Genomic DNA, 57,671 nt, shown 5'->3' with positions numbered 1-57,671 from the left:
GGATCATTGGGATCCATAGCCTCTTTGTTAGCTGATTTATTGGCAGAATCATAGAGAAGACTCATTGCAAAACATCCAACACCCGCTCCTATGATGCTAAGAAGTACTATACCCATAATGAGTACACCAACTGGATTGAAACCCGCAGCTACCGCGAGCGCAATCAATGGTAAAGCGCCAAAATTAAGGGTTAATAACGCTGAACCGGCACCAAAGCCTATAGAAGTAGCGAACATTAATGCGCCCTTCAGCCACCCTTCACCATACCAAAAGCGATCGATGCTGTCTGCAAATTCATAAAACATATAAGTCAAAGCAATAAAAGCTAAAACAGCAGCAATTGCGGCTAAAGCGATTACAAGCAAAGCGAAGATCAATTTAGCGAAATCATCATTTGATTTTGAATCATGGCCATGATGATTTGAAGAGCCAAAACAAGAACTCCCTCCATGATGATGATGAGAATCATGTATTAGGGATCTAATAAGTAAATAATTTAAAAGCGCAGAGTCGTTAGAATTGTAATTGTTATAGGTGGTAATTTTATATTCAATCTTCGGATTATACGGAGGCATTGGAGGATTAAAAAAACGTTGTTCGTGAGGAGAAATTCCTAAAGGCAGGGCACGAAAGATTGTATTAAATGCATGGTATGCTTTAGCTTTTTCAGAATACTCTAGAAGATGTAACGGGCTTGTACTTAGGTCTGATTCAATAGCAAATTGTACCGCATAATACATTTCGGCGAACATTGTATTGATATCTAAGCCTCGCTCCTTACAACTCTGATAATGATTTAGTAAATGACCATATAATATCTTTAATTTTTGGTCAGTAAACTTCGTACTTAAATCAGGCATAGCATTCACTCCTATTAATTGGGTTTATAGGCAAACGCTCTATCCTGATCCTAAGACATTAATTTTAAAATAAAAAATCAAATAACCATGAAGCTCAAGCTAACACGTTTGTCTATAAACCTAGTGCCTTACAATTTGTGCTCGATTAATTAAACTTTTTACATACAAGTCATAATCCATCATGCCGTAGCTTGCTTCAATTTGTTGAACTAGGCTATCTTGTTGCTCCCTGTCTAACGTACTTAATTTGCCATCATGAATCTGTTTCAATCGTACTACGACATAATCACCATTTGGCATAACAAGACCATTACGGCTTTCTGGTCGTAATAAATTAAATGCCATATCATTTATATCTGTATCAACCTTATCATTATCACGAGTAGACTTAACTACCGACTTCCATGATAGCTTGTTGCTACGAATCAGTTCTTGTTGTTTCTTATCCTCGACTGGGTTTAATAAACTCACCCCCATTTCCTTTGCCTTTGATTCAGCAATTTTTTTAGTTAAAATTTTGCTGATTTGATCCTGAACCGCTTCTAAAGGTTGTTCCTTTTCAGCCCAATGCTGGTCAACCCTTATTACTACGACAGAATCATTATCAATTTGTATTGGCTCACTGTTGTTTCCTAAATCAAGCACATCATGACTAAATGCGGTGTTAATTACTTGTTTGTTTTTGGCAATAGTATCTACACCACCAGATCTTGAGAAAGGTTGTGTTTTTTCAATTTTCAGATTCAATGCTTCAGCTACCGGCTGGAGTGAATCGGGGGACTGGTAACTTAAATCCGATAATTGCTCCAAAGCCTGGGTATATTTAGTTTGAGCAGCTTCAGCAATGAGCTGCTCTTTAATAGATGACTCTACTTCAGAAAAAGATTTTGTTGAAACCGGTTTATAAGCAATGAGTTTAAAAATTTCATACCCATGTTTTGTTTTTTCTGGAGGGGAAATCTGTCCTGGCTTAGTTAAATTAGATAAAATTTGATTGTAATTATTTTGTCCACTCGCTGTAATCCATGGAAGAATGCCTTTGTCGGCTATGGAAAGTTTATCATCTGACATGGTTGCTACGAGATGCTCAAATTGTTCTGGATTTTTTTGTAACAACTGATAAGCATCATTTGCTCTTTTCTGAATTTTTTCAGAATCAGATTGACTCGCATCCTCTGGAACAGCAAATAAAATATGAGCTACTTGCCAACTTGCTGGGATCAAATAACTGCTTTGATTATCTTCATAATAACGTTTTGCATCGTCATCAGACAGTTTAATTTTATCCCTAATATCATGCATGGATAGAGTAACATAATCCAAACTCACTTTTTCTGGAGTCATGAATTCTTTTTTATGTTTATTATAATAATTCGCAACCTCTTCTGAAGAAACGTGAGCATCCTTTTCATAACTAGAAGCCGGAATTGTTAAATAGTCATAGTCTCTACTTTGCATATACAAGCTCACAAAGCGATCAATTTCATCAGGTAACGCAAAAGAGCTTCCCATAAAAGCAAAGCGTTGCTGATTTAATAACATGCCTTGTTTTACTTCATTTTGAAAACTTGATTGTGTGAATAAAGCAGCGTTTAGTGCTTGTTGATATTTTTGAGCTGAAAAATGGCCGTCTTCTTGGAATTGAGGAATACTCAAAATTGCTGCATTGGCTTGATTTAAGCTAACATCGAAGCCATTTTTACGCGCTGCTTGCACCAACACTTCATTAGTAATCATTTGATCGAGTACTTGGTTTTGCAGTTTTTTCTCATCAGCAGCAGTCATTTGCTCGACATCCTGCATGGAACGGGCGCGTCTATAATTATTTTCAAATGATTGTAGTGTTAAAGGCTGGCCATTGACGGTTACCTTAGAATTGGTCGTTTGACGTGATTGCAGATAATAATCCACACCAAAAAGTGTAAACGTAATACCGATTAAGATAACTACTAGCCAAGCTACAACACCCTGTATACGTTCATTTAACTTTTGTAACATGTCCCGAGATCCATAATTATTTAATTAAAGCTTTATTCAATTTAGCGAGAACCGATTATAGCCCAGGCTGAAAAAAATCAAGATAAAAACAAAAAACTCACCTATTCAACAAAAATTTCTTTTCTGGAATTACTAGAAAACTAATTGCATTGAATACATTACTTTATATCTTCACCTGCCTTTCTAAAATAAAAAGCAGATATTAGGAAAAAATAAGAGTTCTAAAGCAAATATTTCTTTCCAGATAAAAAAAACGCGCCTTTCGGCGCGTTAATCTGGCGGAGTGGACGGGGCTCGAACCCGCGACCCCCGGCGTGACAGGCCGGTATTCTGACCAACTGAACTACCACTCCATTTCTTGGTGGGTGCTGTAGGGATCGAACCTACGACCCTCGCCTTGTAAGGGCGATGCTCTCCCAGCTGAGCTAAGCACCCTGAAAACTTATGCTTCTTGCACCGCTTCTTTCAGGTTTTTACCCGCTTTAAACTTGGCTACTCGTGACGCTTTAATCTGAATAACTTTTCCAGTTTGTGGGTTTCTACCTGTACGTGCTGAACGATTGCCTGTTGAAAAAGATCCGAAACCAGGTATTACCACTTGATCGCCGCTTCTCAAAGCATCAGTAATAGTACTAGTAAAAGTCTCGAGAACTCTGCTGGCGTCAGCTTTTGTTAAACCCGAACCACTTGCTATAGCATCAACTAATTCGCTCTTATTCATTGCTTCCCCTATACAGTTAATCTTCCATACTTCAAGCTAATTTAATTAAACTCATCAAATTAACCGGTCAAGTAGTTACTTCCTTGCAGTGCCCGCTAGTGGCGGGCTACGAAACGAAATATACCTCTAATTAATGGGTATGTAAATCATTATTTTTAATTTTTTTTGATCTTTTACCCACTAAAGCCTCAGATTGTACATTTGTTGGCTGATTTATCCATGGACTGCGTTGTAAAGCCAGTTCTAGAACCTGTTCTATGGTCTTAACTGGATGTATTGTGAGCTTACGCAAAACATTATCTGGTATCTCTTCCAGGTCTTTTACATTTTCCTCGGGAATAATGACATGCTTAATTCCGCCTCGATGAGCTGCCAATAATTTCTCTTTAAGACCACCAATTGGCAATACCTGCCCTCGCAACGTTATTTCCCCTGTCATTGCTACATCTGCTTTAACAGGAATATGAGTCACTACAGAAACCAAAACAGTACACATCCCAATACCGGCACTTGGACCGTCCTTGGGAGTAGCTCCTTCAGGAACGTGGACATGGAAGTCATTCTTATCATAAAAATCATCGGGCAAGCCAAAATTTTTAGCTCGACTTCGTACAACAGTCATCGCAGCATGGATAGACTCCTGCATGACCTCCCCCAATTGACCTGTATGCGTGACCTTACCTTTACCCGGCATCATCGATGCTTCTATTGTTAGCAGCTCTCCGCCCACACTTGTCCAAGCTAAGCCTGTAACCTGCCCCACTTGATCAAACTCTTCTGCTAAGCCATATCGATACTTTTTCACACCCAAATATTTTTCGATATTACTTGTAGTAACAGTCATTTTTTTAACTTTTTTATTCGAGAGGATTTCTTTTACGACTTTCCTACAAATACTCGCAATATCTCGTTCTAAATTACGCACGCCTGCCTCACGAGTATAGTGGCGGATAACTTCTCGAATTGCCCCTTCACTAATATGAATTTCTTGATTACTTAAACCATTCAGGACGACTTGTTTTGGAACCAGATATTTATCAGCAATGCTGACTTTCTCATCCTCTGTATAACCCGCAAGTCGAATCACTTCCATTCTATCTAATAACGGAGCAGGAATTTCCAAAGAATTTGCTGTCGCAATGAACATAACATCACTCAAATCATAATCTACTTCAAGATAATGATCGTTGAACGTATGGTTTTGCTCTGGATCAAGTACTTCAAGCAATGCTGCAGCAGGATCTCCACGGAAATCCATAGCCATTTTATCGACTTCATCCAGCATAATGAGAGGATTTTTTACTCCAACCTTACATAATTTCTGAATAATTTTTCCTGGCATGGATCCAATATAGGTTCTTCTGTGACCGCGAATTTCAGCTTCATCCCTGACGCCACCCAAAGCAATACGAATAAATGTACGACCTGTAGCATTTGCAATGGATTGTCCTAATGAGGTTTTACCCACTCCTGGAGGTCCAACTAGGCAAAGTATTGGGCCTTTTAAGCGTTTAACTCTTTGTTGAACAGCCAGATATTCAATGATGCGCTCTTTAACCCGCTCTAGGCCATAATGTTCTTTATCTAATAATTTCTCTGCTTTGAGTAAATCAAATTGAATTTTAGTTCTCTTCTTCCACGGCACTGCCAGCATCCAATCAAGATAGTTGCGTATAACAGTAGCCTCAGCAGACATAGGCGACATCATTTTCAATTTATGAAGTTCAGCGAGTGATTTTTCTTTTGCTTCTTTAGGCATTCCGGCTTTATTAATTGAATTTTCCAATTGTTCAATTTCATTACCTTCTTCGCCTAACTCACCCAGCTCTTTTTGGATCGCTTTCATTTGTTCGTTGAGATAATACTCGCGCTGGCTTTTCTCCATTTGTCGCTTAACTCGCCCTCTTACACGCTTTTCAACATGTAACAAGTCAATTTCGTTTTCTATCGCAGACATTAAACGCTCAAGACGAGTACCTACATCTAAAGTTTCCAGTAATTCCTGTTTATCATCTACCTTCAGTGTTAAGTGAGCAGCTATCGTATCAGCTAATCGTCCTGGTTCTTCTATTCCCGCGAGCGGAGATAAAACCTCTGGTGGAATTTTTTTATTGAGTTTAATGTATTGCTCAAACTGCGACATTAAAGAGCGCATTAAAATACTGACATCTGGTTCTTGAACAGCTGCATTGGCATCTTCCAATAACTCCAGATCAGCCTCTAGATAGCCTTTAGCCTGATTGTATTCTTTTGCTTTGGCACGTTTTTCCCCTTCGACTAAAACTTTTACGGTGCCATCTGGTAATTTTAATAACTGCAAAACACTGGATAACGTACCAACTTGGAAAATATCTTCTTCAGTCGGATCGTCATTCGACGATTTTTTCTGTGCTACTAAAAAGATTTGTTTACTATCAACCATAGCCGCTTCCAGGGCTTTAATTGATTTTCCTCTTCCAACAAACAGAGGAATAACCATATGAGGGTAGACCACTACGTCTCTTAATGGTAATACAGGTATATTTGACAGTTTTTCTGCCTCATTCGAAGTCTCTATAATTTCAGTGGACATAATGAACCCTTATTCAAACGAAAAACTTTATTTAAAATTTACGCGACTACTAATTATAATTTAAAAGGAAGGGAGAGTTATTGCAAGAAAACAAAGCGTTATAATTAAGAAAGTTGTCTAAAGTTATCTAAAGAACATCTCTCCCACACTAGGTGCAGGAGAGGAGTAGAAAAACTACTCTTGACCACCTGCTGCACTCTTCATCCCTTCTTGCTCATAAATAAGAATTGGTTTTGATGAGCTATTTACAGCACTCTCATCAACTACAACCTTAATTACTCCTTCAAGAGAAGGTAATTCATACATGGTGTCTAATAGAATATTTTCAAGTATAGCACGTAAACCTCGTGCACCCATTTTGCGTTCCAGAGCTTTTTTGGAAATAGCAATCAGTGCTTCTTCTCTAAATTCAAGATCTACTCCTTCCATTTTAAATAGAGACTGAAATTGTTTCGTCAAAGCGTTTTTAGGATTAGTTAAAATATCAATAAGAGCTGATTCATCCAGTTCTTGCAAGGTAGCAACGACAGGCAATCGACCAACAAACTCAGGTATTAAGCCATATTTAATCAAATCATCTGACTCTAACTGGTTCAATACTTTAGATATTTCATCACTGTTTTCTTTTTTATTTTTTAATTGAGCAGAAAATCCAATACCTGACTTATCACTTCGCTCTCTGATTACCTTTTCCAATCCAGCAAAAGCACCACCACAAATAAATAAAATATTTGAAGTATCAACTTGTAAAAATTCTTGTTGTGGATGTTTACGTCCGCCTTGGGGGGGAACAGAAGCAATGGTCCCTTCAATGAGTTTTAAAAGTGCCTGTTGCACTCCCTCACCAGAAACATCGCGTGTAATCGAAGGATTATCAGACTTACGTGATATCTTATCAATTTCATCGATATACACGATACCATGCTGTGCTTTATCCACGTCATAATCACATTTTTGTAAAAGCTTCTGGATAATATTTTCAACGTCTTCACCGACATAACCCGCTTCAGTCAATGTAGTTGCATCTGCCATAGCAAATGGAACATTGAGGATTCGAGCTAATGTTTGGGCTAAAAGTGTTTTTCCGCTTCCAGTTGGACCTATAAGTAAGATATTACTTTTACCAAGTTCCACTCCGTCTTCACTTTTATGTTGTAATCGCTTGTAGTGATTGTAAACAGCTACGGACAAGACTTTTTTTGCATGCGATTGTCCTATGACATACTCATCCAAAAAGTTTGAAATTTCTTTGGGTGATGGTAAACGTACTTCAGCTTCTTCATGAGCTTCGTGTGTTTCTTCACGAATAATATCATTACAGAGCTCTACACATTCATCACAGACAAATACAGAAGGGCCAGCAATCAATTTTTTTACTTCATGTTGGCTCTTTCCACAAAAAGAACAATACAAAACTTTATCGCCACTTCCGTTACCGGATTTACTCATAACCAAACCCCTTCTTACAACGATTATCGGAAAAAAAGATAATATATGTAAAATATTAGTCAATCAGAAAAAGATATGCCACTGTTTTTCATGTAACTACTTTTTTAAAAACAAAAAGAAATACGAAAGAAAGTAATAATGAATCAATATAAAAGAACCCTAATCGCATTCCTAGCCTGGGTGCAGCGAAGCGGAACCCGGTAAATCTGAACCTAAAACCCAGGTTCCGCTTCACTGCACCCGGGTTATGATACATTATAGTTCAGTTCTTTGAATTTAAAGTTATAGTTACTCTGTTTTATTCACTGACTCTCGATCATAAAGCACTCTATCAACTAAGCCGTACTCAACAGCTTGTGTGGCACTCATAAAATTATCACGTTCGGTATCACGCATAATCTGATCGGGTGTCTTTTTAGTATGATTTGCCATAATAGTATTTAAACGTTCTCTTACGGCTAAGGTCTCGCGAGCATGAATTTCAATATCAGTAGCTTGGCCTCGATAACCACCTAAGGGTTGATGAATCATCACTCGTGAGTTTGGCAAACAGAATCTCTTACCTTCAGCTCCTGCACAAAGTAACAAGGCAGCAGCACTTGCTGCTTGCCCTATACACAAAGTACTTACATCAGGTTTAATAAACTGGATGGTATCGTAAATTGCTAAGCCAGCGGTTACTACACCTCCAGGAGAATTAATATAGAGAGAAATATCTTTTTCAGGGTTCTCAGACTCAAGAAACAACAATTGAGCAACTACCAAATTAGCCATATGGTCTTCAACTTCACCTAAAAGAAAGATAATACGTTCTTTTAATAATCTTGAATAAATATCATACGAACGCTCACCACGTGAGGTTTGTTCAATAACCATTGGGACTAATCCACTGGCATTGCGAATTATGTTATCTGAATATCCCGTCATACAATTACTCTCCTTTTTTCTCAGTTGCTTCAGTTGCAGGCTTAGGATTCATAATTGAATCATAATCTTTGTTCTTATATTTAATTTTTGCATCTTCAGCAATTTTATCTGCAACCATCTCTTCCATAACAATCGCTTCAATTTCAGCCATATGCTCTTTGCTGCTTTGATACCAAGAACGCAACTCATCAGGATTCTCATAAGCACTGGCGAATCGTTCAATTACCGCATTCACTTTATCTTTATCTGCAACAATTTGGTGTTTTTTAACATATTCAGAAAAGAGCAAACCAAGATGAACACGACGTTTTGCTTGTTCTTCAAACAGCTCACGAGGAAAATCAGGTATCTTTTCATTCTCATGGTGTTCGTGTCCAAATAGACGATGATACATATCATGTTTCAAATGTTCGATTTCTTTGTCAATTAAAGCTAATGGCAATTCAATAACATTAACTTCCATTAATTTATCAAACAGCTTTTCTCTGTTCATCATGCTGACGCGACGCTCTAACTCTCGAGCCATATTCTCTTTAATGTCTTTTTTCAATGCGTCAATGCCGCCTTCCTTGATGTTAAATTTTTCAGCAAAGGCTTCGTTGAGTTCAGGTAGTTTTCCTTCCATCACATTCTGAAGTGTAATTTTGAAAACAGCTTCTTTTCCTGCTAATTCTTTATGTCCATAATCTTCAGGGAAAGTTACTTTAATATCAAAAGATTTATCCTTCTTATTACCAATAATTCCTTCTTCAAAGCCAGGGATCATTGATCCTGAACCTATTACTAACTCATGTCCTTTAGCGCTACCGCCTTCAAACAGTTTATCATCAAGATATCCTTCAAAATCGATAACGACTTTGTCGCCTTTTTTGACAGCGCGGGATACGTCATGCCATTCTTTATTTTGCTCACGAAGTTTATCCAGCATGTCTTCTACGTCTTTATCTGTAACTTCTGAACGAGCCAGCTCAACTGCCGCTTGATTTAATTCTATAATTTCAAATACAGGCATTACTTCAAATATTGCAGAATATTTAAAGTCTTTTCCTTTCTCTAGTTGCTCAGGTTCAACAGAGGGATAGCCCGCAGGAACTAATTCATTTTTTTGTAATGCTTCAAACAAAGTAGATTGCACCATATCTCGAGCTACTTCTTCACGAACACTTTGTGAATAGCGACTGACAACAACTTGGAAGGGTACTTTACCAGGACGAAAACCATCAATCTTAACTTTGCGAGCAAGATTCTTGAGACGTAAGCTCACTTCTTCCTCAACTTTCTCTGAAGGTACAGAAACTGTTACCTTACGTTCCAAACCTTTTAGGGTCTCAACAGAAACTTGCATTAATATCACCTCTTGGAATTTATAATGATAAATGGTGCGAAAGGAGAGACTCGAACTCTCACGGGTCGCCCCGCTGGAACCTAAATCCAGTGCGTCTACCAATTCCGCCACTTTCGCAAATCAGGTTGGATTATCAATCAGTAATTCGGTCTTGTAAAGACTCAGATAAAATCTTTAGCGATAAACCTTTTGTTTCTCTCAAATGGGGTGAACGATGGGACTCGAACCCACGACAACCGGGATCACAACCCGGGGCTCTACCAACTGAGCTACGCTCACCATAAATTTTATACCAGAAATTCTTATGAACAAGATCTGGGCTGGCACGCCCGGCAGGATTCGAACCTGCTACCCTCGGCTTAGAAGGCCGATGCTCTATCCAGATGAGCTACGGGCGCATCTTGGTCGGGGTAGAGGGATTCGAACCCCCGACATCCTGCTCCCAAAGCAGGCGCGCTACCAGACTGCGCTATACCCCGTAAAACCCGTCCCAAGGACAGAGCGCAGATAATACTAGGTGCTTTCATCAAGGTCAATATCTTAAATCATTTAATTTTAATTAATTTTAATTTATTGCTGCAGATATTTATTTACCTTGAACAAATCGTTGTTTTTTCAATCATCTAGCCGATTAACCATCCAAATCACTAAACTCAACTACTCGAATCTTCATTACTTTTCAGCTAGCATTGGAGATACTTATTATTTCACTTTGATTCTATGAAATTTAAACTACTTCCTATCTTTGACAACATGAATTACCTGCATAAAAATCATGAGCATGTTGTGCTGCCTGATATTCGATTTCAAAATGATTTTAATTACGCTTTAAACTTTTTGAAAAGCTATACGGGCAGTCAAGGTACATTCAATAGTTACCGCAGGGAAACTGAACGATTATTGCAATGGTCCTGGTTAATTAAAAACAAAACCATCAATGAATTAAAACGTGATGATATAGAAGACTACATTCATTTTTGCCAGAATCCACCTAAATCATGGATTAGTTTAAAGAAAGTACCGCGATTTATTGAAAAAGACGGAACACGTATCCCCAATGAAGAATGGAGACCTTTTGTAGTTACCTTAAGTAAGTCAGCAATAAAAAATGGACATAAACCCCAAATTGATCAATTCAATTTGTCTCAAGGAGCCATCCAAGAAATATTTGCCATTTTAAGTACATTATTTAATTTCTTAATTGCTGAAGAATATCTGGTTTCTAATCCAGTCGCCCTGATTCGCCAAAAAAGTAAGTTTATTCGTAAACGTCAACATAATGCCCCTATCCGCAGATTGAGTTTAGTACAATGGAGTGCCGTGTTAGACGCTGCCGAATCTCTCGCGGAAGAATCTCCCCTGAAACATGAACGCACTCGTTTTATGTTGAGCTTATTATTTGGTATGTATCTACGTATCTCCGAATTGGCTGCAAGTGACCGTTGGATCCCCAGTATGAATGACTTTGCCAAGGACAGTAACGGTCATTGGTGGTTCACAACGGTTGGTAAAGGAAATAAAGAGCGGCAAATCGCAGTCAGCGAAGCGATGCTCGAAAGTTTGATGCGATGGCGATGCTTCTTAGGATTATCTCCCCTCCCTTCCCCTGCTGATAATAGCCCTCTCATACCCAAAATTCGTGGAAATGGCCCTATGAGTGATACGGCGCCAATACGAAGAATTATTCAACGTTGTTTTGACTTAGCCGGAGAACAACTTCGGGTGAAGGGATACAGAGAAGAGGCAGATAATTTGGCTGCAGCAACAGTTCACTGGCTAAGGCATACTGGTATTTCCGAAGATGTAAAAATTCGTCCTCGTGAGCATGTACGGGATGATGCTGGCCACAGTTCTAGTGCAACCACAGATCGTTATATTGATATTGAAAAACAAGCTCGCTATCAATCTGCGAGGAAAAAAACTATTGAACCAGAACCCAGTTAAGCGGATTTATGTTAGAATTGAGGTAAATTCGTAGCTTTGTAGCCCGGATTATCGCAGTGTAATCCGCATACTTTGCCGTCATCCCGAGCATAGCGAAGGATCTGCGGGTTGTAGCGCAGGCTTATGATAGGAGCTCTCTCGCTCTAATCGCGATGATGAGAACTCATAATTTTTGTATAACCCACTCTATTTATGGCTAAAGATTTATCATGCTTACTCTTCGTCAAATTACTCTAAGTCGTGGCAATAAAGTTTTATTAGATAAAGTCAATGTCACTTTATATGAAAAGCAAAAAATTGGTCTTATTGGCCATAATGGCTGTGGCAAATCAACATTATTTGATTTTTTATTAAGGAAATTGCAACCTGATACCGGCGATTTTTTAATTAATCCTCAACTCAACATCAGCCATTTATCACAACAATTACCCGATAGTGATGAAAAAGCACTTGATTTTGTACTGGGTGGTGACGCGCATTATATGAAGCTGCTCCAACGTTTAAGCGATGCAGAAACGACAGGCAATGATGCCGAAGTGTTAGCATGCCATGAGGAATTAAGTCATAGCGAAGGCTACAGTAAACCGGCTCAAGCCGCAACGATTATGTCTGGCCTAGGTTTTAGAGGGGAGCAACAACAGGCTTCAGTAAATAGTTTTTCCGGGGGTTGGCGCATGCGTTTAAGCCTCGCACGCTGCTTAATGAACCCGGCTGATTTACTTTTACTGGATGAACCGACTAACCATTTAGACATGGAAGCAATTTTTTGGCTGGAGCGCTTTTTAAAACAAAGCCCGAGCACCATCATCCTTATTTCCCATGATCGTGAATTTCTTGATGCCTTTGTTACTCATATTCTGCATATCGAGAAACAAAATCTAACTCTATATAGTGGTGATTACAGTTGTTTTGAAAAAACACATGCACAACAATTGGCATTACAACAAGCCATGTATGAAAAACAACAAACCAAAATTAATCATATGATGTCATTTGTCAATCGATTTAGAGCGAAAGCGACTAAAGCAAAACAAGCACAAGGACGTCTCAAAGCCATAGAAAGAATGGAAATTATTGCTGCAGCACAGGCTGACTCCCCCTTTTCTTTTGATTTTTTTCCATGTCCGCGAGCAGGAAATCCATTACTTCAATGCAATATGGTTGATGCCGGATATCAATCTGAAAAACCGATATTAAAACGAATCAATTTCTCACTCAATCCAGGTGACAGAATAGCTCTGTTAGGGCCCAATGGTGAGGGAAAATCGACGCTAATCAAGACATTAACGGGGTCTTTAACACCTTTGAATGGTACAATCCACCGCTCTGCCCATTTAAAGATTGGTTATTACGCACAACACCAATTAGAACAGCTGGATTTTAATTTAAGTCCTGTGGAAACGATTCAAGTTCTATCACCAGAAGCACGTGAACAAACCATTCGCGATTTTTTAGGTGGATTTAACTTTACTGGTGATATGGCAGTTCAACCTATAAATCATTTTTCCGGTGGCGAAAAAGCACGTTTAGCTTTAGCAAAACTTGTTTGGCTTAAGCCCAATCTGCTGTTGCTTGATGAGCCTACAAACCATTTGGATCTAGGAATGCGCTCAGCCATTGAGCTGGCGTTGCAAAGCTATGAAGGTGCATTAATTCTTATTTCCCATGATCGTCATATGCTCAAAACCAGCGTCGACAATTTCTATCTGGTTTACCAACAAAAAGTTCAAGCTTTTGATGGAGACTTAGATGATTATTATTCCTGGTTACAAACTAAAGATTCAGTTAAAGTAAATAGCGTTACTTCAACTGCAATTGATTATAAAGAAAAGAAAACGTTACAAAACCGTCTAAAAAAACTGGAACAATTGATTGAGCAATATCAAAGTGAAATTACCAAGTTGGATACTCAACTTGGTGATGCCAGTCTTTATGAGGACAGTACACAACAAGATAAACTAAATCAATTGCTACAAAAACGTGCCAGTTCACACTTTTCTTTAAATCAAGCTGAAGAAGAGTGGCTAGAAATTAGTACCAGCCTAGAAGATATAGTTTAAACTAACGCACAGAAACCTGGATGCAAGATACTGTCTCTTGAGCTGATCTCTGCCGAACTTTTGGTCAACAGATCACCTTCCAGGCATCGCTCTCCACCTTGAAAATAACTTCATCGGCGATGGCTTCCACCTCCTATACATATTTCTCCAGGTACTCTTCATCTTTAGGTAATATTTTTATATTTGTGCCACAAATAAACTAAAAATTGACTTTTGTATAATTTGGAAAATTCTTACAAACAGTGCAGCTTCATTCTGTTCCAAGTTTTCAATTATCTTAGGTTAGATACAATTTATTTTCTAGCTATTTACCCGAGCGCAACAACTCTAACATCGACTTCGCAGCGACCTGTTCTGCCTTTCGTCGATTAGAACCTTGGCCAAAAGTTTTTTGTTTTGCACCATTAACCGTACAAGTGATATAGAATATTTGATTGTGCTCATCACCTTCTACCTTAGTTAAGGTATATTCTGGAAGAGCAATTTTTTCAGCTTGTAGATATTCCTGCAATTGCGTTTTTGCGTCTTTTAAACAATCGTTTAAATTAGGATCTTCGAGTCGAGAATGATATAACCTTAAAATGACCTCTTTTGCAAACTCAATGCCGCCATCAAGAAAAATTGCTGCGAAAACGGCTTCCATAGCATCGGATAGAATTGAGGCTCGGCGAAAACCGCCGCTTTTAAGTTCGCCTTGACCTAAAAAAAGAAATTCGCCAAGATCAATTTCTTTAGCCAGTTCGACCAACATTTCGCCTCGAACTAAAAATGAACGTAAACGACTTAATTGTCCTTCACTCTGCATAGGAAATCGATGGAATAGTTCATTAGCAATTACAAAACTTAAAATTGAATCGCCTAGAAATTCAAAACGCTCATAGTTTTCACTACCAACACTACAGTGCGTCAAAGCTTGCTTAAGATAAGCAACTTTTTTAAATTGATAATTTAATCGTCGGCATAGCCTTTCTAAATCAACTTTCACTGCCTGTTACAACCTCTTCTGTGTGATCAAAATCAAATAATAAGCTCATATTGTATACTAAAGGCTTAATCACCTGATATTTTAATTTCACTCTGAATTTATTAGCCCCCAAGGGTTCAATAGATAATTGATTTTCCTTTAGACTTTCTACCCCATTAATATCCAGGCGTTTATCCAAAGTACTTTTCAGAACATTGACATCCGCAACAGGATCTCCTGTTAGTGTAGATGGAGGTATCGTATTTAATCCTTTGACCGATTTGAGAACAGAGTAATACTGCAAGTAAACTGGAATAATACGCATTATTACCACAGCAGCCATAACAAGCACAACCACAGTTAACAACGTCCCTATAAAAGTCATTCCATGTTGTTTTCGCATTTGTTATTCCTTTTCTCTGCTCTAATTAAAAACAATATCTCGATCTAAGAACCATACAAACTATTACTTAGGGTATCAATTTTCCTATTTTAGACCAACGAACATTATCCGTCTTGCTATTCCAACTCATCCAAACTAAAAATGCTTTGCCTCGCAAATAGGATTCGGGTACAAATCCCCAGAATCGGCTATCTGCACTGTCATCACGATTATCGCCCATCATGAAATAACTTCCCTCGGGCACTACAATATCAAAATCTACAGCAGGAACATCAGCTCTAATGAAAATATCATGTATGGTTCCGTTCAAATCTTCCTTATATTTAGCTACCGCTTTCCCAGAACTCTCATCAATGGTGTACTCGACAAAAGTTTGTTTTGCTTCCTTTCCGTTAATGGTTAATACCTTATTATGGTAACTCACTTTATCTCCGGGAACTCCTATTACCCTTTTAATATAATCATAAGAAGGGTCTGGTGGCCAACGAAATACAGCAACCTGCCCTGTTTTAGGATCAGAAATTGGAATAATTTTCTTTTCCCAAACTGGAAGCCTTAATCCATAAATAAACTTATTGACGGCTACAAAATCACCAACAAGCAATGTCGGTTCTAATGAACCTGAAGGAATACGAAAGGGTTCGATGATGAATGAACGTAAAATTAAGACGATGAAAAAAACAGGAAAAAAAGATCGCGAATATTCAATGATACGATTGGGCTTCTGATCCTGAGTACGCTTTTTTGCCCAAAAAAGTACATCCAATAGGTAAATCAACCCACTGATAAAAGATAGGACAACGAGTATTAAAGCAAAATTCATAAATTTATATCCTAATCAAACTTAATTTATATATTCCAATAACCATACACTAATTTTAAATCTTGGTGAAAAGTCAAATTCACCAAATGTGGCTTTTCAGTGGCCCTTGGTAAATAGTTACTATTTCTTTTTATCTGTTTGAAACACAGCCATAAACGCCTCTTGCGGTATTTCAACATGCCCCACTTGCTTCATACGTTTTTTACCGGCTTTTTGTTTTTCCAATAATTTTCGTTTTCGTGTCACATCACCACCATAACATTTTGCAGTAACGTTCTTCCGTAACGCTTTTACCGTTTGCCTGGCAATAATATGGCTGCCTAATGCCGCTTGTATCGCCACATCAAACATTTGTCTTGGAATTAAATCACGCATTTTTTCAGCAATTAATTTTCCACGACTATGTGATGAGGAACGATGGACAATCACTGAAAGTGCATCCACGCGCTCACTATTAATCAAAATATCCATTTTAACTAAATCAGCTTCCTGAAAACGCAAGAAATTATAATCCAATGAAGCATACCCGCGGCTCACTGATTTTAATCTATCGAAAAAGTCAGAAACTACTTCACTCATAGGAATATCATAAGTTACAGAAACTTGGCGGCCACTGTAGGTCATATTGACCTGAACACCACGTCGCTCAATACACAAATTAATAATGGAACCGAGATAGTCTTGAGGAACAAGTATATTGGCTCTCACAATGGGCTCATACATTTCTTTAATTTGAGGAAGCGGTGGAAGATGAGATGGATTATCAATAAGCATCGTCTCACCCTTTTGTGTCACAATTTGATAAACGACTGTGGGTGCGGTAGAGATAAGATCAAGATTATATTCTCGTTCCAGACGCTCCTGTACAATTTCCATATGCAGCATGCCTAAGAAGCCACATCGGAACCCAAAACCTAATGCTTCAGAAGATTCAGGTTCATAAAATAGAGACGCATCATTAAGACTTAATTTAGCCAAAGCTTCCCGGAATGCCTCAAAATCATCAGCGCTGATAGGAAACAGCCCCGCATAAACCTGTGGTTTCACGCGTTGAAAACCAGGAAGTGGTTTGTCCGCAGAATTTTTTTCCAGAGTGAGTGTATCGCCTACTGGAGCACCTTGAATTTCTTTGATTCCGGCAACGACATAACCTACTTCACCGGCATTCAGCATGTCCAGTTTAGTCCGTTTAGGAGTAAAGATACCTACTTGATCAACCTCGTAAGATCGACCTGTAGACATAACCCTCATCTTGTCTCCCTTACGTATTGATCCATTGACAATACGCACTAAAGAAACAACTCCGAGATAGCTATCAAACCATGAATCGATAATTAAAGCTTGTAAAGGCGCGTCGATATCGCCTACTGGTGGTGGAATACGAGTGACTAATGCTTCCAGCACATCTTCCACACCAAGGCCGCTTTTTGCACTAGCTCTTATCGCATCGTGTGCATCCACACCAATGATATCTTCAATTTCCGAGATAACACGCTCTGGTTCTGCCTGGGGTAAATCAATTTTATTCAGTACCGGCAAAACCGATAATGATTGATCAATGGCAGTATAACAAACAGCAACAGTTTGAGCTTCCACACCCTGGGCGGCATCTACAACAAGAATTGCCCCTTCACAAGCGGCCAAAGAACGAGATACTTCATAGCTGAAGTCCACATGTCCTGGCGTATCAATGAAGTTCAACAGATAACTATTGCCATCTTTCGCAGTGTAATTCAAAGATACACATTGAGCTTTAATCGTAATCCCCCTTTCTCGCTCTATATCCATCGAGTCAAGAACTTGAGCACTCATTTCACGCTCTGTTAAACCACCACAAATTTGGATAAACCGATCCGCCAAGGTTGATTTACCATGATCAATATGGGCAATAATCGAAAAATTACGAATTCGCTTTAAATCACTCAACTGAAATACCCTTTTTTGCAAATAGCGCATTCTAGCTTAAATAAGCGCAGCCTTAAAGTATTTGCTAATGCACTGCATTTTTAATAAGATTTATCATTTCGTTTTTCTATTATCAGGGTGCGCTATGCGACGAGTATCAAGTTTGGGGTTTATAGCAATAATATTGCTACTTTTTTCGTTCTCAACTTATTCAGATACCGCATTTACACAAAGAAAAGATGTGCAACTCTTTATCAAAAGTATGGTTAAGGAATATCACTTTAATGCTAAAGAGCTTACAGCAACTATGAATCAGGTAGTAATCCGGCCCGATATCATTGAATCAATGGAAAAACCCTATGAAAAGAAGAATTGGGACGTGTATAGAGATTTGTTTCTCACCCCTGCGCGTCTAAAAGGCGGATTAGACTATTGGGGGGCGAATAAACAGGCATTAGACAAAGCCCAGAAAAAATACGGCGTTCCTCCAGAAATTATTATTGCAATTTTGGGAGTGGAAACCTTATATGGAGAGAAACAAGGAGAACATCGAGTTCTCGATGCCTTAGCCACACTGGCTTTTAATTATCCAAAACGCGCGCCTTATTTCACTAAAGAATTAAAAGAATACTTGCTTCTTTGTCGCGAACATGGAGTTCCTGCAACCCAATTCAAAGGCTCCTATGCTGGTGCTATTGGCCAACCGCAATTCATGCCCAGTAGTTATCGTAACTTTGCTGTTGATTTTAATAATACGGGAAAACGAGATATTGTAACGAATAACGCCGATTCGATTGGGAGTATTGCGAATTATTTCTACCATCATGGTTGGCGGCCCAATGATGGGGTTGCCCAACATGCCACAGTGGTAGGTACTCGTTATAAACGAATTCAAGTAAATCCTAAAAAAGCCAACTATTACTATTCACAATTGATTGCAAATGGGGTTAGACCGGTCACTGCAGCACATAATCATCCTTCCCGTGCCGCCTTGATTGAGTTGGTAACTGCTCAAGGCAATGAATATTGGATCGCTTATCCCAATTTCTTTGTGATAACCCGATACAACTCAAGTCCCCAGTATGCACTTGTCGTTTATCTACTGTCACAACAATTAAAACAACAATGGACGGCCATGAATATAAAAAAACATAGAGCTTATGCTTAGGAATGGATACACTTTTCCTCTTTGCAAAACATCTTGATGAAGCAGGTTGTTTATGCCTCAAAATAAATGCAGATGGAGCATTAATTGCTCCCCCTGCTCAACGTAGCTTTGCCGAAATTAAGCCACTACAAACAGAATGTAACACTATAGTTATTGAAACATGTGAGCAGGTCAGTCTCCTTAACCTTGAGTTTTCATGGCTTCCAGATAGAAAGGCAAGAACAGCAATCCCTTATGCTTTAGAAGAAAAACTAGCACAACCTGTAGATGAGCTTCATTTTGCCTTTGATAAAGCACGATATCAAAATAATCAGTACTTGATTACTGTGATCAGTAAACAACGAATTCGATATCTGATGCAATTCCTCAATGAACAAGGAATAGGATTTTCAGGGATCACTGTAGATTGGTTTGCCCTGGAACCACATGAATTATGCGTTTGTGAAACCACATTATTGATTAATACCGATGATTTTAAAGGGGCTCTTTCTGGAGAGCTAGCTCATATCTATCTAAAAAAGCATCCGCAACATCAACCCTTACTTTTTACAGACAGCGCAATTCAAAGTGATTCATCAGTACCTAAAAAGCAGGAAACATCCTATACCTGGATTGCACAAAGAATACTCAGATCAAAATTAATGAACCTCTGCCAAGGGGAAATGCAGCACGGAAATAAAGCAGATCTACTAAAAAAGGGATATCTGGTCGCCGGCGCTCTTTTTTGTGTTTGGCTAATCTCCCTACTTGTAACGAATGGGATCAAATTGCATTTACTCAATAAAGAAACCCAAAAAATTGATACACAAATTGCAGTGATTTATCATGAATTTTTTCCTGATGCAAAACAAGTTATTAGTCCTAAATTTCGCATCACACAGCTATTAAAAAGCAATAATACCGAAGAACAAAATCGCTTTTGGTTCTTACTCAATCAATTTTCGAAAGTCATGAAAAATGATCACAATACCCTGGAACAATTACGATATCAAAATAAGACTTTATCAGTCACCTTGGTCAGCACGGACTTCGCCAGTTTAGAAGAATTGGAAAATGAATTAAAAAAACTGCAACTTAAAGTGAAACAAACCCAAGCATCAACTCGTGAACAACAAGTTGTCGCGACTTTGGAGTTAATGTGAAAGCCTATTTAAGTACACTTAATGAACGAGAAAAATGGATGTTAATTGGAACAGCAGTGTGCCTTATTCTTTATGTGTATTATTTGTTTTTATACAGCCCATTGAGCCAACGAGTAGACCAAAAATCAAAACAACTCATTGAAAAATCAACTACCCTCGAGTGGATGAGAAAAATAAAACAGCAAAGTCATACAAAACAAACGAAAAAGCAAATAGTCGATAACAGCCAATTATTGACCATATTGGCCACGCAACTAAAAAATGATTCCACCTTAAAGTTTCCTTATCAATTACAACAAACTGGCTCAGGAGATATCCAAATTACTTTTGACTCAGTTGCTTTTAATTTATTTATTACCTGGTTGGAAAAAATAAATCAACGCTACGCTATTACAGTAAAACAGTTTGAAGCAGACCGCTCGAAAACGCCAGGCGTCACTCGTTTAATGATCTTGCTTAGTTCAGCTTCAAAAACTTAACCTACTTTAGTCGGGATGAAACGCTGAGGAAGCTTCGTTAGCCCTAGTGCAACGAGAAATGAGGAAAAAGGTTTCCAGGTTAAGAGTTATTCAAGTATCTCATAAAAATAAGGATATTCCATGTCAAATTCATCAGCTAAAATTGTTCGTTTTCACGAAACTGGAGGGCCCGAGGTATTGAGGCTTGAAGAGGTATCATTGCCAGAACCTGGGAAAGGTGAAGTTCGCTTGCGTGTTCATGCAATTGGTTTAAATCGAGCTGAAATTATGTTTCGTACGGGGCGTTATTTAGTACAACCCCATTTCCCATCAAAAATTGGCTATGAAGCCTCGGGTGTGGTTGAAGCCGTTGGGCCGGATGTAGATAAAAAAATAATTGGCAAGACATACAGTACTGTTCCTTGTTTTGATCTAGGCAAGTATGGGGTATATGGCGAAGTGGCAATAGTCCCTGCTTATGCGCTTGCAGCTTATCCTGAGAAACTTTCCTATGCGGAAGGAACTTCCATTTGGATGCAATACATGACGGCTTATGGAGCTCTGGTCCATTATGGAACGCTCGCTAAAAATGATTTTGTTTTAATTACTGCAGCAAGCAGTAGTGTAGGAATAGCTGCCATCCAAATTGCACGAGCTCAGGGAGCCATTAGTATCGTTACCACACGAACCTCTAAGAAAAAAGCTGAATTGCTCTCTTTAGGTGCAGATCATGTCATTGTAACTAATGAAGAAAATCTTCCTGCCCGTGTAGATGAAATCACCAAAGGTAGAGGAGTAAAAATTGTTTTTGATCCAATCGCAGGAAAGGGCATTGAAGTTTTAGCAGAAGCACTCTCCCCAGGCGGAATCCTTTTTGTGTATGGTAACTTGTCTCTAGAGCAGATTACTCCCTTCCCTCTTTTCACCGCCTTAAATAAGGGAATTTCCGTGCGGGGTTATACACTTTTTGAAATTAGTACCCAATCCGAAGCGCGCCAAAAAGCTGAAAAATATATTTTTGATCATATTCAAGATGGATCATTTCAGCCCCAAATTGCTCAGACTTTTTCTTTGGAGCATATAGTCGACGCACATAGATACATGGAGTCCAATGAACAAATAGGTAAAATTATTGTAACTGCTTAATCGCAGTAATCGATCTGAGTATCATTGAATGTTTACTCTAGAAGATTTAGGTTTGAGCGCAAGAGTTGCTCAAACCAACCATCCCCTGTTAGCGATTGAGTACTTACCTTCATTGTTGTTGCACACTGCCCCAATTTATCACTGAAGCACTACTTTTCAGTTCTTGGGGTAAAGAATTTAAGGCTTTTTGTGCTTCTTCAGGAGTACTGAAAGTTCCATATACTCCTCTATATCGCGTTTTACCATCTCGCTCATATTTTACTTGAGCCATCCGATCTTTTTTAGGTGCTTTATACAAGACTTGTGCCACTTGAGATGCCTTGTCCCCTTCAGTCAATTCGATTGTATAACCTTTAGGATTTTGACTATTAACCCAAGTCTCGTCTCTGTCTTTAAAAGAAACTGGAGAATGTAACTCTCCCACATGATATGAGTTAGGAACATTTACTTCCTGCTTTTGTTGATATCCATAATCATAATTCGTCATATTGTAACTATTTATATTATAAGGCCGTTGAGTGATATCTACATATGAATATGCTGGATATGAGATGTATTCATCTTTAGTACAGGAAGACATAGCAAAAGCACAAATTACTATGAGCGCTAAGTTTATTTTCTTATCCATAGTCATTCCCCTAATTTTTAGTTCTTATTATTTACTTCCTGACTACTATATCTACATAATTAGAAAAAACTTTAGAAATTTGTGTTGTTAAAGAACAAATTATGTCTTACAGTAATTATTTTTTTATTTAGACGGCAAAAACTTATGTGGACACATCGACGTTCTGGACAAACAAATCAACGCGGAAATCTGGATCATCGAGATCCTTATGAACGAGACCGTACACGTGTAATTCACTGCCCTGCCTTCAGACGATTGCAAAGAAAAACACAAATTTTAGGAACTGATGAAGGTGATTTCCACCGTACTCGCCTAACCCACTCTCTTGAAGTCGATTCAATTGGACGCAGTATTGTACACAATCTTTTAATGAACCAAGAGAAACATGTAGTTTTAGCTGGCCTATTACCTAATGACGATCTGATCTCAGTTATTTGTTTACTTCATGATATTGGACATCCACCATTTGGACACGGTGGTGAAGTGGCCCTAAATTATATGATGCGCAATTATGGAGGGTTTGAAGCAAATGGACAAACGCTGCGACTGCTCACTAAGGTTGAAAGCAGTTATGGAACTTATGGTCTTGATTTGACCCGTCGTGCATTGCTGGGTATTTTAAAATACCCAGTGAGACGTTCTAATGTTGTTGCCCCAAAACAAGCCCCTGTTCATGAATCCATTCATAAAACCATCAAAATTAATGACTGGTTACCACCTAAAGCATATTTTGATTGTGAACAGCCTGAGATTGATTGGCTATTGTCCCCCTTTTCTGATAAAGACAAAGAGTTATTTCAATCGTTGTCGCAAACACCGCATGGTACTAAAGCAGGAAAATCCGCCTACCATAGTTTTGATTGTTCCATTATGGATATCGCAGATGATATTGCTTATGGAGTGCATGATCTTGAAGATGCAATCCATTTGCGCCTTATTAATCCCTCTCATTTGGATACTCCTGAATTTAGACGGTTATTAAGCAACACCCTATTAAGCAATCGGCAAGATCAGATAATTGATTCGTTATTTTCTCCAGAACTTTATTCAAGAAAACAAACGATAGGAGAAATGGTCAATTATTTTATTACTTCAGCTCAAATCATAACGACCAATGAAAATTTCGAGAATAATTTGTTGAAATACAATTTGGCACTCGCTCCTGAAGCAAATGCACTGCTGAATTATTTAAAACAATGCATTTATAATAATGTCATTGACTCCCAAGAAGCCCGTACTTTTGAGTATGGCGGGCAAACCGTTGTACTGCGACTGTTCGATGCCATCAGCTCCAACCCTGCCAGTTTATTAGATAACAAAAATAGAGTTTTGTTTAAACAAGCCACAGATGAAACAACTGCTTATCGAATTGTATGCGATTATCTGGCGAATATGACCGATGAGTATGCCTATAGAATGCATGAGCGATTGTTTGGGTTTAATACGAGAACCATTTTCGAAAGACTTTGAGAACTCATGATCAAGTTATTAATATCTTTCAACTTTAACGATAACTTCCACCAATGTTTATGCGGTTTCTGGTAGCAAATAACTGTTGCGTATTTCCATTAACGCGTGTTGACTATTCATCCCCACCGCCTACGTGCCGCGACTTGTTCGCGGCATCCAAGTGATCTTAATCATATCCAGGTAACTTACACAGTAAGCTACCTGTTTTTTTATATACAAAGAAAAATTGTTTACTCTAGATATCCCAGAAATACAGTACAACATTTAGCTCCAACATTTGATCCATTTTAAAATGAATCTGATTCTAAAGGAGCTTATAGAGTTCATCACTTTGAAATTGGAAAAATCCAATAAATCGGATAAATGATGCTATCTACCCATGTATTGGTAAAATTATTTTCTTATTTTTGATTAAATATTAGAATAGAGAACATTTGATATAATGTTATGGCGTCCCCAAGGGGGTTCGAACCCCTGTTACCGCCGTGAAAGGGCAGTGTCCTAGGCCGCTAGACGATGGGGACCTGGATCTTTTTACAATTTAAAAACTTCAAACACCAATAATGGCGTCCCCAAGGGGGTTCGAACCCCTGTTACCGCCGTGAAAGGGCAGTGTCCTAGGCCGCTAGACGATGGGGACCTTGAACGTTTTTTCCATCAACATCAAAGATGTTGATGGTGGAGCTAGGCGGGATCGAACCGCCGACCTCTTGCATGCCATGCAAGCGCTCTCCCAGCTGAGCTATAACCCCTAAAATTAGGTTCGCAGTTTAATGAGCTCCCCATGATCTGTCAAGTATATTTTACATTTTTCATGAAGAAGTTTCTTTTTCAATCGATAAAAAGATGAAATAACGATTTAACAGACCAAGCACAAGAAAATGATACGGTGCAGTAGTCCGTCTTATCAAAGGAATAAATAGTGAATCATTTTCTAGATAAATCACTCTTTTTCATAAACTTTTTTGTTTTATCTGCTCCTCAGTTGGGAGTTTAATTCCCTTGATTAATCCAATTAGGGATAGAAAGTAGATAACAGAATATGAAATATCAAGTTGCCATTTTTTTAATCCATGTTTTGCTGAGCTTGGAAAGGCATGATGTCCATTATGCCAGCCCTCACCATATGCAAGGAGAGCAAAAAGCCAGTTATTTTTACTGTTATCATGTGTATCAAAGTCCTTTTTACCCCAAAGGTGACAAATTGAATTGATGGACCATGTGACATGTTGTTGGAAGAAAACTCTGAAAAACCCACAAACAACTATTCCTTCAAAGAAAGAGTACCAATCCATATACATCAGCCCATTAATAACTCCTGGAATGATCAATCCTGAGAGAGCAATTATGGTATAGTGTTTGTTGATGAATCGTAAATCTCGGTCTACTAATAAATCACCAATGTAGTATCTCCAGTTTTCTAAAGTATGGTGAGGCATCCATCCCATGTGGGCATAATAGAAGCCATATAATGACTTTTTATTTTCTGGAATAGGTGAATGAGGATCAAATTCAGTCTCCGTGTATTTGTGATGTCTTCGATGAGCTGCTATCCAGAAGAACGGAGTTCCTTCGTAAGCCATACATCCAAAGCATGTCAATACAATTTTTAACCATCGGTTCGCTTTAAATGAATGATGAGTTAATAATCGATGAAAACCAACCGTAACTCCTAGCACAGTACAGCTGTAGCAAATCAAAAGCAGTACTAAAGTACCTAAATGTATGTGAAATAATATTCCCGAAGCAATGCTATAGATTGTCACAAGTACTGGAATCCAGACTATGGCTAAACTGTACCATTTTTCGGAACTCGTTAAAGGACGGTACAAATGTAATTCTTTCATTTCTATCTCACTATTGTAAAACTCCAATTTATGCATCATTTTTTTCACGATTAAATTGAGTCAGCTTCGCCCTAACTGCCCTTTAGAAAAAGACTCAAATCGTCCAGACTCTATAGCGGACATCATCCTCTTTACCCGTAATGACGCAAAATAAAAATTGGCTTTAGGGTAAATCTCAAGACCAAAGAGTGTCAGGGGGAAATTAAAGCTTCGAGGTGAATGAGACCATTGACTGCTAGAGAAACACCGCAGGAGGTAAAAAAAATGCTCCAAAGTAAGACGAAGATACTCTACAACAATTGAGTCGAGTGCATGGCGTATTTCATTAATAAAACGCTCAATCAATGAGGGATTTTCTTTGGGTTTTAAATGGATTTCCATTCCATTACAATGAATATATTTCCTAACGAACACACCAGGAAAGAACATTTACACACCAGAAAGCACAAATTTTAACCGAATCAAGCTTAAGTATAGCATGTGTTTGTAAATAATATAGTTGAACTGCATTCGGCTGTTGTTTCGATAAATTATTTGGGAGGATACTTCTTTTCAATGTTGCTACTTTTTAACAGGAATCGCCCAGCCACTGAAATATTTATTTGCATATCGAGCTAAATTTATTCTTTATTTCTCATTGTAATACAATTTGTTATGAGCGAGTTAAAAATACATTCATTTCATTTTGACACTTAATCTCCTGTTAAGAATAACGATGTATTATCTATTTTTTTGATTCTAGAAGGAGCTATTTTGTGCGTCAATATTCAGAAAATAAAAACCTGCAATCTTTACTAGAAAATTTAATTACTTCATATGAAACAGAAGTTAATTATAATCCCTTAGAAATTGAGCTTGAAGCACAACAACTCTCTGTAAAGGACGTCGATGCTTTAAAAACATTTGTTAGCGATGATCGCAAGCGTCTCTTTATTTTTAAAATTAAAGAAAATGAACCCATATCAAAACAACTCGCCCTTCATGCACGTCGCGCAGTATTAAATAAAACAGCAGAAACAATTCTTAAAAATACATCCAACGTTCCAAAGATCAACCCTTTAAAATATGCATTGAATTCTAAGTCGCCTGCGGTTCGGCCACGCATCCAAATTCAAAAAAGCATTTTTTTACCTAAACCTCCTAGTTCACAAAAAGATGTTCACTTAGAACAGAGCGAACATGTGGTAAGCCCCGATTTGCAGCTAGTATCAATTGATCTCCTCGAGCTTCCCGAGTTGGTCAAACAACTTAGAGCCTTAGGCATCGAGAATCTACAAGAATCAGCTATTCCTATAATAAAAGAACATCACTATGCTTTTAGGGATGGTATTATCCCAAACAATCCTCCCAGGGGGTTTTATATAGACAAAAGCAAAAAAGCATTTTGTTATACTGATACCCCAAGAAAACTTCCTTCTCCTTTAGCACCGGTACTTAAAAAACAAGACTCTTTAGTTTTGCCTTCACTTGAAGAAGCCACGGTGCTTTTACCTCAGCTTTCTCAACAAATAATTTCAGTTCTTTTAGACACCCCATACTCACCTAATCAAAAGAATACCTTTTTAACATTGCTTCCTGCATATGAAAATGAAATCAAAGCATTACTTCAATTGCGACAGCATGATCAGTTCATCATTCCGTTGCTTTGCAAACAATATGTACTGGGAGGAGAAGCACATTCCATTGTTCTAGTAAGACTAATCACTGCCTGTTTGAATAAAAAAATCAATCTTGAATTTCTCGAAACTCCTGAGGTGCAAAATGCTCTTTTGAGCGCTCGAGGAATTAAAAATCTTCAAAAATTAGCTCAACTTCCTGCAGAACAAAAAGAATGGTGGAATACCCTGGTTGCTGCACATTTAAACTATGATAAAAATAGTTTTGATTTTAATGTCTTTTTTGAGGCCTATACACAAATATTCCTTCCTCGGATTGCAGAAAAAAATTTAACACTACCTAACCCCTGTCCCATCAAACATGACGGCCATATGCTCGTTACCTTAAATAGAGTGTTGGATGTTATAGAGCTCGCTAAAAATTCACAGGAACAATGCCTTTCTTTGTCGAATCTCAATTGGAGCTCAACAGGCGTACATCATGCCATGCTGCAAAAAACAGATTCAGAGCAATTGAAACAAGTTGCTGCGTGTATGCAAATTGAGAATCCTGAGGATTGTGTTACAGATCCGGAACCTATTTATTTACAACTCAATAATGAACACCTCGAACTTAAGCCCTGGCTATTTCGATATATGGGACAGCATTGGAAAACAGAAATTAGATTATCTGATATCCAGGCCCAACTTTTAGAAATTGAAAAACTCACCTCTTGGACCTCCGCTCAAAAAAATCAATTAACTTTTATTTTAACTTGTGCTTTTTCAAATAAAGACCCCCTAAATGTTGCACAATGGAGAGACACTTTAAGTCTTTCTATTCATGCATTACAAACATTGGAACAAAATGATCGTGATGATTTATTGCAGGCATTTTCTCGAGCTTTTAAATTTAAGCCTAACTTGTCATTCGCTCAAATCAATACCTTAATGAGCCAATGTATTGAATTCAAAACTGCATTCCCTGATAAAAAAATCAAAGATGATTTCATTACCCCACTGGTTTCATGCTTGGAAAATGAAGGGATGGAACTATTGAATACATTGCAAGATCGTATTCAAAAAACAGATCCAGCGCCTGAAACCAACCAATTTTCTCTATCAGCTATTGCATCGTTTACAGCAATCCTGCAAAAAAAACGTGAGACCTTATCGCCAGAACTCATTAAATTATTGGCAAAGCTCAATGAACCCAATTTTGCTGATGAACAAATTGATCGTTTATTATTAGCAATAAAGGCGATACAGAATACAAAAGGTCCAGAATTTCATAGAGTGGTACTCAGTACATTAAGTCAAATCAATATCTCAAAGTCACAAGAATTACCTAAAATCGAAAAGATTCAGTCTCTTCTGGAAACATTTGTCAATTCAGAAGAAATGGTCATCCCTGCTGAATGTAACACTCCAGAAAAACAAGAAGAATGGTTAAAAGCACTCATCGTTGATAAAAATCTTTTACAAGGTTGTGTGCTTGGTAATGGAGATATATCTAAACTAGATGATTTAATAGTTGATGCTTTAGCTGATGCAATTAAAAAGCGAAGTGCCGTATTTAAAGTGGAAAAGTTGAAGAGCGAGCTACAAAAGAATTTGCAAAGCCGCATGGTGCCTCAACAATTACGCGATAAATTAGATACAACACTGATGCCACTTTTTGATACGGTAAATGATTTGTTTACTGAATTACAAAAACCGAATCCTCAATTCTCAGAGGCTCTTGAAAAATTTAAAACATTTGAAGAAGAAAAACCTAAGTTGCTTCAGGAAACATATGGTCTTAGCATTTTGGGTATCGAGGTAAAAACTCAAGGCGAATATATTTTAAGTTTCCTGCTCACTGGGGAAAGAAAAGAGACTGATAAGATTACTGGGTCCGGGTTTGCTGCTGTTTTAGGGCCAGTTCATCACTTACTTGTTTCTCAAATGAAAGCCTTCTTTGAAAATCCCAAGCATAAGCAGAGTGTAAAAGACTTGGATTTGGACACTTGTCTTGGTTGGATGGCAAAGTTTAATGAGACACTCTCTTTAACTTTCTTTTTCAAAGAAGAGTTGATTCAGAAAAAAGTATTGCCTGCTTTGAAAAAAACATTACATCAGCTCAATACCCAAGATCCAGATTTTGAACGAAGTATCCTTGATGAAGCAGCTTTAATCGATGAAAATGCTCCCTCACACATAGCGCTACAAAATTATAAAAATAAAATTGAGTCCATTGCCAATTATCTCAACTTGCTTATTGATATAAACTCTCGACATCCACAGCAATTCAATAAGATTTACAAGCAACTGAGCACTGGAGCTCTAAAACGCTTAAATTATGCACAAAAACATATTTTAGCAAGTAAATTAATCAACGACAGTTCAGAAAAGCTAGACCTTTATCTAAAGCTCACCACTCAAGCTTTAGAGGAAAACTCTGCTGCAGATGATACCGCGATTGAACGAGCAATCAATGGCTTAGTTGAATTGTTTAAGATAGCCGATCTTGAACCAGAAACGCAGACCATGTTCTTCAAGATGAGCTTGGCCCACAATTTGAGAAATGCGAGCCCGTTCCCTCTTGCCGCATTAAACGAATTCAAGAAATCCAATCTCCCTGAAGAAATCAAATCGTCCATTATTAAGAAAATTATTCAATTTTTAGTGGGATTATCGGGCACGAATTCCGAGCTGGTTCGGGGGCTAATCCAACAGACCCAATTATTCTTAACCAACAATCAAGACCAAGCTGAGCTATGCATTGCGTTACTAAATAAAGTTTCCCACACGAAACCCGATCAAGATTTAACCACCTATCCTCTTATTCTCCAACAATTAGCTCAAATCGAACTTGGAAATCGAGGAAAAATTGCTACGATCTTGTCTGGTTTAGCAAACAATAAAAAAGATCCCACAGTGAATCTTCCGGCCTTGTTAGAGGTCACTAAAGGATTGGAAAGGCGTCCTTCTGTGGAGATTGATCGCGTTCTTAAATTATTTGCAACAAAGCCCTACCCTAATACTGAAAGCCTCAACTTAGCCCTGGCTGCTCATGACTCTGAAATAATTCGTGCCTATTGTTTAAGCTTCGACACAAATCCTTTTGCTAAAGCAGGTGAACAAAGAGATTTGGCAAAACAATTTGCAACGGATCGAATAAAAGATGCGCTACTCAGTTTACAAGACTTGCTTCATGAAACCGATTTCCCGCATGCATTACAAATGAAACTTGCAAGACAATTAACGTATATTGAAACATTAGGATATACCGACCCCTTAAATCCCAATAATTTCACTGGGCTAAAAAAATTAACCGCCTGTTCACGCCATGATTTAAAAGAACGAGCCTGCACTCTACTTCAACAATTACGCTCAAAAGCAATTAATCAAGAGCAAGTTGAAGAAACCTACCTTGAACTCTTGGCTTATTTAAGAGAAATCTACTTTCGAACGACAGGTTTATTTCCAAATACCACACAAATGCTTGTTTTGTTACTTGCCCTTAAGGATCCCACCTCCAATTTATTAATGCGTATCAAAACTGGGGAAGGAAAAAGCATCAATACACCAATGCTCTCTGTGCTTCAGTGGGCACAAGGTGGTACTGTGGTGCAATGGACTGCTAATCCAACTCTTCTGATTCGGGATTATGAGAACAACTGTGAGCCATTTTTCAATTTTTTGGGAATTGGCTCAGCACTCATTCAAAGTAATACACCAACGAAAAATTTTATCCATGATGGAATTAACTGCTCCACAGTTGAGGATATGGCTAGTTTTCATTTAGCTGCAAAAATAGATGGAAATGAAAAATTACTGAAACCGAAGGGACCTGTGCATATTGTTTTAGATGAATGTGACGATGCACTTTTAGATCAGCTAACACTTTATAAACTCGTTGCTGAAGCCGAGGCAGCGCATGGTGACAACCCAGCCCAATGGATATACCCCCTTGCCTATCAATTTGTAAAACTCCCAGCGTTCCGCAAAACAAATCCTGCCTGGGACGAAGATGAGGATCTCGATCAATTTCGTATATTTCTCAGCAAACAAATCAACGAACAATTTAATGGCGATGTGGATAAACAAAATTATTTGATGGCATCAAGTAATACTCAACTCAAACAATGGATCCATGCCAGTTGCATCGCTGCTACTTTAGTGGAAAACAAACATTTCATAATGCAACCTGTCAAAGAAAAAGATGAATCAGGCCATGAGACTATTAAAAAAATTGCCTGTGTTCCTCTGATTCGCAGCACACCTAAGCTTGGCTCAATTTTCACTGAAGAAGTACAACAAGCGTTACAGGCTCGACTTAAAGCTGAACGTAAAGATCAAGCCCAGTATATTTTTATTGATCCAGTCCCCTCTGTACTTGCGAGTCAATCAGCGCAAGGTTTAATCAAATTCTTCCAAAAGACCTTAGGACGGTTACTGGGAATTTCAGCAACGCCGGGAGATAAACGTGAACTTGAAAGCTTAGCGACCTCGCTGGGAATCCAGGCAGTCAGCGTAGCACCGCATGCTGGAGATAAGCGTATTAATCACGATCCGATTTTTACTTCAGATCGGGAAGGTACAATCAAAGCCATACATGAGACTCTCAATAAAATTAAGTGTCCTGTTACAAAAATACTAATGGAAATTAAGAATCCTAATGAAAAGGTTCAAACCTATGAGCAAAAGGAACAAATTTTTGAAGAAAGAAGAGAAGCTATTGAAGAATGGAGTCACACTCAAACTCAACCCATTCTTATTGTGAGTGAAGATTTTGATGAAGCGCAAGCAATTGGTAACAGTTTAAAAGAATACGAAAAGCAAGGATTCATAATCCAAGTGATTACCGGTAAGGAATCTCCGGAACAACTGGAGAAACTCATAGAACAGGCAGGTAAAGTGAATACCATTACTGTAGGGACAGCAATGCTTGCAAAAGGAATAGATATCAATCCTGGGGATCACCCTAAAGGTTTATTTGTCATTCAAACTTATCCTGATACCGAAAGAATGACCACCCAAATCGGGGGTCGCGCTGCCCGCAATGGAAAACCAGGTGAATGGTTGCCAATTTATCAAGTAAAGCCTCCTCAGAATTTACTCGATCAGTTTCTTTATTATGTGTTCCCCTGGACTCGTCAACGTATAAACGAACAATCGGTTGAAGCGGTAAGAAATAAAATCAAATTACAAGCAACTGTAGATAGGATATATACCCAGGCAATTGATGAAGCGCAACAGATACTGATGCAGCAAATTGAAGCTTGGGAAAGCTTACTTGATGAACTTTACCCAGATAACCTTCAAATAAAATTTGAGCTCTACCAATGGCGCGAAACGCTTTTGAGTGAATTGACTCGTTCTCAGGATACCAATGTAACCGAAAATTCCCTGACTGAAAGTATTGAACAATTTAAAAAGTCAGCATGCAGACTTTGGGGAACGGCTCTAGAAGAAAAATGGGCAGCTAAAGCCGAGAAGGCGCCTCACATGAGTTATGAGCAAAACCTAAGACTTAAGTTTTTAAAACAGTTAGATTTCTCTCAGGAATTAAATATTCAAACAAAGCTGCAACAAAAAGGAAAACCGTTTTCGGCTGGAGCCAAAGCTTTAATGAACCAAAATCTCGAAACGGTTATTGCGGATAAAGCAGGAGCCGTGCTCGAATATACCCAGCCTTCAGAGCAAACCAAAAAAAGTTTAGAGTTAGCGCAAGGTAAACAAGTTTTACCTTATTTGGTTGGAGCATTTTGTACTGTTTGTCCAGAGGCTATAAAAACTCTTTTCCCTAAAAATACATCACAAAATGGCTCATTTGTACCTGAAATTATTCGAAAAGCAATAAATAAGCTCATCGAACAAAAAAACAGAGTATGGCGCAGTGAGGAAAAACAAGAGATTACTGAAAGCATCATCCAATTTTATCAAAAAAAATTAATGGAGGCAGATGATGAGACCGTTAAATTATTATCCAAAGTTAAACCTTTAATTTTAGGCCACTGCAGTGAATTAAACAATTTTTCACTTGTTGAACAGTTTAAAGTACAGGGTCTGGTCCTTTCCTTTTCTACTCTTTATCGAAACTTAGGCTTGCCAGAAGATGAGAGTTTAAACACATTGAAGAAGACCTACGACGAAGAAATAATGAAGAAGCTGGCAAAATACCTAATCGATGAGTTTGATTGGGTACAACAAAAGCCAGAACCCTTCCATGCTTACTTCGAACGAACTGTAGCCAAAAATGCTGCCCTAGAAATTTATGCTCTGGCTAAGGAGTTAGATAATTTTCCTCAGGATAAAGATAAAATACAGGAGCTCTATTCAGCACTTGAACGTCACAAAGCCGTTTTAAAAGATAAGTATCTGTTTTCAATAAGTCACTCATCGCCTCGAAATGTGATTAACGATGCGCTTGATGCAATTGATTCATTAAATAGCATCCCGCACTGCGATCTGGATTTTAGAAAAAACTGCCATGATAAAATCGTTGCAGAGCATCAAATTAATGCCTTTCGGAACTATTTGGGCAATACATCCCCTTATTTCTTTAAGACTGTCGACCCTACTTGGATGCATTTGAAGGAAACACTCCTCAAAATGAGTCGTCAGAGTAAAGATAATCCCAGTCATGTAGTGCATGAGTTATATGAAGCGATTGAGCGTTTTAGTTCTTATAAAGCCTATCAGCCCTATTTAAAGCAACTTAATGCATTGAAAAAACAACTGGAGTACTCAATCGTAGAGTTGGGTAAATCGGATGGACTAAATCAAGATGTACAGGAAAGTTTATTTGCACAAAAACAAGAACGGTTTGCCAACCTATTGAAGGTTAATCCAGAGCATGTTCGTATTCAAAGTGGTACTGATGGTATCCAATCTTATATAGAATTACAAATTGAAGATGAGCGATTGCAACAAGGATTTACTGGATATGAATCCTCTTTCCTTGAGCGAGTTGAAGCGGAACGAAATGAACTACGAAGAGTTAAAACAGTTTTTGAAGAGAATAAAAATAATCTTCTTAATTTATCTGATGCAAAGGCGATTGAAACTCTTCCTGCACGAAAACGTCCCGAATTCGAAAGATTATTCAAACTAAAAGAACTTTTAAATCTTGATTGGAATCATCTTGACCTCGAACGCAATGATTTCCCTGCATTAATTCGTCAAAAACTGGAACATGTCGATGAATTGAAACATTTAAATTGGAAAGTAGGACCTGTGAACCTGAATCAACTCAGGGGGCTTTTGGGTAAAGAACCTGATGGCGCTTTTACTGCCCTTCTTGATGAACAGTCTAAGCTCAAAAGTGATCTTGAGGGAATTCGAAGTAAGATCACGGATATTCAAGAAAAAATCCGTATACAGGAAAAAGAAAAATCAGATACGCAACACCTGATTAAAACAGCTCAAGACCGTATGCAAGAGTCTAATTGCCCCTCATGGGAATGGTATATGTTAAAGACTAAAAACCATTTTCTAGAAAAAAACGTCCAATCCTTTGAAAAGCATTTGGGAACGCTCAGTATGACTTTAAGTGAATTTCAAGGCGAAGAAACCGAATGTATGGATGCAATAAGCGATAATGATGATTTATTGGATAGAAAAAGAATCGGGTTTATATCAGGACTCTTTGAGCAGATTAAACACCATCTGGCAGATCATCTTGTTGAAGAAGCGAAACAACATGTTGCAATGATAGATAAAGAACTTCAAGAAGCAGAGCCAGCTATCAATAAAATTGCAGATGAAGAAATCAAAAAAACACGTTATCAGACGCGTCGATTCTTCAAAACAAGTGAATTATTACGCTATGAAGCGCTCTTAACTCATGAGGAAGAAATGATATGTGGAAAAGAAGGACCCATTGGAGAATTCGAATTAGAGAATGTTAAAAATGCACCAGTATTAGCCTTCTAATTCCCTTTGTAGCTCGGATTGATACAGCGTAATCCAGGAGGAGCTCACTCCTCCTGCCATCCAAAGCGTCGCGAGGTGTTACAGCAGGATTTCTCGCTTCGCGGGGATTTCTTTAGCACTCTTCCTCAACCTGCAATTCTAAAATGTTCCCATATAATCCATTTTTCCAATAGTAACACCCAAACTTCTTAAGATGTCATAGGCTGTCGTAATGTGAAAGAAAAATTGCGGTATTCCATAATGTAAGAGATAGGTTTGGCCAACAAATTTTCGTTCTTTTGGTGTACCCGGACGAATAATAATCTCTTTCGTCTCACTGCCATTAATATGTTCTGGAAGAATGCTGGAAAGAAAGAACAATGTTTTTTCGATACGGCCACGCAATTCAAAAAATGTTTTCTCGTTATCTTCAAAAGCAGGCACTTCCATATCTGCCAAACGAGCTGCAACACCTTTAGCAAAATCAGTCGCAATCTGTACTTGACGGGTGAAATTGAACATATCTGGGAAAAGGCTTGCTTGTAAAAAAACATTGGGATCCATTTTGTTATTATCAATATGGGCTTGTGTTTTTTCCAAAATTGCATTTAATGCAGTAAGCATTTGTTTGAAAACCGGTACCGAAGCGGAGTACATTGAAATATTTTGTTTCATCCTTTTTCCTTTCTATTAAAATTCAGCTGCGAATTGCAATAAAGAATATTATCCGAAGATCGTCTATTATAAAATCTATTATTTATTGAATTCAGATTTCATTTTATGACCTCAAAAATCTTACTCATTACTGGCGTTATTTTACTGATAACAGGTATTTTTTGGTCATTTATAAAAAAAATGGGCCTTGGGAAATTACCAGGTGATGTCATAATTCAGAAAAACAACTTCACTTTTTATTTTCCTATTACTACCTGCATCCTGATTAGTCTCGTTATTACGCTTATTTTTTGGTTTTTCAATAAATAGTCATTACTTGAAATCATTGACAACAATTTAATAACAATGATAAAAACATCACACACCCTAACTGATTAGGTATAAAAATGACTAAATTTTACGCTTTTCTTTTGATGGGTTTACTCGCTGGTACAAGTTTTGCCAAACCGTGTGTTAGTACACATAGAAGCTGTCTTAAACTTAAAAACCAAAATGCTCAATCTGCAAAAATTGAATGCAATTGGTTGAATGCAGTGGCTTCTGTAGGTAACTCACAGGGTTCGACGCAATTGGATTTAAGCTATGGCGATGGTCTTGGTGCTCCCGAACCGAGGCAGCTGTCTTGCAAACTAACAACTGGGCAGACAAAACAAGGTTTTGAGTTTCATAATCCCTATTGGGGCTCACTAATCGAATTTAATCTCATTTCGGAACGCATGCTTGAAGTGTACGTAACTGATGGATGGAGCTCCAAGGAAACACGTTATACATTTAGTTGGTAATTTTGACCAGGTTGGGCACTGGCCCAACCTGCATCTTAATTATTCGCCCAGAACATCACTCTTAGTTATGTGTAGCCAGGCTAAAATCCCCTCTCAGCGGATCTTGACGATAAAACTGGGCCAGTAAAATATAAATCTCAGGATAATACTGTTTTATTATTTCGGGTTTTTCGAAAAATAATTCAGAAAATACTGCAAAAAATTCCGATGGTGATGTAGCAGCATAAGGATCAATCGGAATAGGCTCGTTTTGTTGAAATCGATTGACCAAATCATTATAACCTGAATTAAAAACCTCAGCCCAATGTGCCGCAGACATTCCTTTATGAAGCGGAGGAAATCCATTCGCTCGACCATTTTGCATATCCAACTTGTGCGCAAACTCATGTATCACCACATTACGGCCATTATGTCCACCATGATGTTGTGCATCGTCCCAAGAAATAATCACAGGCCCACGTTGCCATGATTCACCGCTTAAATGAGCTCTCCCTAAATGTTCTATTCCAAACTCATCGATTACCTTGTTTTCTCGTGAATACGCCCCGGGATAAATTATGACTGAAACCCAACCTTCGTACCAATCAAGGCCAAGGTTCAAAATAGGAAGACACGCCTGTAACGCAATACTTAACTGCATAGGAGTGGTTATCTGCAGATCGCCCACCCCTTCCAATGATTTGTAATAAAGAAATAAAATGGCTAATCGCTTTAATTTTATCTTTTCTTGTTCACTCAAGCGTCTCAATAAAAATAAATTATGAAATGCCTCATTCCACTCATCATTCGTTATAAATGAATGACGTATGATTCGCTCATACCACCATTCCTTTATCCTGCGGAGCATTATGCCAACCGTATTGAAATAAAAAAAGGGAATATCTCTTTTGAAAAAACACGATTCTGTCTTTTGATAACATCAAATAATATTCTTATTTTTTTCTTTAGTTGCATTGCTTTTTCTTCCCTGATTGTCTTCGTTCTTTGAGTGATATCTTGAGCTGCATCGCTCAATACTAATCTAAATCAGCATTCTGTATCCGTCTTCTCCTAACCCATGCCCCTCAACTTGAGAAAGATTTAAATCCCTATCTTGACTGGTAAAATGTACTGGATCAGCTCTACCTAAAACATAAGCACTTAAATCAGCGTATTCAATTGGCTTATCATCAGATTGCATCAATTCTTTGATTGCATTAAATCTCGATTGATTCAATGCCTTAACTAATGCTAAACCAGACGCAGTTGTCTTATAAAAGCTATAGCTGTACCGGTCTCTTTGTAATGCAATTGCAAGGATGTCTCTCAGTATAAAACTCAACTGCTCTTCAGTATAAAATGTTCCATGTTCCAGCTCAGTTTGAATTTTACTTAATAGTTGTCCTTTTTTACCTTGTTTGCTTTCAACGGTCATATTATTTTGGATAACTTTCATTAAATCAGATAAGTCTGCTTTGGTTAATTGATTTCTTTTCTTTTCTAAATGGATTCGTTCCGGTTCTACTTTTAAACATAATTCATCGGGATCATTAGACCTTGTATCAATAAGTTCACGGTGCGTTTTATTTAGATATTGGGCGGTATTCGAAACTGTTATTTTAGAACCATCCTGCGAATGTAACTTTCTACTTTTAGGAATAATATTCTTAATAATATTTGTCAGAGTTTGTGTCCATTTATTTCGCTCTCGTTCAAACTCGTTAATAATCTCAGATTGCTCAACATTTTCTCCCAACTTTGCCAAGCTGCCCACTCGACCCAAGAATTGGTACATAATTGCTTTACTGAGTTTCCTAATTACAGGAATGACATCAACCCCATAAATCAAATGTTTCGCATCATTCTCTTTGTTAAGATCCTGGAAAGCCTTTAAATGAGCTCCTAAAATAACCTCTTCTCTCACTTCGCAATGTTTGGGATAAGTAGGCCTTATGGGTATATGGAATTTAGCAAGAACTTGATCCACAAATTCGCCAGTATCATCACCTACCTCAAGATAGGGATAAAGTGTTTCAACATAATTTAAGTTTTTAGAGCCAGATAAATCAACCGTACGATTAGCCAATGAATATTTAAAAAAATCCAAAAAAGCCGTGTAAAATAAATTACCTGGTACAGGATCTAAAAGAAGTAGATTCGTTTCCAGATGAAAGCGATCAACTTGGGATAATTTGAGGGTTGCCAAAATCGCCGCGATTCCACCTCGACTTAAGCCAATGCAGTTTAACTTTACTTTATATCCGTCTTGAATGAGCTTTTTGACCACTTCGACAACTTGATCACTTTGCTCCTCCAATCCGACACCAAATAAAACCCCTTTGTAACCATAATCAATACCACAACCATTAAAACCCATTTTATAATGAGTAGCATCTTTATCTTGATTAACCTCTTTGGCTGAGCGGATACGTTGTCCCTTACAATCCTCCATCAAAACCCGATGCAAATGGGTATGAGGTTTTTCAATTTCGTAGATAGTTCCTTCAAAGATGGCGGTTAAGGTGATTTCTTTCATTAGGTATCTCTTTTAGCAGGCAATTTTGTGTGTATTCTAACAACTTCAATGAACAATTAACAATCATATTAATCACATTTTGAATTCCAAATCATTTAACTCAAAATATTTAATATCAATCACTTAGAGAAGATTTTTCTTCAATTTTCTTATGTGGGGTTGTTTTCATTGTATCAGTTTGATTTAATCAGCATTTAAAATATTTACTTTGTGGAAATTTTAAGCTCTAAAATCGAACCTTAGAACGAATACAAGAATTGAAAATGAACTCCAACCTTACAATGAATAAGTCACTCGTTGGCCTAATAAACAAATTAAACAAACAATTCAATGATCTTGATTTGCATTTACATGCAGTGCAACACCAAAAGCAAGAACTCGAACATCAAATTCAACACATTGAAGAGCAAATCGATCAAATTGTCCCTAACTCGCTCACTGTGAATCCGGAAATTGAAATCAATTGGCTTAATTTCGTCATGCAGCAGCAAGAAAAAAAAGAAGCGATGACTCTAGATCTTAAAAACTGCCACGAACTCGAAAGTAAATTAAATGAAAAAATTAATCGCGTTAAAATGGAATTAAAAATGATAGAGCATTATTTAAAACGAGAAGAGAACCCTCAGAAAAGGAGGGCTTAGTTAACAAAGACAATACCCTCTCGTACACTCTTCATCTGTATTCCGCTCAGCAGCCTTCATCTCTTGTACTGCTTCTGTTGTACCAGAAGTTTCTGAAGCTGCAGCAATTAATGTACTCATTGATCGAGTAGCTATAGAGAGTAAACTGTGAGGAAAACTTATTATGGCCAGTAAAGCACCCACAGCGGATGTTAAAAGAGCTACTCCGGTAAAATTGAGTACGAATCCAGCTAATTCAAGTACATTGTTTCGGAGCTCTACAGCACCAAATATTTCAGCGCCAGCAGCAATAAGGTATATCCCCATACAAGCAACAGCCGAAGCCATAAAGGCAAACGCAGAAAACCCCGCAAGCACCAGGCCACAAAATGGATAAAAACCAGGGGCAATTAATTCGCCTCCGAACTCACAAACATTTTCATAGGGAGTAAAAAAACCAGGGCGCTTTCTGTACGTTTCAACCGATCTATTTTTGATCTCTTTAATGGTTTGTCCATCAAAAATGTAATAGAGTTCTTTTTCACCGAGTAAAAAAAGCATCAATATCCTCCTCCCCGCCTTTCTCCCAAAGCGAGCTTTGTTGAATTTAAGATCAATCCCACAAGGGGAATTCATTCATCAGTTGGACATATGTCCCATTTGATTGGTGCCTTCCCAGGAATGACAAATAATTTTTTTTGCAGTGATCATATTTTTCCAAGCCATTCACAAAGTCCACAATAAAGAGGGAATTTTTTGTTTATCTTAAATAAGCTTACTAGTCTGGATTTCAGTAGTAGTAGATGCCTCATTCATACATTCAAGCACATCAGCACCAACGGTAGCGAGACTACGAGTAGCCAACGTAATTAAAGAGCATGGAATACTCAAAACCGCCAATAAAAGGCTTGATGCTGCGTTTGCAAGCACATAACCGGTAAAAGATAAGAATTGGCTGGCAGCAGTAAGCCCATCATTGTGTAATGGAGTGTAACCCAATACTCCAGCCCCTATGCCAACAAACCAACTTCCCAGGGCAGCAAAAGGCAAAACCACGCCCGCTATAATTCCAACTAAACCTAAAGCCGCAAATCCTAACGGATAAATAGCCGGCGCGATTAAACCGCCAACAAATTCTTTACCCTCTTGGTAAGGCATAAAAAAGCCTGGACGCTTTTTATAAATCTCAATAAATCTTTTTGCTTCACCTGACAATAAATGATTGGGATCATCCCGATCATTAAGTACATAGCTAATCTCATCTAAACTTATCAATCCTAACATACATCCCTCATTGCGTTTAGTTTTTGCCCATGCTAAAGAGATGATTTGTTGATGTCAATTTATTAATATAAAAAATTTAAGCCGAATACTGAATTGAAATTCATTCCCCAGTCAATGAGCAATCATTAGGCCTCACTCGACGTTTCTAAACTCACGCCATTCCCGCCTGCGCAAGTAAAAATATCCAATAGGCTATTAAAAAATCAGATAAAATTGTTCAAAAAATAGGATCATACTTCAAGCTCAATCATCGGTCTCATAAGAATTAATTCAACCCCAAATGATAACTATTAACCCATTTTGTGTTATTATTAGCAAATATACACATGCTTTTTGGTGTAAGATGACCTATAAATACAACCAAGGTAGTTTTACTTGCAATAAACCTGAATTGTTCATGGCGGTGTGCAAATATAAAGGTCACTCGTATATGATTGTTGGGGTTAAGGATTCTAAAACGCAAGAGCAACTTGTCCTTGCAACCTTTGGACGCAAAGGTTTTTTTGGAACCCTCTTGTCGACGGAAAATATGCCCAAAAAAAGTGAAAGCCTTATTGAGATGCAAGCCTTTACTATTTCCGTAAATCAATATGCGGATCTAATCAAGTTCTTAGCAAAAATGAAAAAGAATCAGAGCTCAAATGCTGCGATCTTCGCTGTACCCTCCGCCTGGGTTGAAGCAGGACCAGAGTCTGGAGAACAAGTTAGTTTTACCTGGTTAAATCCCGATAAAAAAATCGAAGACCTAATTGATCCGAAATCAGATCAGGCGAATGATAATGGTTATAACTCAGATAAAATCAAGCAGGGAATTTCCTTGGATACCAATTGTAGAACTACTGCTAAGTATATCACTCAAACCACGATGGGAATTGACTCATTACCTAATGTTTCTTCCCTTTTTTTCACTTCTCTTCCCTTTAAAGCAAAATTATGTGACGGTAAGATCAAAGATAGACTATTTATATATCCCCCTCCTTTGCCAGTACACCAAAATCCTGAAGATAAAGCACAATGGGACATTTTAAAAAAAATGTACGGGAGAATGGATAAAATCGCTAAATCGGCATCAGGTAAAAACATGGATAGCAGTCATGAAAAATTTGATTTAATAAAAACCCTCTATCAAGAACAGTATAATAAATTGACACAGGGAAGACATAGCATTAACGACTTATTGGGTGATATTCAGCGCTATATATCTCAAGACGCCAATGCAACGATTATTGATACGCCTCGAAGATTTGCGATTTTTAAAACGTCCACAAGAAAAATGTTTGAACAAATTCAAGAGGAAAACCCGTTTCAAGATGACGCTCCAAAAGCCAATTCATAGAAATATGGCTCACTTAAGTTTTTAATTTTTTAGGGGGTACTATGACACTCGCTACCCAACCTCCTCCCAGAGCTTTGACCAAACCCACGGCAGAAACCATTTGCAGGCCATCTACTTGTGTTGCTGCCTGTTCTGCTGCAAGTGCACTGATCTGAGCAGTAAGGACATTAGCATAAGTAACAGTTCCTGCCTCATATTGATTTTTAACAATTTTGAGTGCGAAAAGCGCATCGGCTGCTTCTTTATCTTGAACTAGACTTTGTTGTTCCAAAAGACGTAAAGAAATCAAATTATCCTCCACGTTTTGAAAAGCAGAGAGCACTACTTGCCGGTAATTGGCGATCTGAGCCATGTATTGTGCTTTTGCCGCCCTCACTCCCGCAGAACGATAGCCTCCATCTAAAATAGTTTCTGCCAGTTGAAAACCAGTAGACCAACTGATTGCAGGTTTGTGAATCAGTTGATGAAAGCTGTGCCCAGCAGCACTAATGGTTCCAGTCAGAGTTAAATTAGGAAAATAGGCAGCAACGGCGACTCCAATTAACGCACTGGCTTGTTGCACCAAACGCTCGGCTTGTGCAATATCAGGCCTTCGTTCCAGCCAAACGCTAGGGACTTGCAAGGGAATGGGTGGTGGTTTTAATTTAATAATCACAGGTTTTAGCGAAAAATAAGCAGGTGGACGTCCCATCAATACAGCAATTGCATGTTCGTATTGAACGCGTAAAATACCGTTATTAATCGCTGATGCTTGAGCCGATTCAAGCTGGATTTGAGCTTGAACCACATTGGCACGTGATACAACTCCCGATTTGTATTGATTTTTTGTAAATTGTAAAACGTTTCTATAAGCAATCACCGTATCATCTAGATACTTTTGCACCTTATCCAATGTACGTAATTCAAAATAATATTGTGCTAAAGCACCTTGAGCGGATAAACGCGTCACACCGATCAATGCCTCATTAGATTCTGCTACAGAAAGATCTGCCTCTATGGTTCGACGCACAAGTCCCCAAAGATCGGGTTCCCAAGTTGCATTCAAAAAAGCGGTATAAATTGTTGTGATTTTTGCTGCAGGTACAATATTGGTCGTTGCCGTTCCTGTAGTTCCAGAGGTACTGATAATGGATGTGGACCCTCCAGCTTGACGTTGTTCAAATAAACTAAAGGCACCAACTAGCGTGGGATACAAACTTGCCCGAGCCTGGTCAACAATTGCGAGCGACTGTCGGAAATTCGCCTCAGCATTCACAATACTTTGGTTGTAGTGATACAACTGATTCTCCAGATCATTCAATACTGGATCATTAAAAACCTTCCACCATTCACCTCTGTCCCTATCATCCTGGGGCTGGATAGGTTTCCAATTTTTACGCTTGGTTCCAATTTCTGTTTTGCCTTTGGCTTCTTTAAAATGTGGCGGTACTACAAGTTTTGGAGGTACATAATTAGGACCGACCATACAAGAAGAAAATATGCAAGAAGACACCGCTAAAAATAAAAAAAGCTTGAATTTCGTAAAAGATTGTAGCGATCTTAATCGTTTATGAGTGGCCATAGGCACCTCGTAACTTAAATCGTTTTATAAAATGACGCACACGTAATCCTGCAGTATCCATTGCCAAATAAATGACTGGGGTAGTGTACAGTGTTAACAGCTGACTTACGATTAAGCCACCAACAATTGCGATTCCAAGCGGTCGCCGTAATTCAGAACCCACACCAAAGCCGATGACCAGAGGCATAGCGCCTAATATAGCCGCCATAGTAGTCATCATGATTGGACGAAAACGTAATAATGCTGCTTCATAAATCGCTTCTCGCGGTGATTTATTTTCCTTGCGTTCAGCCTCTAAAGCAAAATCTATCATCATAATGGCATTTTTTTTCACTATACCAATAAGAAGGATCATTCCAATAAGAGCAATAATACTTAAGTCTGAATGGAACAACATTAAAGCCAGTAATGCACCAACCCCTGCTGAGGGTAAAGTAGATAAAATAGTGATCGGATGAATCAAACTTTCATAAAGCATTCCCAACACAATATAAACAGCGAGAATAGCACTCATAATCAAAAATTTTTCATTCGCAAAAGACTCCTGAAATGCTTGGGCTGTTCCTTGAAATGCCCCACGCATCGTTGGGGGTAAATTCATTTTATTAATGATTTGCGTCACTTTATGTACCGCCCCACCTAAAGAGGTACCTGGAGCTAAATTAAACGAGAATGTTGCTGCTGGTGCCTGACCTTGATGATTGACAGACAACAAAGTCGCCCCTTGTTCGAAACGCGCAAATGCAGATAAAGGGACTTTATTGCCATCAGGGGAAATAACATAAATTTCCTCCAACACTTTGGGATATTGCCAATATTTTTCCGCCACATTCATTACTACGTAATATTGGTTCATGGGCATATACATCACTGAAATTTGACTTTGCCCAAAGGCATTATATAACACGTTATCAATTTGCTCCGGTGTAAGCCCAAAACGAGAAGCGGTGTCATGATCTACATTTACAAGGACTTGCAACCCATGATTTAGCTGATCATTATTCAGGTCAACAATCCCATGTAGTTTTGACAAGTTTTCCATAATTAGGGGTGTCCAAGTCGCAAGATCCTTTAAATTATCAGCCGACACGGTGTATTGAAATTGTGCCGCACTCTGTCTCCCACCTAGAGTCAAATCCTGCGCTGCTTGCATGTAGAGTGTTGCCCCAGAAATATGAGATAACTTCGCTCGTAACCTGTCCTTCAACTCATCTGTAGTCTCTTTATTGAGTACAGATGACTTCATCATAATAAATACAGACCCAGTATTTGCCGTATTATTCCCTGGACCGCTCCCTATAAAAGCAGCTACATTTTCTACTGCAGGATCTTTACGAATTTCAGAAACAAATTGAATTAATTTTTTTTTCATTGCATCAAATGAAATATTTTGATCAGCCTGTAATGACCCCACAATTCTGCCGGTATTCTGTTGGGGGAAAAAACCTTTGGGAATGATAATAAATAAATAAGTAGTCAGTAAAATAGTACCCAAAGTTATCACTATCATGAGTATGGGGTGGTATAATGCCCAACGCAGGCCTCGTGCATAATGCATTCTGATATATTCATTAAAACGTATAAAAAAGTGATCCTTTTCACCCTCATCTGCATCAAGCATTCGTGAGCACATCATTGGCGTCAAAGTTAATGAAACAGCCATAGAGATAATGATTGCCAGTGAAAGCGTAACCACAAACTCACGGAATAGACGTCCAACTATTCCCCCCATCAGCAGGATGGGAATAAAAACTGCAACTAATGAAATACTGATTGATAATACAGTAAAACCAATTTCTTTAGATCCATCTAAAGCTGCCTGAAATGGTTTTTTACCCATGCCAATATGGCGAGAAATATTTTCAAGTACAACAACCGCATCATCCACTACAAAGCCAGTTGAAATGGTTAATGCCATCAGTGATAAATTATCAAGACTGTAGTTTAATAATTTCATAACTGCGAAGGTACCAAGCAAAGACAATGGTACAGCAATTCCAGGAATCATCATGGCACGTATGCTGCCAAGAAAGAAATAGGTAACAAAAATTACCAAACACATTGCAATTAGTAAGGTAATTTCGACATCGTGCAATGATGTTCGAATTGTTGTTGTTCTATCCATTAAAATATTTAATTTAATGTCACTGGGAATTGACGCTTCAAGTTGCGGCAACATTGCTTTTATGCTGTCAACTGTTTTGATTATATTGGCGCCTGGCTCTTTAAACAAAACCAGCAAAACAGCAGGTTTTCCATTAGAGATACCCGCATTATGAACATCAGCAACTGAATCAATAACATCAGCTACATCAGAAAGCCGCACTGGTTGATTGTTATAATAACTAATAATAAGGGGAGCGTATCCGGCCGCCTTGAGTATTTGATCATTACTCTTAATTGTTGAGGCTAAATCTTCACGAATTAATTGACCTTTTGCTTGGTTTAAATTAGCAGCAGCAATTGCATTGGCAAGTTGCGTCAATCCTATTCCATAACTGTTTAATGCAGTCGGATTGATTTCAACCCGTACAGCAGGTAAAGAGCTTCCACCGACGTTCACTTGCCCTACTCCTTCACTTCGCAAAATTTTTTGTTGCAAAAAAGTAGATGCTACATCATACAATTGGCCAGGGCTTTTTTTATCTGAGGTCAAGGCAATAATCATAATCGGCGCATCAGCAGGATTTACCTTGCGATAGGTTGGGTTATTCGTCAAATTCGTGGGTAATTGACTTAAAGAGGCGTTAATAGCTGCCTGTATGTCCCGCGCAGCTCCATCAATGTTACGCGATAAATCAAATTGAACCGTTATCATCGATTGTCCTAAGGTACTCGATGAAGTCAGTTGAGTAATTCCCGCAATGAGCCCAATCTGACGTTCTAAGGGAGCGGCTACTGAAGTGGCCATTACTTCCGGACTTCCGCCCGGTAACTGAGCTTGAACTGTAATTGTGGGAAAATCAATTTGTGGTAAAGGAGCCACAGGTAAAAAATTAAATGCGAGGATACCCGCAAAACTCAGTCCAAAGGCAAGTAATATTGTTCCTATGGGTTTATGAATAAATAAAGAGGATAAATTCATACCTCTCCCCCCACTTTATCCGTGTTACTGCGATAACTCATTACTTTGCGTGATAATCGATCAAACGTCAGATAGATAATCGGAGTTGTGTACAAAGTAACTAATTGGCTAACCATTAGACCACCAATAATCGCAATTCCTAATGGGCGTCGTAACTCGCCGCCGATACCGTTACTAAGGGCTAAAGGGATTGCGCCTAGCATTGAAGCCATAGTCGTCATCAAAATCGGTCTAAAACGTAATAGCGCAGCCTCATAAATTGCATCTACAGGTTTTCTTTTGTACTCACGCTCTTGTTCAAGCGCAAAGTCAATCATCATAATGGCATTTTTTAATACAATACCGATTAATAAAATAATGGCAATTAAAGCAATAATACTGAACTCATTATTGGTGAGATACAATGCTAACAAAGCACCCATTGTAGCTGAGGGTAATGTAGACAAAATAGTTAAGGGATGGATATAGCTTTCATAAAGCACTCCCAAAACAATATACACGACGACAACTGCAGCAACAATCAACCATCCTTCATTCGCAAGCGCATTTTGAAAGCTTTTTGCCGTCCCTTGGAAATCAGCAGTTATACTCAGAGGTAAATCAAGATTTTTCCTCATCTCATCGATTTGTTTTACTGCCTCTCCTAATGAACCATTCTTAGAGAGATTGAAAGAAAGTGTAGCTGATGGAAATTGGTCCTTATGGGCAATGACTAATGGCCCTACAGTTTGTTTCACACTGGCAATAGTCTTAATAGGAACTGAGCCACTGGATGTAGTTATAGATGAGGATACCGAGCCTGGGGTAATAAGCGCTCCTAATGAATTAACCGTTGGATAATTTATCCCTGGACTTGAGGCGTTCGTTACTGAGGAAGTACGAGGAGAAGAATTATAGACTGTGGAATTGATATAGATATTATCAAAGGCAACGGGTTCCTTTTGTAACTCAGGCAAAACCTCCAAAACAACTCGATATTGGTTTCGTTGGGTAAACATAATCGATATTTGCCGCTGGCCAAATGAATCATAAAGGGTATCATCAACCATTTGCATGCTGATTCCGAGGCGATATGCCGTATCACGATCAACATTCAATTCGGTGACCAAACCTAGATTTTGTTGATCCGAGTTGACATCTTTTAACGCCGGTAACTTTTGCATGCGTTGCAACATTAATTTTGACCAATGGGTCACTTCCTGAAGGTCAGGTCCATTCACACTGTATTGAAACTCAGTGCGACTTGTTAAGGTATCTATCGTTAAATCCTGGACTGGCTGCATGTACAATGTTGCACCAACCACATTTCTTACCTTAGATTGCAATCGGCTTATGACTTCAGCCACACCGGGACGTTCATCAAAAGGTTTAAGATTAATAAGAATCCGCCCACTATTTAAAGTTATATTGGTCCCATCAATTCCAATAAATGAAGACAAACTTTCTACAGCAGGATCAGAAAGTACCGCTTTTGCTAACGCTTTCTGACGATTCGCCATTTCTTGAAATGAAACGGAGTCAGCCGCAACAGAAATGCCTTGAATCACCCCAGTATCTTGAATAGGGAAAAAACCTTTAGGAATAAGAAATAACAAAATCCCAGTGATAATTATGGTAACAAAGAAAATGACTAGAATTAGTGGTTGGCGTGATAAAACCCAACGCAAAGACAATTTATATTGTTCAATAAAATAGTTTAAATTTTTTTCGAGAAATTTTTGTAAGTCATTATTTTTGCTTTCGCTTTCTGGCTTTAAAATGCGAGAACACAACATTGGAGTCAAGGTTAAGGAAACGAATGCAGAAATTGCAATCGTTATCGTTAAAGTCAAAGCAAATTCTCGAAATAATCTACCTACAACATCCCCCATAAACAACAAAGGAATGAGAACCGCAATCAGTGATATAGACAATGAAATTATTGTAAAACCAATTTGTTCTGCCCCTTTTACCGCGGCGACTAATGGTTTTTCACCATGCTCAATGTAGCGCATAATATTTTCAATCATCACAATCGCATCGTCGACCACAAACCCTGCTGCAATGGTCAATCCCATTAAAGTCAGATTGTTAAGACTGAATCCTAATAAATACATTAGCCCTAGAGTACCTACAAGCGCCAGAGGTACTGAAATACTGGGAATAATCGTTGCAGGTAATTTTCGTAAGAAAAGGAAAATGACCATAACCACTAACGCTACAGACAATAGTAATTCGAATTGAACATTTTTTACCGATGCCTGAATGCTAACAGTACGGTCAGTAAGTACCTTAATTTCCATTCCCGCAGGAATTGCGGATTGCATTCGACTCAATAGATGTTTAACCCGTTGAGCCACTTCAATCACATTGGCCCCAGGTTGCCTTTGAACGTTTACAATAATCGCAGGCTCATTATTCATCCATGCTTCCTGCATGGTATTTTCCGCGCCATCTATGACATGAGCTATATCAGATAAACGAACTGGAGCACCATTTTGATAAGATACAATTAGAGGACGGTACGCTTCTGCAGACAACAATTGATCATTTGAATTAATTGTATATGCCAACCGAGGGCCAGAAAAACTCCCTTTTGCTGTATTCACATTCGAAGCCATAACAATAGCGCGCAGATCTTCTAGAGTTAATCCATAAGCAGATAATGCATTAGGGTTAGCTTGAATACGTACTGCAGGCCGATGCCCTCCTCCCAAACTGACTAATCCCACACCGGTTAATTGAGAAATTTTTGGAACCAAACGAGTCTCAGCATAATCCTCAACTTTTGTTAAAGGGATTGTTTTTGAAGTCAATGCTAAAGTAAGAATTGGTGTATCTGCTGGGTTTACTTTGCTATAAACGGGGGGATTTGGTAAATCAGCAGGTAAATAACTACTCGCTGCATTGATTGATTGTTGGACTTCTTGTTCGGCAACATCTAATGAGAGATCGAGTTTAAACTGTAACGTAATAATCGATGAACCATATGAACTATTTGAGGTCATTTGCTCCAAGCCTGGCATTTGTCCAAATTGTCGCTCAAGTGGTGCAGTAACCGTGGTGCTCATCACGTAAGGACTCGCTCCTGGATAAAAAGTAGATACTTGAATGGTGGGATATTCCACATCAGGCAAGGCCGAAACAGGCAACAATTTATAAGAAAGGACTCCGCTCAAGAAAATAGCGAACATTAACAATGAGGTGGCTATAGCTCTTGCAATAAAGGGGCCTGAAATACTCATGCGATATTGCGGGTTATGGATTCATTAGGCCTCTTTCGAATCTCTATTGCAGAGGACCACTGCGTCTTCGGTACAGTACTCGAATCCTCATTTACTGAGGTATACATTCCGGTTATGTGTTTTGCTCCTCCTGACACTGGTCTGTCCAAAGCGAATTTAGATAGAGGTTTATTACCTGCTTTTTGAACTGGCTTGCTGGAATGCTCTTTTTGGACAAATACCGCCGAACCATCCATTAATTTATCGGCACCATTTACGACTACTTTTTGGCCTGGCAGCACACCGCTTTTGATTACAGTATAATCACCACTGGTGGGTCCCATAACCACAGTTTGTGCAGTCACGGTATTATTTGCATGAATCACATAAATAAAATCTTTTTTGGTTGCGTGTTGTATTGCCGCCGTGGGCACAACGGTCACTTGTTTCAAGGTTTCAATTAAAATTTTTACATTAACAAATTGATTTGGAAATAATTTATTTTTTTCATTGTTAAAAATCCCTCTTAGCCTTACTGTTCCAGTAGTTGTACTGATTTGGTTATCCAAAGCCAACAATTTCCCTATTCCTAGCAAGTTCTTCTGTTGTCGATCATAAACTTTCACTTGCATCTCTTTTCCAGCATAAGCCTGAGGTGCAATTTGTGGCACATAATCTTCCGCAACAGGGAAAATTACGGTAATGGGATTATGTGTCGTGATCACTGCAATACCTTGGGTATTTGACGTTTGCACAAAATTACCGGGGTCAACCAAGCGCAAACCGATTCGCCCATCGATTGGGGAAGTAATATTACAATAGATAAGATTGATTTTAGTACTCTGAATCAAGCCTAAATCAGTTTTAACATTACCCTCATATTGCTCTACAAGTGATTGCTGGGTCGCTAAGGTTTGTTGGGAAATAGAGTCTTCTTTCCATAATTTTTGATAACGCTTTAAGTCAATTCGGGCATTGGCTAATAGCGCCGAATCCCGCTTGAGATCCCCTTCATATTGAGTAAGCAATGCCTCATAAGGACGTTGATCAATTTGGGCAAGTAGCTCCCCTTTTTTAACCAACTGCCCTTCTCTAAAAAGGACTTTCATTAATAACCCATTGATTTGGGTTTGCACTGTCACTGTATAAACCGGCGTTACCGTACCCAGTGCTGGAGCATAAATGGGTACATCACGAGTGGAAGAAATTCCAGCAACAACAGGAATAGGTTTGGGAGCGGTATTTTTTGATTTTTTAGTGGCGATATAAAGCCATAATGCTGCAACCAAAGTAATGCAAAGGATGACTAGTCCTAAGAAATTATCTGCTGAAACACGTTCTTGCCAACGCCTAGAAATCACCGTTTGATTATGCTTCGTAGGTGATTTTTTTTCTTCCATAAAAACCAGTTTCCTTGAGCGAAAATGAAGAAAGTCATCATAACGAATTTTCATGAGGGTAGCAAAAAAATCTAATGAAAAACAGGTCACGCTCATTTGTGTCTTAACATACGTCCTGTTGTTTAAGAAAAAAACTAAAATTGACACTATACTAATAAAAAAGACTTTTTATTGCCCATGGTTATTTCGCTCAGGAGAGAATATGGAAATAAAAACCTTTCAATTCCTCAGGAATAAAGGATGGAACTTGGAAGAGTTTCCCGATCTAGACTCAGAGAACACCTTAGTGCTTATTTTTGCAGCACCAGAGTTCATTGATTTTCAAGAACCGATTATTCAATTAGCGAATTTTTATTGCAAATCAAAAGTCATAGGTTGCTCCACCACAGGCGAAATTTATGGTGATGATCTTTTTGACCACAGCATTACTGTTGCTGTTGTCAAATTTACCAAAACAGCATTAAAAATTGCAAAAGCAAAGGTAAATCACAGTAAAGACTCAGAAAATACGGGTAAATTAATAGCTGAACAATTAAAAGCTGATGATCTACACAGCATCTTTATCTTGTCTGATGGACTTAATGTAAATGGTTCTGAATTAGTAGAAGGATTGAATACAGCAAATGGGACTCATAAACTCATTATTACCGGTGGATTAGCAGGTGATGGCAGTGATTTCAAAAAAACATGGACCATTTTAAATGATAAAATTCTTGATCATTATGTTGTAGCCGTAGGTTTTTATGGTTCCGATGTTCATGTTGGACACGCCTCTAAGGGAGGATGGGATATTTTTGGTCCTGTTCGCCGAGTTACGCGTTCAGAAGCTAATGTCTTATATGAGTTAGATTATCAACCTGCTTTGCAACTTTATAAGGAATATTTAGGTGAAAAGGCTTCTGGACTGCCCTCTTCAGGGTTGCTTTATCCTTTAGCAATCAATAATCCTGAGGCCCATAATGACACCCAATTGGTTCGTACAATCCTTGCCATTGATGAGAAAGAACAATCCTTAGTATTTGCAGGAGATATTCCGACAGGATGGCATGCACAATTAATGAGGGCCAATTTTGACCGATTAATCGATAGCGCTAATGAAGCAGGTCTTCTAGCAAATAAACTAATGCTCAACGACAACTTAAAAGAATTAGGTCCTGTTTTAGCGATTGACATCAGCTGTGTAGGAAGACGACTGCTTTTAGGGGAACGAACAGAAGAAGAAATCGAATCAACGATGTCCGCTTTACCTCAAGGTTCGACTCAGATTGGCTTTTATTCATATGGGGAATTATCACCTTTTTCTGTTGGAAATTGCGAATTACATAACCAAACGATGACGATTACAACGATTTACGAAACATAATTATTAAAATAAGAATGATATGGAAATTCATAAATTATTAAAGAGACAACTAGAACACTCAAAAATCGCTCAGGATAAAAGACCAGAAACTGATGAGCAGTGGGAGACTTTTATTCAACGCGTCAATAATACCTATCTGGAAGCAGAGCAGGAACGCTATTTGCACGAACGCTCTATAAAAATATCGTCCCGAGAAATGATGAGTTTGAATGAGAAACTCGAATATGCCCAACATATTGCTGGTTTAGGCTATTGGTCTTATGATGGCATCCTCGACCGAGCAATCTGGTCCAATGAATTATTCAATCTATTCCATTTAAATCCTAGCCATAAGGCTCCTTCACTATATGAGTTTATCAATTTAATTCATGAGCAAGATCGATTTGAATTAGAACAAAAAGTAAAGCGTGCTCTTGAGGATAAAATAGATTATGAATGTGAGTTACGCGTCAGAAACCCTGATGGAAATTACCATTGGTATCGGATAATTTGTCAATGTCAGAAAGGAGAAAAACAACTTGCTGGAATCGTTATCGATATTCATAAAAGTAAAATTTCTGAAGAGAAAATTAAAGAATTAAATCTGCAAATATCATCCACTGCCCGTCGGGCTGGGATGGCGGAAGTAGCAACCACGATTTTGCATAATATTGGCAATATTTTGAATAGTTCCAATGTTTCAATTGCTCTTTTAAAAAACAGCTTGAATCTGGATTATCATCAAAAATTATTGAAAATTATTGAGATGATGGAGCGACATCAACTCGATCTGAAAGATTTTTTATCCCATGATCCCAAAGGTAAGATCATTCCGCAATACTTGCTAGCTCTTTCCAAAATTATCATAGAAGAAAATGAGAAAAATAATATTGAAGTAGATAATTTACAGAATGATTTACGACATATTAGTCAAATAGTAGATACTCAAAAATCGATCAGCGGCTTATCGAGTATAAATGAACAAGTCTACCTTCCTGAATTACTCGAAACAGCAGTCAACATTACGATGAGCTCCTCAAAAAATGCGAACATCCAGATTATTAAAGAATTTAAACCTGCGCCTTTAATTACTGTTGATAAGTCGAAGCTACTGCAAATATTGGTCAACCTTGTTCAAAATGCCAAAGACTCCCTTTTAGAAAATACTTCTTCTCCGATTAAAGAGATCAAATTAACGATTCAAAAAACAGAAAAAAAATTAATGCAACTCATTGTCGAAGATAATGGGGTTGGCATTAATCCGGAAAATTTGCAACGCATCTTTGCTTTTGGTTTTACAACAAAAATAAATGGTCATGGTTTTGGCTTACACAGCTCTGCGTTATCAGCTCGAGAAATGGGTGGTTCGCTTTTAGCCGAAAGCAAAGGAGAAGGATATGGAGCTCGATTTACATTGACCTTACCTATTTTCCACAGCTCCTATAGACAGGGAGGCCCTGATGAGTGATATCCCATTACAAATTATGATTATTGATGATAACCCATCGATACATCAGGATTTTATTAAAGTTTTAACTGCATCAAATACGAAGTCGGAATTGAATCATTTAGACAAACAATTATTTGATGATGAGCCCTCTTTACCTGGTCGTGGTAATCCTGAAATTGAATGCTTTTTACCTAAATTTATTTTTACATCAGCGTGCCAAGGCCAAGAAGCAATTAACAAAATTCAGGAGGATTTAAAACAAGGCATACACTATGCTTTGGCCTTTGTGGATATAAGAATGCCACCTGGATGGGATGGTATTGAAACCATTAAGCACATGTGGAAAATTGATCCGGATATTCAAGTAGTCATTTGTACTGCATACTCTGACTACAGCTGGGAAGAAACCGTAAAAGAATTAGGAATGGGAGATAATTATCTCATTCTGAAAAAACCTTTCGATGTGGTAGCAGTAAGACAACTTGCCTGTGCACTAACGAGAAAATGGATTTTGGCCAATGATTCCAAACATCATAAGAAAATACTGGAACAGACTGTTGAGGAGCGCACAGAATCATTGCAACAGTCATTGTCGCTCTTAAGATCTACCTTTGAATCATCTGCTGATGGAATCTTAGTTGTCGACTTGAATAACAAAGTTATTGATTGTAATTCGAAATTTGTGTCGATGTGGAATATCCCCCACTCCATGTTAGAGACTGATAATGGAAATATTATTCTGTATTATATGCTCAACCAGCTCATTAACCCGAGAGAATATTTAGCTGATATTAATCGTCTCCGGAAAAATATTGATGAAATCACTCGAGATATTGTGACTTTTAAGAATGGTAAAATATTGGAATGCTATACGCTTCCTCACCGTTTGAATGAAAATACCATCGGTCGAGTTTGGAGTTTTCGTGACATCACGGAACAGGCAAATCTTGAAAAACAACTTAAATATCAAGCCTCGCATGATCCATTAACCCAATTACCTAACCGAGCTTTGTTAATCGACAAAATACAAGCTGGTATTGACTATGCAAAAAAGCATGGACAACAATTCGCGCTTTTGTATTTTGATTTGGATCGATTTAAATTAGTCAATGACAGTTTGTCACATGAAGTGGGTGATCAATTACTACGCTTGGTTTCACAACGCTGGTCTTCTTTAATCGGCAAAGAGGATATTGTTGCTCGAATTGGGGGGGATGAATTTGTCATGACTCGTCAGATAGCTAAAAACGAGGATATTCGAGTAGTTGCCAATAAAATTTTAGACTCCATGCGGGAGCCATTCACAATCGAAAATCGAGATTTAGTTATTACTGCTGCTATAGGAATAAGTATCTATCCTCAAGATGGAGAGATGCCGGCTGAATTGTTAAAAAACTCTGATTTAGCAATGTATCAAGCAAAAGAGCGTGGAGGAAATCAGTATTCGTTTTACTCCTCTCAATTGCATGAGTATATTGATAAATGTTTTAAGCTCGAGTCTGATTTACGCCAAGCCATTAAAAATAAAGAGTTTTTTTTATTATATCAGCCACAATTCAGTCTTGATAATAAAGAAAATATATTAGCCGTTGAAGCTTTAATTCGTTGGAAACATCCAGAAAAGGGATTGTTATTACCTTTAGATTTCATACCCTTTGCCGAGGAAACTGGTTTAATTATACCTATAGGTGAATGGATTATCAGTGAGGTTTGTCAACAAATAAAGTCTTGGCATAAAAAAGGATTACCTTACATTCAAGTTGCTGTAAATATAACTACTCGCCAGTTACAACAACCTAATTTTATTTATGTTGTAGAAAAAATTTTAAAAGAACATCTGCTTGATCCTCACTATTTAGAATTTGAAATTTCTGAAAACGTGATCATAACACATAGAGATATTGTGCAGACACTGAATCAACTGAAGCAACTAGGTATCCAAATCGCTTTAGATGATTTTGGAACAGGAAATTCCAGTATCAATTATCTCAAACAACTTCACATTGATTCCCTAAAAATCGATCAGTCTTTTATCCAAAATATATCCTCTTCACGTAGTGATGAAGTAATCATTGAAGCCATCATTTCTATGGCTCGTAGCTTTAATTTTAAAGTGATTGCCGAAGGAGTAGAAAGCAAAAAGCAACTGGATTTTTTAAAGCAACAGCATTGTGATGAAGTGCAAGGATTTTTTTTCAGTAAGCCCTTAACATCGCGCGGGATTGAAAAGTTTTTAAAACATCGTCTTTAATCATTAAGTAAAATTCCTAGCTCGGGTAAGGTATTTTCGGTGGCATCTGAATTTAATTTCGCCACTCGCCCCTCCCCACTTTAGGGGAGGGTTAGATCATCCATTCTTCATGAAAAATAAGAACCCACCTCCGGTCTGATTTTTTTCAAGTGATTTAAGGGCGAATGTTCTGGCATTGCCATTTTATCGACTGGGAGATAAAAAGTTTGTTCTAACAAGTGCTGGCCACTTAATGCCGCATGCGATACATGATCAGTAAAAACAATCCAGGTACTTTTAGCAGGAAAATCGATTTGCACCTTTTCTACATTTGCCTGATAAGCATCATCCAACTTCATCGTATCATGTAAATGCAACATGTAATGGTCATATGGTGAACGCAAAGTTTTTGTTGCTTTTACCAGTTTCAGCATTTTTGCTTTCATTTTATTGTAAGGAGTGATCCTCGGCGCAAAACGATGGAGAACATTAGCAAATGGCTCACCCACATTCCATACTCGAGGTACGTTATGGGGATTAACATTGCAAAACACACGCAAAATTCTCAACCCATGGACAGGACTTGCTGAAAATGAATCAACATGCAAACGCGTATCATCTTTTCGTTTTGAAGAAATACGCCCATGAATTTGTGCCGGTCTAAAACTGGTCCTTCCCCATTGCAAATGAGGCACATAAGAAGGTAGCGTCTTTTGAATTAATTGATGTGCAAATTCCGCATAACCGTGCATCATCGCTCTAAGTTTAGTATCCAAACTACCCATTTCCTTGTTATACGCATTCAACTTTTTATTACGAATGTCATAACTGACATTTTTACGACTACCATCCAGAATATGT

General features: G+C 38.2%; 39 protein-coding genes and 9 tRNA genes (2 of these 48 only partly in view). 15 read left to right on the top strand and 33 right to left on the bottom strand.

From position 1 onward, the window contains the following. From ACF8MK_RS12590 to ACF8MK_RS12530, 13 genes are all read right to left on the bottom strand, one after another. Positions 1 to 860 carry the 5' portion of a hypothetical protein gene (locus ACF8MK_RS12590; RefSeq protein ID WP_392536948.1) on the bottom strand. It extends 382 nt beyond the left edge of the window, so 860 of the gene's 1,242 nt are visible here — the first part of the coding sequence; it begins with the start codon at positions 858 to 860; the stop codon falls past the left edge of the window. 120 nt (positions 861 to 980) lie between these two features. Continuing rightward, the gene (locus ACF8MK_RS12585; protein WP_392536947.1) at positions 981 to 2,858 is read right to left on the bottom strand and encodes a SurA N-terminal domain-containing protein; all 1,878 of its coding nucleotides are present in this window, start codon (positions 2,856 to 2,858) and stop codon (positions 981 to 983) included. Between the two features lie 276 nt (positions 2,859 to 3,134). Beyond that, positions 3,135 to 3,211 (bottom strand) — tRNA-Asp (locus ACF8MK_RS12580). Positions 3,212 to 3,217: 6 nt separating this feature from the next. Next, positions 3,218 to 3,293 (bottom strand) — tRNA-Val (locus tag ACF8MK_RS12575). A gap of 7 nt (positions 3,294 to 3,300) precedes the next feature. Then, positions 3,301 to 3,579, bottom strand: coding sequence for an HU family DNA-binding protein (locus tag ACF8MK_RS12570; RefSeq protein WP_003631985.1), 279 nt, complete (start codon positions 3,577 to 3,579; stop codon positions 3,301 to 3,303). 130 nt (positions 3,580 to 3,709) lie between these two features. Next, positions 3,710 to 6,151 carry an endopeptidase La gene (lon, locus tag ACF8MK_RS12565; RefSeq protein ID WP_392536946.1) on the bottom strand — a complete coding sequence of 814 codons (2,442 nt, stop codon included), beginning with the start codon at positions 6,149 to 6,151 and terminating at the stop codon, positions 3,710 to 3,712. Positions 6,152 to 6,325: 174 nt separating this feature from the next. Beyond that, positions 6,326 to 7,600 (bottom strand): ATP-dependent Clp protease ATP-binding subunit ClpX, encoded by a 1,275-nt coding sequence (gene clpX, locus ACF8MK_RS12560; RefSeq protein ID WP_392536945.1) that lies wholly within the window; start codon positions 7,598 to 7,600, stop codon positions 6,326 to 6,328. Between the two features lie 288 nt (positions 7,601 to 7,888). Continuing rightward, complete coding sequence (gene clpP / locus ACF8MK_RS12555) at positions 7,889 to 8,527, bottom strand: ATP-dependent Clp endopeptidase proteolytic subunit ClpP (protein WP_265704408.1); 639 nt, start codon at positions 8,525 to 8,527, stop codon at positions 7,889 to 7,891. Between the two features lie 4 nt (positions 8,528 to 8,531). Then, the gene (gene tig / locus ACF8MK_RS12550) at positions 8,532 to 9,872 is read right to left on the bottom strand and encodes a trigger factor (protein ID WP_392536944.1); all 1,341 of its coding nucleotides are present in this window, start codon (positions 9,870 to 9,872) and stop codon (positions 8,532 to 8,534) included. A 32-nt stretch (positions 9,873 to 9,904) separates the two neighbouring features. Next, a tRNA-Leu gene (locus tag ACF8MK_RS12545) sits at positions 9,905 to 9,989 on the bottom strand. A gap of 86 nt (positions 9,990 to 10,075) precedes the next feature. Further along, positions 10,076 to 10,151: transfer RNA gene (locus ACF8MK_RS12540), tRNA-His, on the bottom strand. A gap of 42 nt (positions 10,152 to 10,193) precedes the next feature. Beyond that, positions 10,194 to 10,270, bottom strand: a tRNA-Arg gene (locus ACF8MK_RS12535). A gap of 4 nt (positions 10,271 to 10,274) precedes the next feature. Next, positions 10,275 to 10,351 (bottom strand) — tRNA-Pro (locus tag ACF8MK_RS12530). 241 nt (positions 10,352 to 10,592) lie between these two features. On the opposite strand from ACF8MK_RS12530, the gene ACF8MK_RS12525 reads away from it, so the two are divergent. After that, positions 10,593 to 11,816 (top strand): tyrosine-type recombinase/integrase, encoded by a 1,224-nt coding sequence (locus ACF8MK_RS12525; RefSeq protein WP_392536943.1) that lies wholly within the window; start codon positions 10,593 to 10,595, stop codon positions 11,814 to 11,816. 209 nt (positions 11,817 to 12,025) lie between these two features. Next, positions 12,026 to 13,876, top strand: coding sequence for an ABC-F family ATP-binding cassette domain-containing protein (locus ACF8MK_RS12520; protein WP_392536942.1), 1,851 nt, complete (start codon positions 12,026 to 12,028; stop codon positions 13,874 to 13,876). A gap of 304 nt (positions 13,877 to 14,180) precedes the next feature. Here the strand turns inward: ACF8MK_RS12520 and rnc are convergent, their stop codons facing one another. From rnc to lepA, 4 genes are all read right to left on the bottom strand, one after another. Further along, complete coding sequence (gene rnc / locus ACF8MK_RS12515) at positions 14,181 to 14,861, bottom strand: ribonuclease III (RefSeq protein ID WP_265704404.1); 681 nt, start codon at positions 14,859 to 14,861, stop codon at positions 14,181 to 14,183. Then, complete coding sequence (locus tag ACF8MK_RS12510) at positions 14,851 to 15,243, bottom strand: DUF4845 domain-containing protein (RefSeq protein ID WP_265708897.1); 393 nt, start codon at positions 15,241 to 15,243, stop codon at positions 14,851 to 14,853. Before ACF8MK_RS12510 ends, rnc begins: the two co-directional genes overlap by 11 nt. Positions 15,244 to 15,310: 67 nt before the next feature. After that, positions 15,311 to 16,066, bottom strand: coding sequence for a signal peptidase I (gene lepB, locus ACF8MK_RS12505; RefSeq protein WP_265704402.1), 756 nt, complete (start codon positions 16,064 to 16,066; stop codon positions 15,311 to 15,313). 120 nt (positions 16,067 to 16,186) lie between these two features. Beyond that, a complete protein-coding gene (gene lepA / locus ACF8MK_RS12500; protein WP_265704401.1) occupies positions 16,187 to 18,022 on the bottom strand; it encodes a translation elongation factor 4 in 1,836 nt (611 codons plus the stop codon). Between the two features lie 94 nt (positions 18,023 to 18,116). Here lepA and mltB point away from each other — a divergent pair, with 94 nt between their 5' ends. From mltB to ACF8MK_RS12480, 4 genes are all read left to right on the top strand, one after another. Next, a complete protein-coding gene (mltB, locus tag ACF8MK_RS12495; RefSeq protein WP_392536941.1) occupies positions 18,117 to 19,139 on the top strand; it encodes a lytic murein transglycosylase B in 1,023 nt (340 codons plus the stop codon). Positions 19,140 to 19,141: 2 nt separating this feature from the next. Next, the gene (gspL, locus tag ACF8MK_RS12490) at positions 19,142 to 20,281 is read left to right on the top strand and encodes a type II secretion system protein GspL (protein WP_392536940.1); all 1,140 of its coding nucleotides are present in this window, start codon (positions 19,142 to 19,144) and stop codon (positions 20,279 to 20,281) included. Beyond that, complete coding sequence (lspM, locus tag ACF8MK_RS12485) at positions 20,278 to 20,760, top strand: GspM family type II secretion system protein LspM (RefSeq protein ID WP_392536939.1); 483 nt, start codon at positions 20,278 to 20,280, stop codon at positions 20,758 to 20,760. Before gspL ends, lspM begins: the two co-directional genes overlap by 4 nt. Positions 20,761 to 20,880: 120 nt before the next feature. Beyond that, on the top strand, positions 20,881 to 21,885 hold the full coding sequence (locus ACF8MK_RS12480) for a zinc-dependent alcohol dehydrogenase family protein (protein WP_392536938.1): 1,005 nt from the start codon (positions 20,881 to 20,883) through the stop codon (positions 21,883 to 21,885). A 109-nt stretch (positions 21,886 to 21,994) separates the two neighbouring features. Here ACF8MK_RS12480 and ACF8MK_RS12475 read toward each other — a convergent pair whose 3' ends face one another. Next, the gene (locus ACF8MK_RS12475; RefSeq protein WP_392536937.1) at positions 21,995 to 22,513 is read right to left on the bottom strand and encodes an SPOR domain-containing protein; all 519 of its coding nucleotides are present in this window, start codon (positions 22,511 to 22,513) and stop codon (positions 21,995 to 21,997) included. A gap of 144 nt (positions 22,514 to 22,657) precedes the next feature. Between ACF8MK_RS12475 and ACF8MK_RS12470 the strand changes: the two genes are divergently transcribed. Continuing rightward, a complete protein-coding gene (locus tag ACF8MK_RS12470) occupies positions 22,658 to 23,983 on the top strand; it encodes an anti-phage deoxyguanosine triphosphatase (RefSeq protein WP_392536936.1) in 1,326 nt (441 codons plus the stop codon). A gap of 448 nt (positions 23,984 to 24,431) precedes the next feature. On the opposite strand, the gene ACF8MK_RS12465 is transcribed toward ACF8MK_RS12470, so the two are convergent. The 5 genes from ACF8MK_RS12465 to ACF8MK_RS12445 form a co-directional block, all read right to left on the bottom strand. Beyond that, positions 24,432 to 24,507 (bottom strand) — tRNA-Glu (locus ACF8MK_RS12465). Positions 24,508 to 24,547: 40 nt separating this feature from the next. After that, positions 24,548 to 24,623 (bottom strand) — tRNA-Glu (locus ACF8MK_RS12460). Positions 24,624 to 24,659: 36 nt separating this feature from the next. Continuing rightward, positions 24,660 to 24,735 (bottom strand) — tRNA-Ala (locus ACF8MK_RS12455). A gap of 201 nt (positions 24,736 to 24,936) precedes the next feature. Continuing rightward, entirely contained in the window at positions 24,937 to 25,830 is an 894-nt protein-coding gene (locus ACF8MK_RS12450; RefSeq protein WP_392536935.1) for an acyl-CoA desaturase, read from the bottom strand. Between the two features lie 60 nt (positions 25,831 to 25,890). Beyond that, positions 25,891 to 26,211: a hypothetical protein gene (locus tag ACF8MK_RS12445; RefSeq protein ID WP_392536934.1), complete on the bottom strand. Its 321-nt coding sequence runs from the start codon at positions 26,209 to 26,211 to the stop codon at positions 25,891 to 25,893. Positions 26,212 to 26,585: 374 nt separating this feature from the next. Here ACF8MK_RS12445 and ACF8MK_RS12440 point away from each other — a divergent pair, with 374 nt between their 5' ends. Next, entirely contained in the window at positions 26,586 to 35,348 is an 8,763-nt protein-coding gene (locus tag ACF8MK_RS12440; RefSeq protein WP_392536933.1) for a hypothetical protein, read from the top strand. 138 nt (positions 35,349 to 35,486) lie between these two features. Here ACF8MK_RS12440 and ACF8MK_RS12435 read toward each other — a convergent pair whose 3' ends face one another. Next, positions 35,487 to 36,002 (bottom strand): DUF1993 family protein, encoded by a 516-nt coding sequence (locus ACF8MK_RS12435; RefSeq protein ID WP_392536932.1) that lies wholly within the window; start codon positions 36,000 to 36,002, stop codon positions 35,487 to 35,489. A 105-nt stretch (positions 36,003 to 36,107) separates the two neighbouring features. Here ACF8MK_RS12435 and ACF8MK_RS12430 point away from each other — a divergent pair, with 105 nt between their 5' ends. Then, on the top strand, positions 36,108 to 36,311 hold the full coding sequence (locus ACF8MK_RS12430; RefSeq protein WP_392536931.1) for a DUF2905 domain-containing protein: 204 nt from the start codon (positions 36,108 to 36,110) through the stop codon (positions 36,309 to 36,311). A gap of 77 nt (positions 36,312 to 36,388) precedes the next feature. Beyond that, positions 36,389 to 36,784 (top strand): hypothetical protein, encoded by a 396-nt coding sequence (locus ACF8MK_RS12425; protein ID WP_392536930.1) that lies wholly within the window; start codon positions 36,389 to 36,391, stop codon positions 36,782 to 36,784. A 61-nt stretch (positions 36,785 to 36,845) separates the two neighbouring features. On the opposite strand, the gene ACF8MK_RS12420 is transcribed toward ACF8MK_RS12425, so the two are convergent. Together ACF8MK_RS12420 and ACF8MK_RS12415 are read right to left on the bottom strand one after the other, a co-directional pair. Continuing rightward, a complete protein-coding gene (locus tag ACF8MK_RS12420) occupies positions 36,846 to 37,631 on the bottom strand; it encodes a zinc-dependent peptidase (protein ID WP_392536929.1) in 786 nt (261 codons plus the stop codon). Between the two features lie 174 nt (positions 37,632 to 37,805). Continuing rightward, positions 37,806 to 39,299, bottom strand: a complete 1,494-nt coding sequence (locus ACF8MK_RS12415) for a hypothetical protein (protein ID WP_392536928.1) — start codon at positions 39,297 to 39,299, stop codon at positions 37,806 to 37,808. Between the two features lie 263 nt (positions 39,300 to 39,562). Between ACF8MK_RS12415 and ACF8MK_RS12410 the strand changes: the two genes are divergently transcribed. Further along, the gene (locus ACF8MK_RS12410) at positions 39,563 to 39,940 is read left to right on the top strand and encodes a hypothetical protein (protein ID WP_392536927.1); all 378 of its coding nucleotides are present in this window, start codon (positions 39,563 to 39,565) and stop codon (positions 39,938 to 39,940) included. Here the strand turns inward: ACF8MK_RS12410 and ACF8MK_RS12405 are convergent, their stop codons facing one another. Together ACF8MK_RS12405 and ACF8MK_RS12400 are read right to left on the bottom strand one after the other, a co-directional pair. Continuing rightward, positions 39,941 to 40,480: a hypothetical protein gene (locus ACF8MK_RS12405; protein ID WP_392536926.1), complete on the bottom strand. Its 540-nt coding sequence runs from the start codon at positions 40,478 to 40,480 to the stop codon at positions 39,941 to 39,943. Positions 40,481 to 40,684: 204 nt separating this feature from the next. Further along, positions 40,685 to 41,203 carry a hypothetical protein gene (locus tag ACF8MK_RS12400; RefSeq protein ID WP_392536925.1) on the bottom strand — a complete coding sequence of 173 codons (519 nt, stop codon included), beginning with the start codon at positions 41,201 to 41,203 and terminating at the stop codon, positions 40,685 to 40,687. A gap of 343 nt (positions 41,204 to 41,546) precedes the next feature. Between ACF8MK_RS12400 and ACF8MK_RS12395 the strand changes: the two genes are divergently transcribed. After that, entirely contained in the window at positions 41,547 to 42,539 is a 993-nt protein-coding gene (locus ACF8MK_RS12395; protein WP_392536924.1) for a hypothetical protein, read from the top strand. Between the two features lie 13 nt (positions 42,540 to 42,552). On the opposite strand, the gene ACF8MK_RS12390 is transcribed toward ACF8MK_RS12395, so the two are convergent. Genes ACF8MK_RS12390 through ACF8MK_RS12375 form a run of 4 tightly spaced genes read right to left on the bottom strand, consistent with a single transcriptional unit; the run spans position 42,553 to position 51,788 of the window. Then, positions 42,553 to 44,100, bottom strand: coding sequence for an efflux transporter outer membrane subunit (locus ACF8MK_RS12390; protein WP_392536923.1), 1,548 nt, complete (start codon positions 44,098 to 44,100; stop codon positions 42,553 to 42,555). After that, positions 44,087 to 47,185, bottom strand: coding sequence for an efflux RND transporter permease subunit (locus ACF8MK_RS12385; RefSeq protein ID WP_392536922.1), 3,099 nt, complete (start codon positions 47,183 to 47,185; stop codon positions 44,087 to 44,089). Before ACF8MK_RS12385 ends, ACF8MK_RS12390 begins: the two co-directional genes overlap by 14 nt. Next, a complete protein-coding gene (locus ACF8MK_RS12380) occupies positions 47,182 to 50,409 on the bottom strand; it encodes an efflux RND transporter permease subunit (protein ID WP_392536921.1) in 3,228 nt (1,075 codons plus the stop codon). Before ACF8MK_RS12380 ends, ACF8MK_RS12385 begins: the two co-directional genes overlap by 4 nt. Next, positions 50,406 to 51,788: an efflux RND transporter periplasmic adaptor subunit gene (locus tag ACF8MK_RS12375; protein ID WP_392536920.1), complete on the bottom strand. Its 1,383-nt coding sequence runs from the start codon at positions 51,786 to 51,788 to the stop codon at positions 50,406 to 50,408. The genes ACF8MK_RS12380 and ACF8MK_RS12375 overlap by 4 nt, the downstream gene beginning before the upstream one ends. Positions 51,789 to 51,990: 202 nt before the next feature. On the opposite strand from ACF8MK_RS12375, the gene ACF8MK_RS12370 reads away from it, so the two are divergent. Genes ACF8MK_RS12370 through ACF8MK_RS12360 form a run of 3 tightly spaced genes read left to right on the top strand, consistent with a single transcriptional unit; the run spans position 51,991 to position 56,831 of the window. Then, positions 51,991 to 53,151 (top strand): FIST signal transduction protein, encoded by a 1,161-nt coding sequence (locus tag ACF8MK_RS12370; RefSeq protein WP_392536919.1) that lies wholly within the window; start codon positions 51,991 to 51,993, stop codon positions 53,149 to 53,151. 19 nt (positions 53,152 to 53,170) lie between these two features. Further along, a complete protein-coding gene (locus tag ACF8MK_RS12365; RefSeq protein ID WP_392536918.1) occupies positions 53,171 to 54,598 on the top strand; it encodes an ATP-binding protein in 1,428 nt (475 codons plus the stop codon). After that, on the top strand, positions 54,591 to 56,831 hold the full coding sequence (locus ACF8MK_RS12360; RefSeq protein WP_392536917.1) for an EAL domain-containing protein: 2,241 nt from the start codon (positions 54,591 to 54,593) through the stop codon (positions 56,829 to 56,831). The genes ACF8MK_RS12365 and ACF8MK_RS12360 overlap by 8 nt, the downstream gene beginning before the upstream one ends. Before the next feature lie 107 nt (positions 56,832 to 56,938). On the opposite strand, the gene ACF8MK_RS12355 is transcribed toward ACF8MK_RS12360, so the two are convergent. After that, on the bottom strand, positions 56,939 to 57,671 hold the 3' portion of the coding sequence (locus ACF8MK_RS12355; RefSeq protein WP_392536916.1) for a Kdo hydroxylase family protein. The gene runs 134 nt beyond the window's last position; only the last 733 of its 867 coding nucleotides appear in the window; its start codon lies off the right edge, out of view; its stop codon occupies positions 56,939 to 56,941.

It is taken from the genome of Legionella sp. 227 (assembly GCF_043161935.1).
Classification (GTDB): domain Bacteria; phylum Pseudomonadota; class Gammaproteobacteria; order Legionellales; family Legionellaceae; genus Legionella; species Legionella sheltonii.
The sequence above is the reverse complement of the archived record's forward strand: the minus strand, read 5'-3'. Positions and strand labels throughout refer to the sequence as shown.

Coding starts and splice junctions, on each gene's coding strand:
- ACF8MK_RS12435 (WP_392536932.1), bottom strand. CDS start 36,002: ATGAAACAAAATATTTCAATGTACTCCGCTTCGGTACCGGTTTTCAAA.
- ACF8MK_RS12380 (WP_392536921.1), bottom strand. CDS start 50,409: ATGAGTATTTCAGGCCCCTTTATTGCAAGAGCTATAGCCACCTCATTG.
- ACF8MK_RS12585 (WP_392536947.1), bottom strand. CDS start 2,858: ATGTTACAAAAGTTAAATGAACGTATACAGGGTGTTGTAGCTTGGCTA.
- ACF8MK_RS12385 (WP_392536922.1), bottom strand. CDS start 47,185: ATGAATTTATCCTCTTTATTTATTCATAAACCCATAGGAACAATATTA.
- ACF8MK_RS12390 (WP_392536923.1), bottom strand. CDS start 44,100: ATGGCCACTCATAAACGATTAAGATCGCTACAATCTTTTACGAAATTC.
- tig (WP_392536944.1), bottom strand. CDS start 9,872: ATGCAAGTTTCTGTTGAGACCCTAAAAGGTTTGGAACGTAAGGTAACA.
- ACF8MK_RS12445 (WP_392536934.1), bottom strand. CDS start 26,211: ATGGAAATCCATTTAAAACCCAAAGAAAATCCCTCATTGATTGAGCGT.
- ACF8MK_RS12375 (WP_392536920.1), bottom strand. CDS start 51,788: ATGGAAGAAAAAAAATCACCTACGAAGCATAATCAAACGGTGATTTCT.
- ACF8MK_RS12450 (WP_392536935.1), bottom strand. CDS start 25,830: ATGAAAGAATTACATTTGTACCGTCCTTTAACGAGTTCCGAAAAATGG.
- ACF8MK_RS12400 (WP_392536925.1), bottom strand. CDS start 41,203: ATGTTAGGATTGATAAGTTTAGATGAGATTAGCTATGTACTTAATGAT.
- lon (WP_392536946.1), bottom strand. CDS start 6,151: ATGTCCACTGAAATTATAGAGACTTCGAATGAGGCAGAAAAACTGTCA.
- ACF8MK_RS12430 (WP_392536931.1), top strand. CDS start 36,108: ATGACCTCAAAAATCTTACTCATTACTGGCGTTATTTTACTGATAACA.
- ACF8MK_RS12405 (WP_392536926.1), bottom strand. CDS start 40,480: ATGCTTTTTTTACTCGGTGAAAAAGAACTCTATTACATTTTTGATGGA.
- ACF8MK_RS12570 (WP_003631985.1), bottom strand. CDS start 3,579: ATGAATAAGAGCGAATTAGTTGATGCTATAGCAAGTGGTTCGGGTTTA.
- mltB (WP_392536941.1), top strand. CDS start 18,117: ATGCGACGAGTATCAAGTTTGGGGTTTATAGCAATAATATTGCTACTT.
- ACF8MK_RS12370 (WP_392536919.1), top strand. CDS start 51,991: ATGGAAATAAAAACCTTTCAATTCCTCAGGAATAAAGGATGGAACTTG.
- ACF8MK_RS12425 (WP_392536930.1), top strand. CDS start 36,389: ATGACTAAATTTTACGCTTTTCTTTTGATGGGTTTACTCGCTGGTACA.
- lepA (WP_265704401.1), bottom strand. CDS start 18,022: ATGCGCTATTTGCAAAAAAGGGTATTTCAGTTGAGTGATTTAAAGCGA.
- ACF8MK_RS12395 (WP_392536924.1), top strand. CDS start 41,547: ATGACCTATAAATACAACCAAGGTAGTTTTACTTGCAATAAACCTGAA.
- ACF8MK_RS12365 (WP_392536918.1), top strand. CDS start 53,171: ATGGAAATTCATAAATTATTAAAGAGACAACTAGAACACTCAAAAATC.
- ACF8MK_RS12520 (WP_392536942.1), top strand. CDS start 12,026: ATGCTTACTCTTCGTCAAATTACTCTAAGTCGTGGCAATAAAGTTTTA.
- clpP (WP_265704408.1), bottom strand. CDS start 8,527: ATGACGGGATATTCAGATAACATAATTCGCAATGCCAGTGGATTAGTC.
- ACF8MK_RS12470 (WP_392536936.1), top strand. CDS start 22,658: ATGTGGACACATCGACGTTCTGGACAAACAAATCAACGCGGAAATCTG.
- ACF8MK_RS12360 (WP_392536917.1), top strand. CDS start 54,591: ATGAGTGATATCCCATTACAAATTATGATTATTGATGATAACCCATCG.
- ACF8MK_RS12510 (WP_265708897.1), bottom strand. CDS start 15,243: ATGCGAAAACAACATGGAATGACTTTTATAGGGACGTTGTTAACTGTG.
- ACF8MK_RS12420 (WP_392536929.1), bottom strand. CDS start 37,631: ATGCTCCGCAGGATAAAGGAATGGTGGTATGAGCGAATCATACGTCAT.
- lepB (WP_265704402.1), bottom strand. CDS start 16,066: ATGAATTTTGCTTTAATACTCGTTGTCCTATCTTTTATCAGTGGGTTG.
- ACF8MK_RS12480 (WP_392536938.1), top strand. CDS start 20,881: ATGTCAAATTCATCAGCTAAAATTGTTCGTTTTCACGAAACTGGAGGG.
- ACF8MK_RS12475 (WP_392536937.1), bottom strand. CDS start 22,513: ATGGATAAGAAAATAAACTTAGCGCTCATAGTAATTTGTGCTTTTGCT.
- ACF8MK_RS12415 (WP_392536928.1), bottom strand. CDS start 39,299: ATGAAAGAAATCACCTTAACCGCCATCTTTGAAGGAACTATCTACGAA.
- ACF8MK_RS12525 (WP_392536943.1), top strand. CDS start 10,593: ATGAAATTTAAACTACTTCCTATCTTTGACAACATGAATTACCTGCAT.
- clpX (WP_392536945.1), bottom strand. CDS start 7,600: ATGAGTAAATCCGGTAACGGAAGTGGCGATAAAGTTTTGTATTGTTCT.
- gspL (WP_392536940.1), top strand. CDS start 19,142: ATGGATACACTTTTCCTCTTTGCAAAACATCTTGATGAAGCAGGTTGT.
- ACF8MK_RS12410 (WP_392536927.1), top strand. CDS start 39,563: ATGAACTCCAACCTTACAATGAATAAGTCACTCGTTGGCCTAATAAAC.